Genomic DNA, 57,163 nt, shown 5'->3' on the forward strand with positions numbered 1-57,163 from the left:
ACCGTCATGTCGAACGGGTTCATCCAGCGGGAGCCCCTGGGCACGGTGCTGGTGATCGCGCCCTGGAACTACCCCGTCCACCTCCTGCTGATGCCGGTGGTCGGCGCGCTCGCGGCGGGCGACGCCGTGGTCATGAAGCCGAGCGAGGTCGCCCCCGCCACGAGCGCCGTGCTCGAGGAGCTCGTGCCGAAGTACCTCGACACGCGTGCGATCACGATCATCGGCGGCGGCATCCCGGAGACCACCGAGCTGCTCTCGCTGCCGTGGGACCACGTCTTCTACACGGGCAACGGCACCGTCGGCCGCATCGTGCTGCGGGCGGCCGCGGAGCACCTCACTCCGGTGACCCTGGAGCTCGGGGGCAAGTCGCCGGTGTGGGTCGACCCGTCGGCAGACATCGCCGAGACGGCCAACTGGCTGGCGTGGGGAAAGTTCCTGAACACCGGGCAGACCTGCGTCGCGCCCGACTACGTGCTGACGACGCCGGAGGTGCAGCCGAAGCTCATCGCCGTGCTGCGCGAGGAGATCGCCGCACTGTACGGGGACGACCCGCGACGGAGCCCCGACTACGGGCGCATCGTCAACGAACGGCACGCGAACCGCCTCGCCGGCCTCATCGCGGGCTCGAACGCGGCGATCGGCGGCGAGGTCGACCCCGGCAGCCGCTACGTCGCGCCGACCGTGCTCCAGGACGTCGGCGCCGGCGACCCGGCGATGCAGGAGGAGATCTTCGGTCCGATCCTGCCGATCGTCCCGGTCGCGGACGTCGATGCGGCGATCGCGCACGTCAACGCGGGCGACAAGCCGCTCGCGATGTACCTGTACTCGGGTGACGACGCGCCGATCGAGGCGTTCCTGGCCAGGACCTCGTCCGGGTCCGTGGCGATCAACGCCAACCTCATCCAGAACGGCATCTCGACGCTGCCGTTCGGCGGCGTGGGTGCCAGCGGCATGGGCGCCTACCACGGCGAGGAGAGCGTGCGCGTGTTCAGCCACGACCGCTCGGTCGTCCGCAAGGTGACCTGGCTGCCGAACCTCGTGAAGTTCAGCCACCCGCCGTTCACGCCCAAGAAGGAGAAGCAGCTGCGCAGCGCGTAGCCGCTTCAGGCCACCGATGGAAGCCACGTCGAGGAAGACGATGCGATGACCACAGAACTCATGAGCCAGCCCACCGGGGCGTCGTCGGCGATCGCCGATCGCGTCGCCAGGGTGCGCGCCGGATTCGCCTCCGGCATCACCCGCCCGCTCGAGTGGCGGCGACGCCAGCTCGACGCGGTGGAGCGGATGCTCCGCGAGCACCACGACGAGCTCGAGCAGGCGATCTTCGCCGACCTCGGCAAGCCGCCCGTCGAGGGCTACATGACCGAGCTCGGCCCCGTGCTGACCGAGATCGGGATCATGCGCAAGCACCTCGCGAAGTGGACGAGGCGTCGGAAGGTGCCCTTCATCCCGTTCCTCTGGTCGAAGGGCTTCATCCAGCGCGAGCCGCTCGGCACCGTCCTCATCATCGCCCCGTGGAACTACCCGGTCGACCTGCTGTTCATGCCGGCGGTCGGGGCGATCGCCGCGGGCGACGCCGTCGTGCTGAAGCCCAGCGAGCTCGCGCCGGCGACCTCGGCCGTGCTCGCCGAGCTGGTGCCCCGGTACCTCGACCCGCGAGCGATCGCGGTGGTCGAGGGCGGAGTCCCCGAGACCACCGAACTCCTCGCCATGAAGTGGGACCACGTCTTCTACACGGGCAACGGCGTGGTGGGACGCATCGTCATGGAGGCCGCGTCGAAGCACCTCACCCCGGTCACCCTCGAACTGGGCGGCAAGTCGCCGGTCTGGGTCGATCCGTCGGCGAACCTCGAGGACACGGCGAACTGGCTCACCTGGGGCAAGTTCCTGAACACCGGCCAGACCTGCGTCGCCCCGGACTACGTCATGACGACCCCTGAGGTGCAGCCGAGGCTCATCGCGGCGCTCACGGCCGAGATCGAGCGGTTCTACGGCGCTGATCCGCGTCGCAGCCCCGACTACGGCCGCATCGTCAACCGCCGACACACCGATCGACTCGCCGGCCTGATCGCCGGGGCCGACGTCGCGCTCGGCGGGGAGGTCGAGCCGGAGGAGCGGTACGTGGCCCCGACGATCCTCCGGGACGTGGCCGCGACCGACCCGGTGATGCAGCAGGAGATCTTCGGGCCCGTGCTGCCGATCGTGCCCGTCGCCGGGGTCGACGAGGCCATCGAGCAGGTCAACGCGGGCGACAAGCCGCTCGCCATGTACGTCTTCTCCGAGGCGGATGCCCCGGTCGAGGCGTTCCTCGAGCGCACCTCCTCGGGCTCGGTCGCGATCAACGCGTCGATGATCCAGCTGGGCGTGGACTCGCTGCCGTTCGGCGGCGTCGGCGCCTCGGGGATGGGCTCGTACCACGGCGAGAAGACGATCGAGATCTTCAGCCACAACCGTTCGGTGCTCCGCAAGGCGAAGGGACCGAACTTCGTGAAGCTCACCGAGCCGCCCTACACGCCGAAGGTGGTGAAGCGGCTGCGCAGCGTGTAGCCGCCGCTCCCACCGACACCGACGACCGACCCCGAACGAAAGACGAACACCATGCCAGTCGGACTCTTCCAGCACCACCACCCGACCACCACCGACGTCGACATCTCGTCGCTGTCCTTCTGGTCGAAGACCTTCCAGGAGCGCGACGAGTCGTTCCGGCGACTCCGCACGGAGGCGCCCGTCAGTTGGCACCGCCCGATGGAGGACCTCGACCTCACACCGGAGGACCACGAGCAGGCCGGCTTCTGGGCGGTCGTCCGCGCCGAGGACATCACCTACGTGAGCCAGCACCACGAGCTGTTCTCGTCGGCGAAGGGGCACACGATGCTGCACCCGTCGCGCCCGGAGATGAGCGTCGCCGCCGCCTTCCTCGACCAGGATCCGCCGGAGCACACGGCCTACCGCAAGGTCATGAGCTCGTACTTCACGCCGAAGGCCATCGCGCGCCTCAGCGAGAAGATCGAGGCCAGGGCCGCGCAGATCGTCGACCGGGTGGTGGGTGCGGGCGACATCGAGTTCGTCGAGGAGGTCTCCTCGCGTCTCCCGATGCTCACCGTCGCCGACCTGCTCGGCGTGCCGGAGGAGTACATGGAGGCGTTCCGCCAGAACGGCGACAAGCTCCTCGCCCTGCAGGACCCGGATGCGGGGGAGACCGAGGAGGAGCGGATGGCCGTCGTCGGCGAGGCGTTCGGCTTCTATGCGATGCTCGGCACCGAGATGGCCCAGGAGCGCGAGAAGCGCCCCACGGACGACATCATGACGGCGCTCGTGCAGGCCGAGGTGAACGGGCGCAGGCTCGACATCAGCGACATCACGATGGTCATGCTGCTGCTCTCGACCGCGGGCAACGACACCACGAAGCAGACCACGACGTGGTCGGTCATGCAGCTCGCGCAGCACCCCGAGCAGCGTGCATGGCTGCTCGAGGACTACGACGCGCGCATCAGCGGCGCGGTCGAGGAGATGGTGCGCTGGGCGAGCCCGGTGATCCAGTTCGCCCGCACCGCGACGCAGGACATCGAGTTCGGCGGCCAGCAGATCCTCGAGGGCGACAAGGTCGGCATCTTCTACTGCTCGGGCAACCGCGACGACCGGCTGTTCGACGACCCGTGGAAGTTCGACCTGTCGCGTCCGCGCAACCCGCACCTCGGGTTCGGCGGCGGCGGCGTGCACTACTGCCTCGGCAACGGCGTCGCCAAGGCGCAGCTGCGCGCCCTCATGCGGAACATCCTCACCAAGCTGCCGGACATCGAGCTCGGCGAGCCCACGTACCTCGTCAACGACTTCATCAACGGGGTCAAGACGCTTCCCGTGACCATCCGCTGATTCGCAACGAGAAAGGCGAACACCATGACTGCATTCCGCATCGAGGTCGACCGCGACCGGTGCACCGGCATCGGCATCTGCGAGTCGATGCGCGACGACCGCTTCGAGGTGGGCGACGACGGCACGCTCGTCGTCCACGACGACTCCGTCGCCGAGGCCGAGAAGGCCGAGTTCGAGAACATCGTCCTCTCCTGCCCGGCGTCCGCGCTGAGGCTCGTTCCGGCGAGCTGATGACGCGCCTCGTCGTGGTCGGCGCCTCGCTCGCCGGCCTGCGCGCCGTCGAGGCGGCGCGCCGCACCGGGTTCGAGGGCGAGATCGTCCTCGTCGGGCGCGAGCCCGCGCTCCCGTACGACCGTCCGCCGCTGTCGAAGCGGTACCTGGTCGGCGAAGCCGAGGTCGACTTCTACAAGACGGAGGAGGAGATCCGGGACGGCCTCGGCGTCGATCTCCGGCTCGGCGTCGCCGCGACCGGACTGCGTCCGGGCGACCATGTGCTGGAGACGGATGCCGGTGAGCTGGCCTACGACCGGCTCATCCTGGCGACCGGCGCGTCCCCGCGCATGCTGCCGGGAGTACCGGACCTCGACGGCATCGTGACCCTTCGGAACCTGGAGGACTCCGACGACCTGCGGCGGCGCATCCGGCCGGGTTCGCACGTCATCGTGCTCGGTGCAGGGTTCATCGGGTCCGAGATCGCATCGACGGCGCGCAAGCTCGGCGCGCACGCGACGGTCGTCGAGGGTGCTCCCGTGCCGCTCGTCCGCGCGGTCGGCGACGTGGTCGGCGCGGCCCTGGCCGAACTCCATCCCCGGGCGGGCACGCCGCTCCGGCTCTCGACGACGATCTCGGCGTTCCACGGCATCGACGGACGCCTCGCCTCGGTCGAGCTGTCGACGGGCGAGACGATTCCCGCCGACGTGGTCGTCATCGGCATCGGCGCGAGCCCCGCCACGAGCTGGCTGGACGGATCCGGCATCGTGCTCGACGAGCGCGACGGCGGCGTCCGCTGCGATGCGACGTTGCGCACCTCGCTGCCCGATGTCTGGGCGGCGGGGGACATCGTGCACTGGCCGAACGCCGTCTACGGCCGCACCATGCGGCTGGAGAACTGGACGAACGCCTCGGACCAGGGCATGCGCGCCGGCGCCAACGCAGCAGACCCGGATCGTGCGCTGCCCTTCGAGACGGTGCCGTACTTCTGGTCCGACTGGTACGAGCGGAGGATCCAGTTCGTCGGCATCGCCGCGGGTGAGGTCGAGTACGTCAGCGGTGCGCCCGGCGATGACCGCTTCGTCGCCGTCTTCATCGACGACGACCGGGTGGTCGGCGCGGCCACCCTCGACGAGCCGCGCAAGATCATGAAGCTCCGCGGCCTCATCTCCCGGCGCGCGGGCCGCGCCGCCGTCCTCGATCTCGTCCAGCCCCAACTCGTCACGAAGGAGTGACCATGCCCACCACGACCACCACCGCCGCCGTCCTCCGCGACCCGGAAGCGCCGTTCTCCGTCGAGGAGGTGACGCTCGCCGAACTCGGCCCGACCGACGTGCTGGTGCGGCTCGCGGGAGTCGGCTTCTGTCACACCGACGCCGTCGCTCGCGGCATGGCCTCGTACGTGCTGCCCGCGATCCTCGGCCACGAGGGCGCCGGCACGGTCGAGGCGATCGGCGCCGAGGTCGACCGCGTGCAGGTCGGCGATCCGGTCGTCCTCTCGTTCGCCTCGTGCGGCGCCTGCGCGCAGTGCCTGGCGGGTACGCCGTCGTACTGCGTGCTGTTCACCGCGCTCAACATGTCGGCGCGGAACATGGACGGCACCACGTCCGCGACCGACGCGGACGGCGCGGAGGTCGCCAACCGCTGGTTCGGGCAGTCCTCGTTCGCCGCCCACTCGATCGTCGACCAGCGCAACGTCGTCGTGGTCGATGCGGATGTCGACCTCGCCGCCGCCGCCCCGCTCGGCTGCGGCATCCAGACCGGGGCCGGCACCGTGCTCCGGGCGATGGGCGTGCAGCCGGGCCAGTCGATCGTCGTCTTCGGTGCGGGCGCGGTCGGCCTCGCCGCCGTCCTCGCCGCGAAGCTCGCGGGCGCCGGTGACATCGTCGCAGTCGACCTGCACGAGTCGCGGCTCGACCTCGCGCTCGAGCTCGGCGCCACGCGGGTGGTGCGCGGCGACGACCGACGGCTCGTCGACAAGATCGTCGGCGACGGGACCGGGCTCGACTTCGCGCTCGACACGACCGGCGTCGGCGCCGTCATGGAGGCGGCGATCGAGTCGGTCGGGCCGGGCGGCCAGGTCGTGCTCGTCGCCGCGAGCGAGGCCGGGTTGGCCGTCCATCCCACCCAGCTCACCGGCAAGACGATCTCGTACGTGCTCGAGGGCGCCGCCGACCCCCAGGAGTTCATCCCGTACCTGATCGGGCAGTGGCGGGCGGGCGACTTCCCGTTCGATCGGCTCATCACGACCTATCCGTTCGCCGAGATCGACCGTGCGGAACAGGATGCCCACGCGGGCACCGCGATCAAGCCGGTCCTGGTCCTCCCATGACGGGTGCACTGGTCTGGGGCGTCAAGTCGTCCTTCGTCGAGTACGTCGAGGCGCTCGGCGAGGTGGAGGTCATCGCCCCGGCCGCGCGTGACGGCGACGGCCGGTTCCGCTTCCCGGCCGTCGGCGCGGGGGGCGGCTACGCGGGAGCCGTCGCCTTCCGCGCCCACCACGGCGCGATGGACGTGGTCCTGCGCGATCCGCGGCTCGACGGCCGAGGGCTCAGCATGGAGGTCGACGATCACGGGCATCCCCAGTCGCGCATGGTCATCGCGCACGTCGACGAGGAACGGGCGGCACTGGCGGCATCCGGAGCCGTGATCTTCGACTTCCGGTACCCGCCCGGCACCGAGTTGGCACCGGTCCTGGTCGAGTCCTAGCCGGAGGTCACCGCGGCGGTCGCCAGGCCGTCGATCGCCTCCGACCCCAGATCCAGGAGGGCGCAGACGGCGAGCAGCCGGAACCGCGCCTCGCGCGGCGTGATGAGCCCGGCTCCCGACCGCGACGAGACCTGGTCGGCGACCTCGACGATGAGGTCGAGCAGGGGGATCTGCTCGGCGGCGAACGGCCCGGCGTCCTCGATGAGGTGCCGGAGGAAGCCGTCGCGCAGCTGCTCGATGACGCCTCGGGTCTCCCGGCCCGCGGTGTACCCGGCGCGTCGCACCGCGTCGAAGAAGAGCGGTTCGGCGAGCTCGCGCCGGAAGTTCTCGAGGAGCCATCCGGCGGCGCGCTCGGAGGCCGGTCCGTCCCGGAACGTCGGGCGGGACGGATCCGACGCGAGCTCGCGCCGCCGGTGGACGGCCACCGCCAGGATCAGCCACTGCTTGGACGGGAAGTAGCGGTACACGGTCGACAGCGCGACATCCGCACGGGTCGACAGCTCCTTCATCTGGAGTGCCTCGTCGCCGCCGGACTCGAGCATCGCCCTTGCCGCCACGACGAGGCGGTCGTAGCGACGGTGCTGGGCGGGGGTCGTCGGCTGCGATGCCGAGGGGAATCGATCCCCGAGCCGTTGGGGACTCGAGATGCTCACGTCGCCATCATGCCAAACCCGCGCTTGCGATGGGCGCGTCCGCGCCGCCGCGCGTCGGGCGAGCGTACCAGAGCGCCGTCTCGCATTCAGCGTACACCCCTGCTTCTGCGCTGATCCGGCGCATTCGAGAACCAGAATCGATTCCGAAAAAATACTTGACACCGTCCGGTTTTGCTTCCTACTCTCGTCTCATCGGGCATCGGCGCCCGGGCGTTCGGCACCAGCGCAACGGGGAATCGACCCCGACGCGAACGGTGTCCGCGCACGGCCCGCTGCGCCGATCGAGACCTGATCCGATCCGCAGCAAGGGAGCGCGCGAGATGAACGAAGTCCTCGACCTGACCGGCTTCGAAGGCAAGTGGGCCATCGACCTCGAACGCTCGCAGGTCCGCGACCCGGAGACCGGCGAGTGGGTCCCGGAGTGGCTCAAGGACCAGGACATCGAGATGCGCCACGACGGCGACGTCCAGACGTACCGCGGCGTCGTCAAGCCCGCCGACGACCTCACGATGTACCTCGGCTACACCTGCGCGTTCAGCCAGTCCGACTGGGTTCCCTACGCGGTCGTCGACATCGACGGACCCGCGGACCACCCGCTCCTGCAGCCGAACGCCACGCTGAAGGCCGGCACCACGCTCGGCGAGCCCATCGCCTGGGTCAAGCAGGTGTACGTCGACGAGCGCACCCACTACCGCATCAGCCGCAACCTCGACGGCACGCCGCAGTACGTGATGCTCCGCCGGCTGCTGGACGACGGCTCCGTGCTCTCGACGGTCGTCGACCCCGACGGCGTCCCGACCATCCGCAAGTACTTCACCCGGATCGCCGACTGACCCCGGGGCCGGAGATGATCGGAACCCAGGTGACGGATGCGGCGTCGCACGCCCGCGCAGTCGAGGTCGACGCGTTCGCGGTGTGGTCGGTCAAGTCCTCCTTCCGCCGATACGTGGCGTCGCTCGCGGACGGCGTCTGCGCCGTCTCGGACGACGTCCGGGTGCTCGACCCGCACGGGTTCCTGCTGCGCGGGCGGTTCCACGGAACCCGCGCCGCGTTCACCTGGACCGCTCCGAGCTCCGTGCGGTTCGAGGGTCACGGCGGTCTCCTCGCCGTCGAGCTGCGCGCGCTCCGCCTGGAGGTCGGTCCCGACTCGGGCGCGCTGTCCGTCGCGGCCGCGGACGGCGGTCCGGGCCGCATCCCGTTCGCGCACGCGGCGATCGGGGCTCGGTCCGGTGCGACGTTCCGCATCGACCTCGCGCTGACGGCCGGAGGAGCGGGGCTCTTCGCCGACAACTACCCGGTCGGAGCCCCGCTGGATCCGATGCACCTGATGGTCGAACCCTGATGGCCGCATCTCCCACGCCGCCGCCGGCCGCACGACACCCCCAACCCACGAACGAGAACGGACGAGCGACATGACCGCACACAAGCTGGAGACCAAGCAGAACCTCGTGAACTGGTCGGAGGCCCAGGACGCCTACGCGGCCCTGCGCGAGACGGCTGACGTCGTACGGGTCGAGTTCCCCTTCGGTGGCGAGGGCTGGATGACGACCACCTACGACATGGTGCGCGAGATGTACAACGATCCGAACTACAGCATCGAGATCCAGAGCTCCGGCAGGGAGTACCCGCGCATGCGGTACGTCGAGACCGACAACAGCCGCAACCCGTCGTTCATGCAGTACGACGGCGCGAAGCACCAGGCCAAGCGCGCGGTGCTCACCAAGTACCTGACGATCAAGCGGGTGAACGCGCTGCGCGAGAGCACCCAGCAGATCATCGAGGAGACCCTCGACGAGCTCGAGGCGCTCGGCAGTCCGGTCGACTTCACCGTGCACTTCGCCAAGCGCGTGCCGCTGCGCGTGCTGTGCGCCCTGCTCGGCATGCCGACGATCACCGACCAGGCCTTCATCGACGCGTGCTACAAGATCGTCGACTCGCGAGTGGAGAACCCGGCGGAGCTGATGGCCGCGTACGGCATCATCGTCCCCTTCTTCAACGAGCTCTACGAGGAGAAGTCGAAGCACCCCGGCGACGATCTGATGAGCGCGATGATCCAGGACAAGAACGACGGGCTCTGGAGCGAGGACGAACTGCGCAACCTCGGCACCACGTTGCTGCTCGCGGCGCACGACGCGACCGGCGTCATGCTGAACGGCCAGCTCGAGTGGCTGTCGCACGAACCGGAGCTCTACGCCAGGCTCCGCGCAGAGCCGGAATCCTTCCCGAGGGCGTTCGAGGAGCTGCTGCGACTCGTGAGCGTCGGAACGAGCGCACCTCGAGGGCGCGTCGCCCTCGAGGACGCCGAGCTGGGCGGTGTCGCGATCGCAGCGGGGGAGGCGATCGCGGGCAACCTGCTCGCGGCGAACACCGATCCCGCGGTCTTCCCGGACCCGATGGTCTTCGACATGGACCGGCCCGTGACCAAGCCGCACGTCGCGTTCGGCTCGGGTCCGCACGCCTGCCCGGGCATGCACCTCGCTCGCATGGAGATCACGCTCGCGCTCCAGGAGATCCTCCGCCGGTACGAGACGTTCGAGAACGTCGAGCCGCACGACGACTGGCGCTCGCGGCGCCTGTGCAAGAGCGCGCCCGAGGTCGTCGTCGCGTGGAAGCGCGCCTGATGGCGCTCGAGGAGACCGCGTACGTCATCACCGGGCGACGTGAGCTCTCGCGCGTGCCGGGCACCTCGCCCGAGCAGGAGGTCCTGCCGGGGCACGTCCTCGTCGGCCTGCGCGCCACCGGCATCTGCGGCTCGGACATCGACGGGTACCACCTCGGCATCGTCCTCAGCCCCACGTTGTCGGGGCACGAGTGGGTCGGGGTGATCGAGCGGGTCGCGTCCGACGTCACCGGGTTCACGCCGGGAGACCGGGTGGTGCGGGCCGCGCTCCCGGCGTGCGGGGCGTGCGACCTGTGCCGTCACGGCTCGTACGACCTGTGCGCGCGCACGTCGCTGTCGACCTCGCCGACGGCGCCCGCGCACGGTGCCTACGCGCGATACATCCAGGTGCCCGCCGCATTCGTCACCGCGCTCCCCGACGAGGTGTCCGACGCGGCGGGCGCGCTCATCGAGCCCGCCACGGTCGCCGTGCACGCGCTGCGGCGAGTGCGGCCGGACCTCGGCGACACGGTCGTCGTCTCCGGGGCGGGAGTCGTCGGCCTCGCGGCGGTGCAGCTCGCCGCCCGTCTCGGCGCGACCGACGTGATCGTCGTCGACCCGACGCCGGAGCGCCGTGACATCGCCGTCGAGCTCGGTGCCGCGCACGCGTTCGCCCCGGACGATCCCGCACTCCGCGAGGCGGTGCTCGCCGCGTCGGACGGCCGCGGCGCCGACATCGTCTACGAGTGCGCGGGCAAGCTCGCGGCGATCGAGCAGGGCACGTCGCTGCTGCGCACGGGCGGCCGCCTGATGCTCGTCGGCATCCCGTTCACGCCGGTGCAGCTCGCGCTCACCGGATGGCTCGCGAAGCAGATCGACGTCAGCACGTCGCTCGCGCACACGCGCGAGGAGTTCCTCCTGACGATCAGGCTCATGCAGCGCGGCTGGATCCGCACCGCCCCGATCACGTTCGACACGCACCCGCTGTCGGAGATCGAGCAGGTGTTCGCGGACCTGGAGAAGGGCGCTCCGGCCATCAAGACGGTGTTCGACACGACACGGTGACGCGTGCGCGTCGCGCGACGCGCACCGCACCGTCCACGATTCTCGGGCGGATGCCCGCGAGACCGGACCGATGCCGATCGGCCCGGGCCACACACAATGCGTCAACGGAGTCGCGAGAGGCGGATGGGCCATGGTGGATTCAATCGGGACGAAACGAGGAAGAGGAAGCACCGGCGTACTGGTCGCGGTGCTGCTCCTGGTCGAGGCGGCCGGCATCTTCGAGCACACGATGGTGCTCGGCGCGTTCCCGTTCTTCTCCGAGCACTTCGGCGTCGATCTCGCGGCCGTGTCGTGGGTGCTGACCACGTTCGTACTGGTGGGTGCGGCGTCCGCGATCGTGGCCGGGCGGCTCGGCGACATGTACGGCCGCAAGCGGGTGCTGATCGTGCTCCTCGCCATCTCGCTCGTGGGTTCGCTGCTCACGATCGCGTTCGGCACCTTCGAAGCCCTGCTCGCGGGCAGGGCGCTGCAGGGCACGAGCGCGGGCATCATCCCGCTGCTCATCGGGATCACCCGCGAGGCGCTGCCCAAGGAGCGCGTGCCGGTGACCGTCGCGCTGCTGACCGCCACGGCGACCATCACCGCCGGCATCGGCATCCTGGTCGCGGGCATCTTCGTCGACGCCGGCCTCTGGCTCGGGATGTTCGTCACCGCGGCGGCCCTGTGCGGGGTGTGCATCCTCCTCACGATCGTCGTCATCCCGCGGTCGCGCTCCACGAAGTCGGGGTCGCGTATCGACTGGCTCGGCGCGGTCCTGTTCGCGCCGGCGATCGGCGCGGTGCTGCTCGGCCTCACCGCGCTGCGCGGCACGGGGTTCGGCTCGCCGTCGGTCTGGCTGCCGATCGGCCTCGGGCTCGTCGTGCTCGCGGCGTGGGTCGCGTGGGAACTGCGGGTGACCGACCCGCTCGTGAACCTCAGGCTCATCGCCACGCCGTCGATGCGCCGGATGATGGGGGTGATCCTGATCGCGGGCGTGGCTCCGCTCTCGGCGATCACCATCCTCGGACCGGTCGTCATCCTGTCACCGGCGGAGTTCTCCGTCGGCGTGGGGCTCACCGCGACCACGTACGGCATCGTCTCGCTCGCGTCGTCCGCGGTCACCTTCGCCCTGACGCCGCTCGCCGGCATCCTCGCCCGTCGTCGCGGTGCGGCGGCCTCCATGGTGGTCGGCCTGTCGATGTTCCTCCTCGTCTACGTCGCGCTGGCCCTTCCCATGGGTCACGGGTCGGCTCCCGTCGCGATCGCGATCATGATGGTCGGCACCGTGGCCAACGCGTTCGTCATCTCGTCGATCTACAACCTCATCGTCGAGGTCGTTCCCGCCGAGGCGACGAGCGAGTACACCGGCGTCGGCCAGGTGGCCCGGAACACGTCGATCGCCGTCGGCACGGCCGTGACGGCGACCATCCTCTCGCTCTCGACGGAGCCCGGCACGTCGGTGCCGACCGAAGCGTCATGGACCTGGATGTCGATCTACGTCATCGCCGTCACCGTGGCCGCGCTCGCGTTGTCGGTGTCGATCCTGGTCAGGCGCCGGCGAAGCGGCGTCGTGCCGGCCGATGCGGACTCCCCGGAGTCCGTGGAGGCGCCCGCCGTAGGGTAGGCCGGGCGCGGGGGAGCCGAAGGATCGGTGCCGACGCAGAGATGGTCGCCACGGTTCCCCCGCCGTGGCGACCCGGCCAGGCGAGCGAAGCCGGGACGCCTGGACCCGGTCTCCACTGTGCCGCACGGGGCACCCGCGACGAGGGTCGAAGGTCCCTCAACTTCTCCGCGCCGGTCGCGGCGGGGCTCACCCGCGCGCGGCGACGTGGTCGATGAGCTGCTGCACCGTGACGAGCCCCGGGTAGTCGTCCTCGCGCGTGTCTACGCCGGTGGACTCGGTGAGGATCTCCAGCAGGCGCAGGAAGTCGAGCGAGTCGAGCTCGAGGTCCTGTCGCAGGCGCGATCCCGTGTCGATCGTCCCGGTGTCGACGTCGGGCGCGACCTCGTCGATGGCGGCGAGCACGGCGGCGCGTGCATCCGATGCGTTCACAGTTCCTCCGGTTCCTGCAGCAGTTCGTCGATGCGGGCGAGCAGGCGGCTGCCGGCCAGCCCGTCGCTCACGCGGTGGTCGGCCGACAGGGTGGCGACGACGGTGGGGCGGACGCCGATGAGGCCGTCGCGGGCGACGGGACGCTCGACGACGCGGCCGAACCCGATGAGCGCCACCTGCGGCGGGTGGATCACGCCGAAGATCGTCTCCACGCCGAGGTCGCCGAGGTTCGTCACGGTGATCGTCGGGTCGGCCATCTCGGCGCGCCGCAGCCGCCCGCCGCGGGCGCGCGCGACGAGGTCGCGCAGGCGCTCCATCAGCTCGTCGACCGACAGCGCGTCGGCGTCGTGGATCGCGGGGGCCACGAGTCCGCCGCCCCGGAGGGCGACCGCCACCCCGAGGTGCACCGCCGTGCTCGGACGGTACTCGCCGTCCACGTAGAACCCGTTGACGTCCGGCACCTGCTTCGCGGCGCGCGCCGCGGCCGCCAGCAGCAGCGCGGTCGGCACGAGCCGGGCGCTCACCGGGCGTCCCTCGTTGGCCTGCCGCATCCACTCCGTCGCGGCGCCGAGGTCGATCGTCGTGCTCAGGTAGTAGTGCGGGATCTCGCGCTTGGAACGGGCCATCAGCGCGCCGACGGCACGGTGCAGCTCGGCGAGGCGTTCCGCGGGCGTCGTGGGTTCGGCCGACGGGGCGGGGGCGGATGCCTCGGGCTCAGGTTCGGCACCGCTGGGGGAGGTCGGGGCGGATGCCTCGGGCGCGCGCTCCGACGCGGTCGGGGCCGAGCCGGCGGCATCCGCTCGCCTGACGTCCTCGGCGGTGACGGCACCGCCCGGTCCGGTGCCCTCGATCGCCGCCGGGTCGAGGCCGAGGTGCTCCGCCATCCGTCGCGCCCGTGGCGAGGACCGCACGCGCCGGGCCTCCTCGTGCGGCACGGGTGCGGGGGGAACCGGCGGGACCGGTTCGGTGTCGGATGCCTCATGGGGCGCGCCCGCTCGGGCCGCCGCCTTCACGTCGGCACGGGTGATCGCCCCGTCCTTCCCGGTGCCGCCGACCTCGCTCAGGTCGACGTGCAGCTCGTGCGCGAGCCGCCGCACCGGCGGGGTCGCGTGCAGCTCGGGCGGGTGCGCGCCCGCGACCGGGGCCACGTCGGCCGGGGTTCCCGTGATGCGCGCGATGGGAGTGCCGACCGGCACGGTCTCGCCGACGTCGACGAGGAACTCCGCGACCACGCCCTCCTGGAACGTCTCGATCTCCATCACGGTCTTCTCGGTGTCGACCTCGGCGATGAGGTCGCCCCGGTGCACGTAGTCGCCCGGCGCGACGAGCCACTCGGTCACCTTGCCGTGCTCCATGTCGGCACCGAGCGACGGCATCAGGAACTCACCCACCTGCGCCCACCACCTCGCGTGCGGCCGCCACGACGCGTTCGGCCGACGGCAGTGCGGCCTGCTCGAGGTGCCGGGCGTAGGGCACCGGCACCTCGGCGCTGCAGACCCGCGCCACCGGCGCGTCGAGCTCGTAGAACGCCGACTCGGTGATGCGCGCGCTGATCTCCGCGGAGATGCTGCCGCTGCGCCATCCCTCGTCGACCACGACGGCACGGTGCGTGTGCGCGACGGTCGCGAGGATCGCCTCGTCGTCGAGCGGGCGCAGCGTGCGCAGGTCGAGCACCTCCGCCTCGATGCCGTCGCCGGCGAGCGTCTCGGCGGCCTCGAGGGCGGTCGGCAGCGTGCCGCCGTAGGTGAGGATCGAGACGTCCGAGCCCGGGCGGCGCACTGCGGCGTGCGTGATGTCGACGGCGCCGGCGTCGTCGGCGAGTTCGCCGGCCGCGTTGTACAGCGAGCCGTGCTCGAAGATCAGCACCGGGTCAGGGTCCTCCAGCGCCGGCTGCAGCATGCCGCGGGCGTCCTCCAGCGTCGCGGGGGCGAGCACGCGCAGGCCCGGGATGTGCGCCAGCCAGCCCTCGAGGCTGTGCGAGTGCTGCGCGGCGAGCTGACGCCCGCCGCCGGTCGTCATGCGGATCACGACGGGCACGTTGAACTGCCCGCCCGACATGTGCAGCAGCGTCGCCGCCGAGTTCACGATCTGGTCGAGCGCGAGCAGGCTGAAGTTGACGGTCATGATCTCGACGATGGGCCGCATGCCGCCGAGGGCGGCGCCGATCCCCGCGCCGACGAAGCCCGCCTCCGACAGCGGCGTGTCGCGGATCCGCTCCGGCCCGAACTCCTCGAGCAGTCCGAGGCTCACCGCGAACCCGCCGCCGTAGCGCCCGACGTCCTCGCCCATCAGGAAGACGCGCTCGTCGCGCCGGAGCGCCTCGGCGATCGAGGCCCGGATCGCCTCGCGGTAGGTCGTCTTCACGGGGTCCTCCCTTCGCTCGTGACGAATCGGAGGAGGTCGTCGACGGGCTCCAGAGTGCCCGCCTCGGCGAACGCCGCCGCGGCCCGCACCTCCTCGTCCACCTCGGCCTCGAGCGACGCCCACGCGTCCGCGTCGAGTTCCCCCGCGGTCTCGAGGGCGGTGCGCAGCAGGGCGATCGGGTCGCGCTCCATCCACCGCTCGACCTCGTCCTTCGAGCGATACCGCTCGGGGTCGAACATCGAGTGGGCGCGGAACCGGTAGGTCCGCAGCTCGAGGAAGTGCGGGCCCCCGCCCGCACGCACGGCGTCGATCGCGCGCCGCGCGGCCTCCGCGGTGGCGAGCACGTCCATGCCGTCGACCGCCCAGGCGGACACGGCGTACGCCGACGCCTTGAGCGCGAGGTCGGTCTGCGACTCGGAGCGGTCGAGCGCGGTGCCCATGGCGTACAGGTTGTTCTCGCAGCAGAACAGCACCGGCAGGTCCCAGAGGGCGGCCAGGTTCATGCTCTCGTGGAACTCGCCCTCGGCCATCGCGCCCTCGCCGAAGAAGCAGACGGTCACGCGGTCGCGCCCCGACATGCGGTCGGCGAGCGCCAGCCCGACGGCGAGGGGGAGGCCGCCCGCCACGATGGCGTTGCCGCCGTAGAACCGGGTCGCGGCGTCGAACAGGTGCATCGAGCCGCCGCGCCCGCGGCAGCATCCCTCGACCCGGCCGTACATCTCTGCCATGACCCGCTCGGCGGGCACCCCGCGGAGCAGGGCGTGCCCGTGCTCGCGATAGGTGGCGACGACGGCGTCGTCGGGCTCCAGCACCGACATGACGCCCGCAGCGACCGCCTCCTCGCCGATGTACACGTGCATGAACCCGCGGATCAGGGTCGCACTGTAGGCCTGTACGCAGGCCTCCTCGAACCGGCGGACCCGGAGCATCTGGCGCAGCAAGTGCCGCGCGACCTCCGGGTCGTGCGCGGCGGCCGTGGCCATCTCCTCGGCGCTCATCGGCCCGACTCCAGGGTCGAGGTGTCGCCCTCGGGCAGCCCCAGTTCGCGTGCCTTGAGCAGCCGCCGCAGGATCTTCCCGCTCCGGGTCTTCGGCAGCGCGTCGACGAACTCGATCCGCCGTGGTGCCACTGCCGCGCCCAGCCGGCGTCGCGCGAACCCGACCAGCTCACGACGGAGGGCATCGGATGCCTCGACGCCGGCCGCCGGCTCGACGAACGCCGTGACCAGCTCACCCGCGACCTCGTCGGGCAGGCCGATGACCGCCGCCTCCGCGACGGCGTCGTGCTCCAGCAGTGCGCTCTCGACCTCGAACGGGCCGATGAGGTGGCCGGACGACTTGATCACGTCGTCGCCGCGACCCACGAACCAGAAGTACCCGTCGGCGTCCCGGCGCACGAGGTCGCCCGTCAGGTACCAGCCGCCGGCGAAGCACCGGTGATAGCGCTCCTCCTCGTCGAGGTAGCCGCGGAACATCGACGGCCATCCCGCGCGCAGCGCGAGTTCGCCGACCTCGCCGTCGTCGAGGAGCGCGACGGACCCGTCGTGCTCGACGGGCGCGCCCTCGTCGTCGCGGGCGACCACGGCGGCCTCGATCCCGGGGAGAGGGCGGCCCATCGATCCGGGCCGGATGTCCATCGCCGGGTAGTTCGAGATCATGATCCCGCCGGTCTCGGTCTGCCACCAGTTGTCGTGCACCGGCAGGTCGAACGCCTCCAGTCCCCAGGCCACGACCTCGGGGTTGAGGGGCTCGCCGACGCTCGCGATGTAGCGCAGCGCGGAGAGGTCGTGGGCCCTCGCCCGCTCCGCTCCCGCGCGCATGAGCATGCGCAGGGCGGTGGGCGCCGTGTACCAGACCGTCACCCGCTGCGCGGCGAGGATCCGGTACCAGCGCTCCGGGTCCATCTCCTCCTGGTCGACCACGACCGTGACGCCCTGCACGAGGGGCGCGATGATGCCGTACGAGGTGCCCGTCACCCACCCGGGGTCGGCGGTGCACCAGAAGACGTCGTCCGGGTGCAGGTCGAGTGCCAGCCGGCCGGTGGCGGAGTGCGCGGTGACCGCGTCGTGCACGTGCACCGCGCCCTTCGGGCGACCGGTGGTGCCGCTGGTGAAGTGCAGCAGGGCCATGTCCTCGGGCCCGGTGGGGGCGATCGTGACGGGTCCTCGTACCCCCGCCAGGACGTCGGCGAGGTCGAGCGTGCCGGGCTCCGGCGCACCGTCGGCATCCACGAGGAGCACATGGCGCAGCTCGGGAAGGGCGTCCCGTTGCGCCGCGATGCGCTTGCGGTAGAGGGTTCGCGTCGTGATGAGCACCGCGCCGCCGCCGATCGACATGCGCTGCCGGATCGGATCCGGCCCGAACGCGGCGAACAGGGGACAGTACACGGCCCCGTGCTTCAGGGTGCCGAGGGCCGCGACGTAGAGCTCCGGCACGCGGCCGAGGAGCGAGAAGACGCGCTCGCCGCGACGTACGCCCAGTGCCGCGAGGAGCCCGGCGAAGCGATCGGTCTCCGCGGTCAGGTCCGCGTAGGTGAGCGCATGGACGGTCCCGTCGTCGCGCACGAACCGGAGGGCGTCGCGGGCGGCCAGGGGACCGGCCGCGTGGCGGTCGACCGCCTCGAACGCGATGTTCACGCCGCCTCCGGGCAGTCCCGCCAGGCGACGGCGCTCGTCGTCCCAGCTGAAGTCGGCGCGGGCGCGGTCGTAGTCGAGGAGGTTCGGGGCGACCGCGAGCCGCCCGAGGTCCTTGGCGATCACGGGCCACTGGGTGGGCGTGGGGGTCGATGTCGTCGTCATGCGATCACAGTCCCGTCGGTTCGGTCTCGAGTTCGGGTTCGGTCGGCCGCTGCTCGCGGTGCAGCGGCGTCAGCGCGCGCGTGCGCTCGCACCAGACGAGGGCGTCGTAGCGTTCGCCCATGACGGTGGCGACGAAGTTGCCGGCGTCCCGCTCCGGGGCGTAGACCACGCCGATCGCGCGATGGCCGAGCACAGCCCCGAGCCACGGGCCGGAGCGGTACCGGCCGAAGGTCACGACCGACGGCTGGCCGAGCGCGGTGTGCAGGAGCCACTCGTGCGAGTTCGCGGGCGGCTCGGGCACCACCATCACGTCGTCGGTCGCGCCCCATGCGTCGGCGGCGACGACGGTGCCGTCGTACCCGGCGAATCCGACGAGGTACACGTCGCCTCCGGCGTGACGCCGGCGGAGCAGCTCGCCCAGGTTCCACATCCCGCCGCGGGACATCTCGGTCGCCCGGGCATCGCCGACGTGGGTGTTGTGCGCCCAGACGAGGCCGCCGGGCTCCAGGCCGCGCCGGGCGCGCTCCTGCACGATGCGGTCGACGGTGTCGGTCATGTGCAGGTCGCGGAGGTTCCACGACTCCCGGTCGCCGCGCACCATCGCGCGGTAGTAGCGCTCCGCCGCCGCAACGACCTCGGCGTTCTGGAGCACCGCGAAGGCGTCGTCCGGGTCGTCCTCCCGATGCGCCTCCTCCCGGACGGCCACCAGCAGGTCGACGACCTCGTCCTCGCAGTCCTCGGGCACCAGCCGGGTGCTCCAGGCGTAGCGCTGCGGATCGTTCTCGTACGGCAGGAAGCACTTCCACGCCACGAGTGCCGCGGGCAGCGCGTCGGGCCGGCGCTCGCGCAGCCACTCCATGATCTCGGCGAGCGATTCCCAGAGCGAGTACACGTCGAGTCCGAGGAATCCGACCCGTTCCTCGATCGGGCGGCCCGCATTCCACCTGCGGAGCCAGTCGAGGAAGTCCGCCACCTCGCGGTTCGCCCACATCCAGGTGGGCCACCGCTCGAACCCGGCGAGCACCTCCGCCGCCGAGCCGATCCGGTCGTCGGCGCCGAGCAGCCACCGGTTGATCCGCCAGCAGTCGGGCCAGTCGCCCTCGACGCCGATCCAGCCGATTCCCCGGCCCTCGATGAGGCGTCGGCTGATCTCCGCCCGCCAGGCGTAGAAGTCATGGGTCCCGTGCGAGGCCTCGCCGAGCGCGACGATCCGCGCGCGGCTCGCCTCGGCCACGATGCCGTCCAGATCCACCTCGGCGGCGAGCGGATGCGCGAGGGAGCGGATCTGCGCGATGGCGTCGTTGATCTCGTTCATGGTGCTCCCGGGCCCGGCGCGTCGGGTCGGACCGCCGCGAGGTGCCGGACGAACCAGTCGCGCGCGAGCATCGCGACCTCGGCCAGGGCACCGGGCTCCTCGAACAGGTGCGTCGCGTCGGGCACCACGACCATGCGGCAGCGGTCGCCCAACGCCTGCCGAGCGGCCTGGTTGAACTGCAGCGTCGGGGCGTCGGCGCCGCCGACCACCAGGAGGACGGGGCAGTCGACGTCGGCGAGGCGCGCGCCCGCGAGGTCGGGCCTCCCGCCCCGGGAGACGACGGCCAGCACCGGGCAGTCGGGCTCGGCCGCGGCCCACAGTGCCGCGCCCGCGCCCGTGCTCGCACCGAAGAGCCCGATCGGGAGCGCCCGGGTCCACCCGTGCCCGCCGACCCACGTCACGGCATCGACGAGCCGGCTTCCGAGGAGCGGGATGTCGAAGACGTTCTCGCGGTGCTCCTCCTCGGAGACCGAGAGCAGGTCGAGCACGAGCGTGGCGAAGCCGGCGCGCTGGAGGGTCTGCGCGACCACGCGGTTCCGCGGGCTGTGGCGGGAGCTGCCGCTGCCGTGCGCGAACACGACCGCGCCGACGGCGTCCTCGGGAGCCGCGAGGATGCCGCGGAGACCGCCGGTCGCCGTGGTGACGGTCACGTCCGCGGAGCGGATGCCGACCATCCGACGCCACGACTCGCCTGCGGCGCGGCGGCGCGCGTCGTCGAGGAGCAGCACGACCTCCTCCTCCGAGACGGGGGAGAAGTCGCGGTAGGCCTGTCCGACGGCGTGGAAGTCCGCGGGAGTCTCGGCGACGACGACCTCGTCGGCCGACGGAACCCGTGAGGCGGCGTCCCGCGGCCCGACGGGTGCGGCGAGCACGACGCGCGCGGCACCTCGGGCGCGAGCCGCTCGGCACGCGGCCTCGGCGGTCGAGCCGGTGGCCAGTCCGTCGTCGACGACGATGGCGGTGCGGCCCGCGAGGGACTCGGCCGCGCGCCCGCGGCGGAGCAGCGCGAGCCGGTCGTCGAGCGTGCGCCGTTCGCGCGCCTCCACCTCGGTCACGATCATCGGCGGCACGCGCAGCTGCTCGAGCAGCCGCTGGTCGATGACCCGGGCATCCCCCTCGGCGATCGCTCCCATCGCCACCTCGGGCTGCCAGGGGACCCCGAGCTTGCGCACCACGATCACGTCCAGTGGTGCCCCGAGCTCCTCGGCGACCACCGCCGACACCGGGACGCCGCCGCGCGGGAGCCCGAGCACGAGCGCGTCCGCGTGCGGTGTCCCGCCCAGGCGCGCGGCCAGTCGTGCACCCGCATCGATGCGGTCGTCGAACATCCCGTCTCACCCCCTGCCGAGACCGGCGCCGTCGATCTCCAGGACGACGGCGGGTGGGCGTTCGCCGGGAACGCCCGCGAGCGCGGCCCGCGGCCGGTCGCCGCCCAGCGAGGAGAGCCGCGTGCCCAGGCCGTCGCGGGAGGCGGGCCGCTCCGCCGACCCCACCACCAGCAGCGTGCCCGGGTCGAGGAACGACGCCAGGACCTCCTCGGCCGGGCCGTCCAGGGTCCGCACCTCGATGTTCCGCCGCGTCGAGTGCGACAGCGGCCCGATCGCGCCGTCGATCCGATCGATCGCGCCGTCGATGCGCTCGAGCGCACCCGCCGCGGGTGGTGCGTCGCCGGTGGCGTGCACCACGATGATCGGCGCGCTCCACTCGCGGCGGAGGGCCCACGAGAGGGCGAGCTGCGATGGTCCGGAGCCGTTCCAGCCGACGACGATGCGCGTGAACATGCGACGTCCTCCCTCGTGGTGTCAGGGAGCGGATGCGGCGGACTCGCCGCCGTGCAGGATCAGCACCGGGCAGTGGGCGTGCGCTGCACACGCGGCGCTGACCGAACCCAGCAGCAGGCCCGCGAAGCCGCCGTGGCCGCGGCTGCCGAGCACCAGCATGCGCGCCCGACGGCTCTCCTCGATCAGCGTTCCGGCTGCGGGCCCCGCCAGCACGGTGCGCGCGAGGTCCGGCGGGTCGTCGCCGAAGGCCTCCGCGATCGAGTCGTCGAGGATGCCCTGGGCATCCTCGTCCGGCGTCCACCCGTCGACGACGTACGCGCCCATGACCGGCGGGAACGTCCAGGTGGTCACCGCCTCCAGCGGCGCGTCGAGCGCGTCCGCGAGTCGCGCTCCGTACCGGAGCGCCTCGATCGACGGCGCGGAGCCGTCGACGCCGACGAGGATGCGTTGCCTCTCCATGTCGTCCACTCTCGCGGCGCCCGTGGACGACGGACGGGACGAAGGTCACACGCGGCGCAGCCGGGCGCGTCCGTCGCCGTTCACCCGGACGCCCCGCCGTCCGGCACGGCGGCGGCGAACGGCACGACGACGACCGGTCCGCCGAGGTTCATCAGCAGGTCCGTGCCGGTGCGTCCCAGGGGCCGGTACCCGCGCGCTCCGGGCTCCGTCGGGCGTCCCACGACCGTGAGCACGGCCGTGCCGGATCGCACGGCGAGCGCCTTCCCCGCGGGGGGACTCGAACGGCGCGACGTGACCTCCGATGCGACCCCTGCGGCGGACGCGTCCCGGAGTGCGCGCTCGACGGCCCGATCGCCGAGTGCCGGCGGGCCGTCGTCGGCCCGCAGGACGAGCAGCGGCTCGCCGAGCCGGTCGGCCTCGCGCGCCGCGAAGGCCACGGCGGCGCCCTCGCCGGCGACGCCGCCGACGCCGACCACGACGCCCGAGCGCTCGCCGCCGGACGACGTCGGGACGACCGCGACCGGGACCGGGGACATCGCCGCGAGCTGCGGCGCACGCGATCCGAGTGCGAACCCGTGGAACGATCCCGTCTTGTGCGTGCCGATGGCGACCAGGTCGTACTCGGCGGCCTCGGCCGCGAGGGTGAGCATCGGGGAGCCGACCGTCACCTCGGCCTCGACGGGGACCCCGCCGGCCCGAGCACGCGCGAAGTCGAACTCGCGTTCGACGCGCCCCGAGGCATCCGCCCGCAATTCTCCGAGCATGCGCGTGCTGATCGTGCCCCACTCGTCGTCGACGATGAGCCGCAGTACGACCGCGGCGCCGGTCGCGCGGGCGCGCTCGAGCGTCCAGACCATCGCCGCGCGGCTCGCGATCGAGCCGTCGATCCCCACCAGCATCCGCGAAGTCATGTATCGCCCCCTGCGTCGTGCGCCGGCCCGCCCGGCCGACGCTCACAGGTTCGCCCCGGAGGAGGTCGGCGCGCGGGCCGTTCGTCCCACGCATTGGGGGAGGGCCTCGACCCGGCACCGGTGGTAGCCTGCGGGCATCACCGCGGAGGTGCCATGACGGAACAGCCGCAGCTGCCGTTCGCCGACGAGCCCCGGACCGAGCTGGACCGTGCGCTGCGCGACCTGATGGCCCGGGCGGACGACGTCCTGCATGCGCAGGGTCGGCTGCGCGAACTGCTGCGTGCGACGGCGGCGGTCGTCGAGTCGGCGGAGCTGCCCGTCGTGCTCGAGCGGATCGTCGAGGCGGCCGTCGCGCTGGTCGACGCGCGCTACGGCGCGCTCGGGGTGATCGGCGCCGCGGGCGAGGGTCTGGAGGAGTTCGTGCATGCCGGCATGGACGACGACGTGGTGGCGGCGATCGGGCACCTCCCGGAGGGCAGGGGCGTCCTCGGCGCGCTCATCGACGATCCCCAGCCGATCCGGCTGGCCCACATCGAGGATCATCCCCGGTCGGTCGGATTCCCGGCCGGACACCCCCGCATGGGGGCGTTCCTGGGCGTGCCCATCCGGGTCCGCGACGAGGTCTTCGGCAACCTGTATCTCGCCGACCCGCACGTCGGGGAGTTCACGGAGGAGGACGAGCAACTGGTCCGCGCGCTCGCCTCGACCGCGGGATTCGTGATCGCGAACGCGCGGCAACTCGAGGAGTCGCGTCTCCGGCAGGAGTGGTCGGCCACCTCCGCGCAGATCGCCTCCGCCATGCTCGAGTCCACGAGAGCCGACCCGCTCCCGCTGCTGGCCGACGAGCTCATCGCCCGCACGACCGCCGACCGCGTCTGCCTCGTGCTCCCGGGCGACGAGGCGGGCACCGTTCGCATCGCCGAGGCGCGCGGCGACGGTGCCGCGGAGCTGGACGGCGCAGCACTGCCTGCGATGAGCACGATGGCGGCCCTGGTCTTCGAGGACGGGGTGACGCGCACGCGGCCGGGTGCGCGACACGACCCGACGCCGGACGCGCTCGCGATCGCGGCGCCGGATGACGGCGTCGGCTCGGCGCTGTTCCTCCCGTTGCGATCGGACGCGGCCACGTGGGGAGTGCTCGCCGTCGCCCGCCGCCCCGGCAGGCCCGCGTTCAGCGCCACCGAGGTCGACCTGGCGGACGACCTGGCCGCGCGCCTGGCGCTCGCCGTGGAGCTCGCACGCGCGCGCGAGCACCGGCAGCAGGCCCTGCTCGCGGAGGATCGGGCGCGCATCGCCCGCGACCTCCACGACCAGGTCATCCAGCAGCTCTTCGGCGCCGGGCTCGCGCTCGATGCGCTCGCCGAGTCCGGCGTCGGCGACGAGGCCTCGGCGCGCCTCCGGTCCGCCACCGCGACCCTCGACGAGAGCATCGCCCAGATCCGCGCGATCATCTTCGCCCTGACGCCGCGCGGCGAGGGCGGCGAGTCGATGCGTCACCGGGTGCTGGACATCGTGTCGGAGTACTCGTCCGGGTTCGCCGAGCCCGTCGCGGTGCGCTTCTCCGGCCCGGTCGACCTCATGGTCACGGGGGCCCTGGCCGACGACGTCGTCGCGGTGGTGCGGGAGCTGCTCGCCAACGTGGTCAAGCACGCTGCGGCCACGAGCGCCGGCCTCGAGGTGTCGGCCGGCGGGCACGAGGTGCGGGTCGTCGTGCAGGACGACGGCGTCGGGGTCGCGCCGCACGGCCGCCGGAGCGGACTCGCCAACCTCTCCGCACGGGCGGCCGCACGCGGGGGCTCCTTCGACCTCGGGTCCGAGGATGGCCGCACCCGCGCGATCTGGGCGGCCCCGCTGGCGACGGGTGACGACTGATGAGGCGGTGCGTGCGATGACCCGGGTGTTCCTCGTCGACGACCACGAGATCGTGCGTCGCGGCATCGCCGAACTGCTCGGGCGCGAGCCCGGCCTCGAGGTGGTCGGCGAGGCGCCCGACGCGGCTCGTGCGCTCGCCCGGATCCCCGCGGTCGCACCCGACGTCGCCGTCCTCGACCTGCGGCTGCCGGACGCGGACGGCGTCACGCTGTGCCGGGAACTCCGCTCGCGCATGCCCGAGCTCCGGTGCCTGATCCTCACCGCGTACGACGACGACGAGGCCGCGACCGCGGCGGTGCTCGCCGGCGCCTCGGGCTACGTGCTCAAGTCCGTCACGGGCAACCGGCTCGTCGAGGCGATCCGTACCGCGGCGGCCGGCCGCTCGCTGCTCGTGCCCGCCTACTCCGACCGCCTGCGCCCACCCGCCGATCCGGACGACCGCGAGGATCCGCGGTTCGGGTCGCTGAACCTGCGGGAGCGCCAGGTGCTCGGGCTGATCGCCGAGGGCCTCACCAACCGGCAGATCGGCGAGCGGCTCTCGCTGGCCGAGAAGACCGTCAAGAACTACGTCTCGGGCCTGCTGCGCAAGCTGGGCGTGGAGCGGCGGACGCAGGCCGCGGTGTTCGAGCTGGAGCATCGCCGGCCGCACGACTGATCGCCCCGGGTCCGTGCACGCGGTCCCGGGTCCGCGCGCACCCGGAACGCGGCGCGATCAGAAGTCGAGCGTGTCGCCCGGCTCCAGCGGGGTGAACTCGCCGCCGCCCTGCTCGGTGGCCCAGGCGATGCGGCCGTTCGAGAGCTCCTTGCCCGAGCGGGAGAGGCCCATCTCGTGCGTCGGGAAGGTGCGCTTCGCGCCGACCGCCATCACGTAGTCGATGACCTCGCCGATCTTCAGCCACGGGGCCCCTGCGGGCACGGCGTGCACCCCGACCTCGACGCCCTCGGGCACGGTGAACGAGTCCCCGCCGTAGTACAGCGTGTCGTCGACGAGCACGCCCACGTTGTCGATCACGGGAATCGACTCGTGGATCACCGCGTGCCGCCCGCCGAAGAAGCGCAGGCGGAACCGCCCGACCTCGACCTCGTCGCCGGGGTGCACGACCTCGACGTCGAAGTCGGATGCCGCGGAGGCGACGCCCTCCGGACCGAGGATGCGCACGTCGGGCTCGGCGCCCTGGATGCGTCGCAGCTGCTCGGGCGTCCAGTGGTCGGGGTGCTCGTGGGTGAGCACGACCCCGACGGCGCCCGAGGCCTCGGTGATCGGGGTCGTGAAGTTGCCCGGGTCGATGAAGAGCTTCTCCCCGGAGTCCTCGATCACGAGCGCGGCGTGTTCCAGCTTCGTCAGTCGCATGCTCCGAGCCAACACCCATCGCGTCGACCGGCGCAACGGGCTTGCGGACCCGAGGCGAGACCCGAACGATACCCTCGACCGCTTTACAAGCACGCCCCGAGAAGGTTGCATGGAGGAGGGGGAATACACGCGAGCCCGGGGGTCCGCGAGCAGGAGGCGTCGATGGAGCAGGACAGGTCGCGCGGCGAGGGCGTCAAGCGCGTCGTCGGCGGTATCGGCGGGTTCGTCGGGTTCATCGCGGCGAGCGCCGCGGTCGGCGCGCTGGTGACCGTGTCCGTCACCCCCGCGCTCGGCGCCGTGGGCGTCGCCGCCACCAGCACGATCTCGATGTTCGAGAACCTGCCGGGCTACCTCGAGATCGGCGAGCTGTCGGAGAAGAGCGACATCTACGCCACCCGCGACGACGGGTCGCACGTGCTCCTGGCCTCGTTCTACGACCAGAACCGCGTCGAGGTCGGGTGGGAGCAGATCAGCCAGTACGTGAAGGATGCGGCGGTGGCCGGCGAGGACCCGCGGTTCTACGAGCACGGCGGCATCGACCTGCAGGGCACCATCCGCGCGGCCGCGACGACCGCGACCGGGCGCGACACGCAGGGCGGTTCGTCGATCGCCCAGCAGTACGTCAAGAACGTGCGCGTGCAGGTCTGCGAGGGCGAGGCGACGACCACCGAGGAGCGCGACGCCTGCTACGGCGCGGTCACCGAGACCACCATCGACCGCAAGCTCAAGGAGATGCGGCTCGCGATCGGCGTCGAGAAGCGCTACACCAAGAGCGAGATCCTCCTCGGCTACCTGAACATCGCCGGCTTCGGCGGTCGCGTCTACGGCATCGAGGCCGCGGCGAGGTACTACTACGGCACGTCGGCGTCGAAGGTCTCGCTCGCGGAGGCGGCCTCCCTCGTCGCGATCGTGAACAACCCCGGCAAGTTCCGGCTCGACGTGCCCGACAGCGTCACGAACGGCAAGGACAACGGCTACGCGGCGAACTTCGCCAGGCGCAACTACATCCTCGGCAGCATGCTCACCGAGGGGAAGATCACCCAGGAGGAGTACGACGCCGCCATCGCCGAGCCCGTCGACCCCGACATCAACGAGCCGAGCACCGGCTGCCAGACGGCGAAGGGCAGCGCGTACTTCTGCGACTACGTGACACACATCCTGCGCAACGACCCGACGTTCGGCGAGGACGCGGAGACCCGGCTCACGAACTTCCGCCGCGGCGGGTACGACGTGTACACGACGCTCGACCTCGACCTGCAGAAGGCGGCGAACGCGGCGATCGCGGCGCACGTGCCGGCCACCTTCCCCGGCTGGGACGTCGGCGGCGTCATCTCCTCGGTCGAGGTCGGCACCGGCAAGGTGCTCGCCATGGCGCAGAACCGCACGTACAGCCAGGACCCCGCGGTGCTGAAGAAGGGCCCGCAGTACACGAGCATCAACTACAACACCGACTTCGACTACGGCGGTTCCCGTGGGTTCCAGCCGGGATCGTCGTACAAGATCTTCACCCTCGCCGAGTGGCTCAGCACCGGCCACGGCCTGGCCCAACGCGTGGACAGCCGCGTCAAGAGCAACTGGGGCATCTTCCAGGACCACTGCAACGGGGCCGTCTCGGCCGGGAACTGGAACCCGAAGAACGACGCGGGCGAGTCCGGGGCGAACTACAGCGCGCTCGAATCCACCATCGGGTCGATCAACTCGGGCTTCATCGGCATGGCGAAGCAGCTCGACCTCTGCGACATCCGCATGCGTGCCGAGGCCTTCGGGGTGCACCGCGCAGACGGCGATCCGCTCGCCCAGGGGCCGTCGTCGGTGATCGGCACCAACGAGGTCGCACCGCTCAGCATGGCGATCGCGTTCGCCGGGGTCGCGAACAACGGCGTCACGTGCACGCCGATCGCGATCGAGCGCATCGTCGGCCGCGACGGCGAGGAGATCGACCCGCCGAAGTCGAACTGCACCAGGTCGGTCGCGCCCGAGGTCGCCGCGGCGATGCACACCGCGATGAGCGCCGTCATGACCGGCGGCACCGCGGTCGCCTCGAACGCCGCGACGGTGCCGCACGTGCCGCTCATCGGCAAGACCGGTACCACCGACGGTGCCAAGGACACCTGGATGGTGGGGGCGAGCACCAAGGTCGCGACCGCGGCGGCGGTCGTCAGCGTGAACGGCGACGCCAACCAGCGCGGACTCTACTTCGCGACCGGGCGCGCGGCCGAGGCGCGGCACCGCATGTGGCCGATGGTGATGTCGGTCGCCGCAGCGAAGTACGGCGGAGGCGCGTTCACGATGGCGGGCCTCGGCCCGGTCACGGGCCCCGGCTCGTCGCCCGACGGCAGCATCGTGCCCGACTACGGCGGCCTCGGCGGCGACGATGACGACGAGGAGGACTCGGGCGACAACGCGCAGCCGACCGGCGGCGGGAGCACCGGTGGCGGTGGCGGCAACACCGGCGGCGGCAGCACGGGCGGCGACTCGACCACGGGCGGCAACGGACGCGGCAACGGCGGTGGTCGCGGCGGAGGCGGTGGCTGACCCCGGAGGCCCCGGAGGCCCCGGCGGTCCACAGCAGGGCCGTGTCGCGCACGCCGTGCACACGGCACCCGCCATAATCGCCACATGACACAGGCGACCCGGCGAATCGTCCTGGCGGTCAACCCGAACGCGTCCTTCGGTCGCAACCGCGCGATCGGTCCCCGGACCGCCGAGCGCCTCGAGGCCGCGGGGTACGAGGTCTCGATGCTCCGCGAGCCGAACTTCGAGCTCCTCCGCCGGGAGACCGAGGCGGCCGTCGCCGCGGGCACGGACGCGCTCGTCGTCGTCGGCGGCGACGGGATGGTCTCGCTCGGCGTCAACGTCCTGGCCGGCACGCAGGTGCCGCTCGGCGTCGTCGGCGCGGGCACGGGCAACGACCTCGCGCGCGCCCTCGGCCTGCCGTACGACGACCCGGAGGCCGCGATCGACGCGCTGCTGGCCGCGCTCCGGCGCGAGCCGCGCCTGATCGACGCCGCCACGGTGCGACACGGCGAGCTCACCACCTGGTACGCCTGCGTGCTGTCCGCGGGCTTCGACGCGATCGTGAACGACCGGGCGAACCGGATGACCCGGCCCCGCGGACCCAGCAGGTACACCCTCGCCCTCGCCAGGGAGCTCGCGACGTTCCACCCGCGCGAGTACGTGCTGACCATCGACGGCGAGGTCCGCACCCAGCGCGCGATGCTCGTCTCGGTCGCCAACACGCCGTCGCTCGGCGGCGGCATGCGGATCGCCCCGGCCGCCGAGCTCGACGACGGGCTGCTCGACGTGTTCATCGTGCACCCGATCAGCCGGCTCGGGCTCCTCAGGGTCTTCCCGCGGGTGTTCTCCGGCACGCACGTCGACCACCCGGCGGTCGAGCTGCTCCGCGCCCGTTCGGTGCGCATCGAATCGGCGGACGTCGTCGCCTACGCGGACGGCGAGCGACTCGGCCCGCTCCCGGTCGAGGTGACGGCCAAGCCGGGGGCGCTGCGGGTCTTCACGTGACCCGGAACGCGCCGCCCAGCGCTCTCGTGGCTCGATTTGTCCCGGGCCGCACGATGTGTCATACTCTTCGAGTTGCCGATTTCGGCCCCATCGTTTAGCGGCCTAGGACGCCGCCCTCTCACGGCGGTAGCGCGGGTTCAAATCCCGCTGGGGTCACAACACGAGGAACGCCCTCGGTTCGCCATGCGGACCGGGGGCGTTCGTCGTTCCGGGCGCGCTCCCGGGCCCGTCGTGGATTAGACTCGCGAGCACGAAGGGGAGTATCCCGCGGGGCGCCTGCGCCCCGGGCCACGCTTCGTCAGTACGAGCGCCGTCGACGGTGCTCCGGGCGTGGAACACCGTGCGGTGGGGGAGAGACGTTCGGCGCTCCGCCGACCCCAACTCCCCGAAAGGCCTTCCGTGGAACTCGCCCTGCCCGTCTGGTTCGAGGTCGGATCCCTCGTCGTCCTGACGCTGATCCTCGTCGCCGACCTCCTGATCGTGCTGAAGCGGCCGCACGTGCCGTCGTTCCGCGAGGCGACCGCCTGGGTCGTGTTCTACGTCGTGCTGGCGCTGATCTTCGCCGGGCTCATGTTCCTGCTCGGCGACGCCGAGCACGGCGGGCAGTTCCTCGCCGGCTGGCTCACCGAGTACAGCCTCTCGATCGACAACCTGTTCGTGTTCGTCATCATCATGAGCCGCTTCGCGGTGCCCCGGAAGTACCAGCAGGAGGTGCTCATGGTGGGCATCATCCTCGCGCTGATCCTGCGCGGCGTCTTCATCCTGCTCGGCGCGCAGCTGATCGAGAACTTCAGCTGGATCTTCTACATCTTCGGCGCGTTCCTGCTCTACACGGCCTGGGGCCAGGCGTTCGGCGACCACGAGAACGAGGGCGAGGAGACCCGCCTGGTCAAGCTGCTGCGCCGCCGGCTCAGCATCACCTCGGAGTACGACGGGGTGAAGCTGCGCACCCGCATCGACGGCGCGACCGTGTTCACGCCGATGCTCATCGTGTTCATCGCGATCGGCACGACCGACCTCATCTTCGCGCTGGACTCGATCCCGGCGATCTTCGGCATCACGCAGAGCCCGTTCATCGTGTTCACGGCGAACGTGTTCGCGCTGATGGGGCTGCGGCAGCTCTACTTCCTGCTCGGCGGCCTCCTCGAGCGCCTCGAGTACCTCAAGTACGGCATCGCGTTCATCCTCGCCTTCATCGGCGTGAAGCTCTTCCTGCACGCGGCGCACGTGAACGAGCTGCCGTTCATCAACGGCGGCGAGCCGATCGAGTGGGCCCCGGAGATCTCCACCTGGACGTCGCTCGCCGTGATCGTCGTCGCGATGGTCGTCGCGACCGTCGCGAGCCTCGCGAAGGCGCGGGTCGACGCCCGCAAGCGCGGCCACTCGCTCATGGAGGAAGTGCCGCATTTCACCGAAGGGCGCCCGGGCGACGAGTAGCCCCCCGCGAATTGATAGCGTGGTGAGCCGCGCCGGACCCTGGGCGCGACAGGATTCGAACCCGGAGTCGACGTGGCGGTGAACGGCGAGCGCGAGCTGGCGACGGCGCACGGTCCCGTGCGCGTGCGGTACGGGGCGATGACGCACGTGGGCGCCGTGCGTCGCGTGAACGAGGACGACCTGTTCGCCCGCCCGCCCGTGTTCCTCGTGGCCGACGGCATGGGGGGCCACGCGCGCGGCGACGCGGCGAGCCGCACGGTGGTCGAGACCTTCACGGCCCACATCGCCTCGGATGAGACGTCGACGCCGGAGCGGATCCTCGACGCGATCGCGACGGCGAACCGCGCCGTGCGCGCGCTCACGCCCGGCGACGAAGGGGTCGCGATGGCCGGCACGACCGTCTCGGGCGTCGCGCTGGTCGACGCGGGCGGTGCCTCGGGCGTGAACTGGATGGCGTTCAACGTCGGCGACTCCCGGGTGTACAGCTGGAACGGCCGCACGCTCGAGCAGGTCACGGTCGATCACTCCGCGGTGCAGGAGCTGATCGACTCGGGGCTGCTCCCGGCCGAGGAGGCCGAGGCGCACCCCGATCGCAACGTGATCACGCGCGCGATCGGAGCCGACGAGAGCGTCGAGATCGACGCCTGGCTGATCCCGGTCGCGGGCCGGCAGTCGTACCTGATCTGCAGCGACGGGCTCAGCAAGGAGGTCCCGGACGCGGAGATGGCGGACGTGCTCGCGACGGCACCCGGCCCGCACGAGGTCGCCCAGCGGCTCGTCGACGCGGCCCTCGCGCACGGCGGCAGCGACAACATCACCGTGCTCGTCGTGGAGTCCCACGCCGAGGGCGAGGAGGACGACCCCGAGGCGACCCGCGATCGCGTGGACACCTCGGCCATCGACATCTCGCGGTTCGAGGACACGAGGCCGCGCGAGGAGGACCGGCGTGCATCGCTACCTGCCTGACGCGGGCGATTGGCTCGCCGACGTCGGCGAGCGTCACGTCTTCGCGGTGCAGGGCGTCGGCGCCCGGTCCGTGCTGGTCACGGCCTTCGGACGCGAGGCCTCGGCGTCCGGGTTCCTCGAGGCGCTCACCACGGGCGGGCTCGCGGCGACCCCGCCCTTCGTGCTCGCCGTGGCGGAGCCCGCAGGGGACTCCGCCGGGCTCCGGGTGATCGCACGGGGCGTCCGGGCGCTGGTCGACGCCCCGGGCGGGGAGGTCGCGTGCGACGGCACCGGGGTCTCGACCTGGGCCGAGCTGGTCGTGCCCGGCGGCACCGCGGTGCGCGTCGCGCTCGACGGCACGGCGGCGGATGCGACTGCCGACGGACTGCCGATCCTGGCCGGAGTCGTGCCGGCGCGCGCCCTCACGTGGTCCGCTCCGGCCGACCACGGGGCGTCCGAGGTGCGCGCGGCGCAGATGGGCGTCGCCCGGACGGCAGGGGCTCAGGCGGCGGATGCGGCGGAGCCCGCCCCCGCCCCCGGGCCAGACGAGCCGGTGTCCGAGCAGACCGCCATTCCCGAGCGCACCGTCGTGCCCGAGCGCACCGTCGTGCCCGAGCCCGAGCCCGAGCCCGACGTGGCGTCACCCGACGGCGCCGTCGACGGCGCCACGGCCGCACGCCCCGAGCGCGGGGCGCCCAGCGCCGAACCGGTGGCCGCGAGCGCGCGTCCGGTGCCGGCCCCGATCGGGATGCCCGCCGGGCTCCCGCACGCGGGAGCCGCACGGGCCGGCCGAGCCGGATCCGCGCAGCCCCCGGTGGGCGGCACCATCGAGGTGCCGCCGTTCGTGAGCGGCGATCGTCCGCAGCGCACCGCGACCGGCTCGGTGCCACGGCCCGTCGCAGTGCCGGTGTCCGGACCCGCGGCCGCCGCGCCCGACACCGACCACGACGGCCTGACCGTGCTCGGCGACGACCTCCGCGCCGCCCGCCGCGCCGCCGCGGCCGGGCCCGGGGACACGGGTTCCGCCGTGGCCGACGCCCCGCCGGTCGCGGCGTTCGCCCTCCGCCTGCCGGACGGCGCGGTCGAGCCGATCGACCCCGACCTGCTCGTCGGGCGCGCACCCGCCGTCGGCCGCTTCGCCGGTGCCCGCACGCCGCGCGCGGTGCCGGTCGGCCGCGGCGACCCCGACATCTCGCGCAGCCACTTCCGCGTCGCCGTCGAGGGCGGCACGGTCGTCGTCACCGACCTCGACTCGCGCAACGGCACCGTCGTCACGCTCCCGGGCAGGCAGGCCCAGCGGCTCCGCGGCGGCGAGCCGACGCCGGTGATCGCCGGCACGCGCATCGACCTGGGCGGCGGGCACGAGCTCACCGTCGTCGAGCGCTCGTGAGGCGCGCACCCTCGGCCGCTCCCGAACTGCCCGGCCTCACCTTCACCCGCGTGCTCGGCTCGGGCGGGTTCGCCGACGTCTTCCTCTACGAGCAGGAGCTGCCCCGGCGCCAGGTCGCCGTGAAGGTGCTGCTCACCGACTCGCTCGACGGCGAGGTGCGCCAGGCGTTCGTCGCCGAGGCGAACGTCATGGCGCAGCTGTCGGCGCACCCGTACATCGTCGCGATCCACCACGCCGGCGTGGCGCCCGACGGGCGGCCGTACTTCGTCATGGAGTACTGCGCCGGCCCGAGCCTCGCGGAGCGGTACAAGCGCGAGCGGTTCGCCGTCGACGATGCGCTGCGCACGGGCATCCGCATCGCCGGCGCCGTCGCGACCGCTCACGCGGCGGGCATCCTGCACCGCGACATCAAGCCGGCGAACGTGCTCACCAACGACTACGGCTGGCCCGCCCTCACCGACTTCGGCATCGCCTCGGCCCTCGACGACGACCTGCCGGTGCACACCGTCACGAGCCTGCCCGCCGGCGGCGACGGCACGTCGGGGTCGCGGTCGGCGGTGGGGATGTCGGTGCCCTGGTCGCCGCCGGAGATGTTCGAGGACGACCCGCGCCCCGACGCCCGCAGCGACGTCTTCTCGCTCGCCGCGACGGTGCACACCCTGCTCGCGGGCCGTACCCCGTTCGAGATCGTCGGGCGGCCGAACGGCACGCTCGACCTGATCGGGCGCATCGAGCGCGGCGCGATCACGCCGATCGAGCGCGACGACGTGCCGGCCTCGCTCGCCGCGGTGCTCGCGAAGGGCATGGCCTCGAGGCGCTCGCAGCGGTACCGGGGCGTGGTCGAGTTCGCCCGAGCGCTGCAGCGCGTGGAGCTCGAGCTCGGGTATGCCCCGACCCCGCTCGACGTGCCCTTGCCCGCGGGGCGATCCGCGGCGGATGCCGACGGACCGGACGAGGAGGCCACCCGCGTCCGCTCGGTGACCCCGGTGACGGCCCAGCCGCAGCCCGCGTCGTCCGCCGCTGCGCCGATCGGCGCCGTGCCCGTCGCACGATCGACCGCGCCCGCGGAGGAGGCCGCCACCCGCCTGCGCGACGTGCCGTCGATCCCGGCGCAGACGCGCCGGTTCGACGCCGCCGAGCGCGACCGCGCACCCGGCGCGGTCAACGTCGTCGACGAGGGCACGGTGCTGCGCGGCCCGGTGCGCGCCGGCACGGAGGCGCACGACCGCACGACCGACGAGCTCCCTGAGCGCGGGCACGCGCCAGCCGCCCGCACCTCGCGCGCGGGCGCCTGGATCGCCGTCGCATCCGTCGTCGTCGTCGGGGTCGCCGTCGCGGCCGCGGTGCTGCTCGGGGGCGGGCCGGGCACCCTCGACACCGCCGGAGCCGACGCCGACGAACCCGCCAGCGCGGTCGCGGGCACGGCCGTGCCCGCCCCCGAGGTGCGCGCCACCACGACCGACGGCACCGCCACCTTCACCCTCGTGAATCCCGACCCGGTCGACGGCGACCGGTTCCGCTGGGAGCCCGCCGACGGCAGCGGCTCGCCCGCGCTGCTCGAGGCCGGGCAGGACGCGGTCGCGGTCGACGCCCCGGCGGGCGCGACCGTCTGCATCGACGTGCAGGTGCAGCGCGGCGGCAGGCTGTCCGAGCCGACCCGGGGATGCACCCCGTGAGGCCGCTCGAGCTGGAGTTCTGCGGCGAGCGATACGCCGTCGAGCCGGGCGCCGAGTTCCGCATCGGCCGCGAGGGCGACCTGGTCGTCGACGAGAACCCGTACCTGCATCGCACCTTCCTCACCCTGTCGGAGGAGTTCGGGCTGTGGTGGCTCGCCAACGTCGGCCACCTGCTCACGGCGACGGTGACGGATGCCACGGGGGCCGTGCAGGCCTGGCTCGCGCCCGGCGCCCGCATCCCGGTCGTCTTCGAGACCCTGCACGTGATGTTCAGCGCGGGGTCGACGACGTACGACTTCACGATCCACGCGGGCGGCGACTTCTTCCGCACCTCGGTGTCGGCGCAGTCGGAGGTCGGCGGCACGACCGTGCTGCCGGTCACGCTCACGACGAGCCAGCGACAGCTCATCGTCGCGCTGTCCGAGGGCGTGCTCACGCAGTCGCTGCCGGGCCGGGGCGAGGTGCCGTCGTCGGCCGACGCCGCGACGCGACTCGGCTGGAGCATGACCACGTTCAACCGCAAGCTCGACAACGTCTGCGACAAGCTCGACCGCATCGGCGTCTCGGGGCTTCGCGGGGGCCGCGGCAGGCTCGCCGTGAACCGGCGGGCCCGGCTCGTGGAGTACGCCGTCGCGACGCGCCTGGTGAGCCGGGAGGACCTTCCACTGCTCGATCGGGAGGCCGACGGGCCCGCGCCTGTGGATGGGGACTGATGCCCATCGGAGCGGACTCCGGAGTCGTGTTAGGTTGCCTCACGGCGCCGGAGCCGCACGGGTCCGGCGCGGGTGAACGGCGACACGCGATGACCCGTCCGGGGAGAGGATCGAGGGCACGCGGATGACGATCACCTCCTGGCTCCGTGCGCGACGCGGCGCGGCCTCGACGGTGATCCTCTCGGTGCTCGCCAGCGGCACGCTCGGCGCGGCCGTGCTGCACCGCGGATTCCCCGTCGCCGATGTCGACCTGACGGCGCGCGCGGTCTGGGTCACCAACGGCGAGCAGCTCCTCGCGGGCCGGCTGAACCGCCAGATCGAGGAACTCGACGGAGCGGTGAACGCGGCCTCGAACGCGTTCGACGTGCTGCAGGACGGCGAGGACGTCTTCCTGCACGACGCGTCGGTCGGCTCGGTCGAGCGGGTCGACCCGGCGTTCACGACGCTCGTCCAGCGCGTCGACGTGCCGCCGGGCTCGCAGGTCGCGTTCGGCGGGCACACGCTGGCGGTGCTGTCGCCGGCGGGGGAGCTCTGGGTGACGGATGCCGCGGGCGAGCTCGCCCTCTCGACGGTCGACGCCGAGCCGGTGGCGGGCCTCGGCGAGGGGTCCCGCCTCGTCGTCTCCCGCTCGGGCGTGACGTTCGCCACGTCGCCGGACCAGCGCGTGCTGGCGCGCGTGGCGCAGGGCGAGACGATCGCGACGACGAGCCCGCTGCCCGCGATCGGCGACCACGAGCTCTCGGCGGTCGGCGACGTGCCGGTCGTGCTCGACCGCGAGGCGAACGCCATCGTGGTCGACGGCGAGCCGCACGCCCTCGACGAGGTCGCGCTGCGCATCCAGCAGCCGGGCGACGAGCACGACGCGGTGCTGCTCGCGACCGGCACCGGCCTCGTCGAGGTGCCGCTCGACGGGGGCGACGCGACGAGCGTCGACGCGGGGCTCGACGTGCCGGCGACCACGCCGGCCGAGGCATCCGCCCCGGTCCGCCTCGACGGGTGCGCGCACGGCGCGTGGGCCGTCGCGCAGGCGTACCTCCTCGCGTGCGACGGCCGCGCCGATCGGTACCGCATCGCGCAGCCCACGGCGGGATCCGCGCTCGAGTTCCGGCGCAATCGCGACGTGATCGCCCTCAACAACCTCTCGAACGGCGACGCCTGGCTGGTCGACTCCGACCTGCGCCTCGTCGACAACTGGGAGGAGGTCACGCCGCCGGTCGAGTACGACGACGAGGAGGGCGACGAGACGAGCTCGACGCAGTCGTTCGAGGACACCCTCGCCGACCGCACCGACGTGAACCGCCCGCCCAACGCACGCGACGACGAGCTGGGCGTGCGTCCCGGCCGCGCGACGATCCTCGAGGTGCTCGAGAACGACACCGATCCCGATGGCGACGTGCTCACGATCGCGGGTACGAGCGAGATCCCCGAATCGGCCGGGCGGCTCGAGCACATCGACGGTTCGCGCGCGCTGCAGTTCACGCCCGCCCCGGGGGCATCCGGCACCGTGTCGTTCCGGTACACGGTCGACGACGGGCGGCTCGGCGTCGCGGAGGCGCAGGTCGACGTGACCGTGCGTCCGACCGGCGAGAACCTGCCGCCGGTGCCGCACCGCGAGGCGGCCGTGAGCGTCGAGCAGGGCCGGTCGATCTCGTACCACGTGCTGGCCGACTGGAACGACCCCGACGGCGACGACCTGTACCTCGTGAACGCATCGCCGACGAGCGGCGACTCGGTGCGCTTCGGGCCGGACGGGTACGTGACGTTCGAGCACCGCACCGGCGAGATCGGGCTCAAGGAGGTGCAGTACGTCGTCTCCGACGGCGCGGCGACCGCGACCGGCACCCTCACCGTCGACGTGCGGCCCACGGGGAGCCTGAACCCCGTCGGCACGCCCGACCACGCGCAGGTCTTCGCGGGCGAGCGGGTGCTGCTCGAGCCGCTCGCCAACGACCTGAGCCCGTCGGGCGCACCGCTCGTGCTGCTCGGGGTGGCCGAGGTCGAGGGGGCGGATGCCACGGCGAACACCGAGCTCGGCACCGTCGCCTTCTCGGCGAACGAGGTCGGCAGCCACCTCTTCACCTACGACCTCGCGGCGGGCGACGCGGTGAGCGTCGGGCTGATCCGCGTCGATGTGCTCGAGGCGCCCGAGCAGGCGCTGCCGCCCATCGCGGTCACCGACACGGCGTACCTGCGCGCGGGTGAGCCCACGAGCGTGCCGCTGCTCGCGAACGACGCCTCGCCGAACGGGCGCGTGCTCGCCGTGCAGTCGGTCGAGCTCGGTGAGATCGACGACCTCGTGACGGTCGAGCTGCTCGGCAACGCCGTCGCCCGCATCACGGCCTCCGCGGCGCTGACCGAGCCGCTCCAGTTCGGCTACACGGTCTCCGACGGGTCCGCCACCGCCGAGGCATCCGTCGCCGTCGTGCCCGTGCCACCGCTCGTGAAGCACCAGCCGCCGATCGCCGTGCCCGACACCGCCACCGTGCGGGCGGGCGACATCGCGACGGTCGCGGTCACCGCGAACGACGTGCACCCCGACTCCGCGCCCTTCCACGTGCTGCCCGACCTGGCCGAGTCGCCGGAGGCAGGCCTCGCGTTCGTGACGGGCGACACCGTGCGCTTCCAGGCGCCCGACGAGCCGGGCACTCACCGGGTGTCGTACACGATCGCCGACGGGTTCGACGAGACCGCGACGGCGTCGGTGACCTTCGTGGTGACGCCCGCGGGCGACGACGCGGCACCGCTGCCCGCGCCGATCACGGCCCGCACGTTCGCCGGGTCGACCGTGGAGGTCGAGGTGCCGCTCGACGGCATCGACCCCGACGGCGACTCGGTGCTGCTGCGCGGGGTGACCTCGCCGCCGTCGCTCGGCCGCGTGGTCGAGTCGATCAGCACGGGGTTCACGTACGAGGCGTTCGCGGGTTCGACCGGCACCGACGCGTTCGAGTACGAGGTCGTCGACACGTCGGGCGAGGTCGCGACGGGCACCGTGCGCATCGGCGTGATCCCGCGGCCCGAGGTCACGCCGCCGCCGAACGCGGTCGACGACGTGGTCGAGCTGCGCCCCGGCCGCACGGGCTCGATCGACGTGCTCGGCAACGACTCCGACCCGAGCGGCTACCCGATCCGCGTCGACGAGCAGCTCGCGAACGTCGACCTGGCGCTCGAGGCCGAGGTGCGCGCGAACCGCGTCGTCGTGACCGCGCCCGAGCGCGAGGGCGGCTTCTCGCTGCGCTACGAGATCACGAACGGCCACGGCGGCGCGGACGCGGCGTACGTGCAGGTGAAGGTCACCGAGGACGCCCGCATCGACCCGCCCTCCGCCGAGGACCAGGTGATCGAGCCCGAGGACGTGCTGGGCGTCGACACCGTCACGGTGCATCCGCTCGACGACGCGCAGAACCCCGGCGGGCTGGTCGAGGACCTCGTCGTGACGCTCGAGGGGCCCAACGCCGGCAGCGGCACGGTGCTGCCGAACGGCGCGATCGTGGTCACCCCGTCGACCGAGCGCCAGGCCGTCGCCTACCGGCTCACGAACGACGTCGACGACCTCTCGGCGATGGCGTTCGTGATCGTGCCGCCCGTGCCCGACCCCGACGCGCTCGCCGCGGACGACGAGCCCGACGAGGAGCAGTTCCCGCTGCCGTACCTCGCCGAGATCGGCGAGCAGTTCGTGCGCATGAACGGCTCCGTCTCGTGGAGCCTCGCCGACGTCGTGGTCGTGCCGAGCGGCCGTCCGATCGAGGTGCTCTCGGCGAGTGCCACCAACGCCGACGGCAGCCCGGTGCTCGCGGACGCGGCGACCCTCGCGTTCGCACCGGCGACCGACTACCGCGGGCAGGCGTCGGTCACGTTCCAGGTGACGGATGCCGCGGGCACGGCCGAGCAGGCCGAGCGCACCGCCTTCCTGACCATCCCGGTCACGGTCGGCTCCGCCGACTTCACCGACGTGCCGCCGACCTTCACGCCGCGCACCGTGCAGCTCGAGGCGGGGGAGGAGCCCGTGCAGGTCGACCTGCGCGACTCGAGCGGCCATCCGAACCCCGACGTGCTCGCGCGCCTGGCCTACGGCGGACTGTCGGGCGGCACGGCCGAGATCGTGCCGGCGCTCGAGGGCAGCATCCTGACCCTCACCGCGCCGCTCGGCGTGCAGCCGGGCACCTCCGCGACGCTGTCGTTCACGCTCGGGTTCGACGAGTTCACCGTGCCCGGCTCGATCGAGGTGCAGGTCGTGTCCTCGTCGCGCCCGACGCCCGAGGCGGTCGACGACCAGGTCGAGATGACCCGCGCGCAGGTGCAGCGCGTCGACGTGCTCGCGAACGACTTCGACCCGTTCGCCCCCGAGGCGCTCCGCATCGTCGACGCGCGGATCGACCAGGCCAGCGTGGGCAGCAACGCCTCCGTCGCCTTCACCGGTCAGGACGTGAGCGTGACCACGGGCGCGGCGTTCACGGGCACGCTCAGCGTCGTCTACCGCATCCAGGACGCCACGCGCGACCCGGCCCGCGAGACCCAGGGCCGGCTCACGGTCGTCGTGCGCGACGCGCCCGACGCCCCGGCGACACCGGCGACGTCGCCCGGCGACGGCAGCGCGACCGTGCGGTGGCAGGCGCCCGCGACGAACAACTCGCCGATCACCGGCTACACCGTGCACTGGACCGGTGGCGGCTCGCGCAGCTTCGGCGCCGGTGCGGCGGGCACCGACCAGACCATCGGCGGGCTGTCCAACGGCTCGTCGGTGCAGTTCTGGGTGACCGCGACGAACGCCATCGGCACCTCGGCCGCATCGCCGAAGAGCTCCGCGATCGTGCCGTACGGCGTGCCGACCGCGCCGCGGAACGTGACCCTCAACGCGTCGCAGACCGGCAACGCGCGCCTCAACATGTCGTGGACCGCGCCCGCCGACGACGGCGGACGCGCGGTCACCGAGTACCGCTGGCGCTTCACCGAGGGGTCGAGCGCATCCGGCACGACGACGAGCCGCAGCGACGCCATCACCGGCAGCAACGGCACCCGCTACCGCTACGAGGTGCGGGCCTGTAACGCACGCGGATGCGGCCCGTGGGCGGCGTCCAACCGCGACACCCCGACGGCCCCGCCGCCGCCGGAGCCGGGCGGCACGATCTTCAAGGGCGGCCTCTCGACGGTCGCCTGCTCGGGCTGCCGCTACGTGGGCATCGACTACCACGACTTCCCGGCCGGCTCGTACCGCATCACGACGTTCATCAACGGCAGCAACGGCGGCCTCACCGAGAACACCTACTCGATGGGCACCGACGGGTCGATCGTGATCTGGAACAGCCTCGGCATCCGCAACGACGACCGCATCCAGGTGCGATTCACCCGCACGAGCAACGGCGCCGTCTACTGGTCGGACGCCATCACGAACTGGGACTCGCTCCCCATCCGCGGCGGCACGCCGTGACGACACCACCCGAGGAGACACCATGACCGTCACGCAGGAACAGGCCGACTGGTTCCACGACGCCTTCACCCGGCTCGTCGGCAACGTCGATCGCGCGATCCTCGGCAAGCGCGACGTGATCCGCCTCGTCGTGACCGCCATGCTCACCGAGGGGCACGTGCTGCTCGAGGACGTGCCGGGCACCGGCAAGACGCAGCTCGCCAAGGCGCTGGCGAACACGCTCGACGGCTCGAACTCGCGCATCCAGTTCACCCCCGACCTGCTGCCGTCCGACGTCACGGGCGTCACCATCTACGACCAGCACCAGGGGGCGTTCGAGTTCCACCGCGGGCCGATCTTCGCCTCGGTCGTGCTCGCCGACGAGATCAACCGCGCGAGCCCGAAGACCCAGTCGGCGCTGCTCGAAGTCATGGAGGAGGGCCGGGTCACGGTCGACGGCGTCGCGCACGACGTGGGCAGCCCGTTCATGGTGATCGCGACCCAGAACCCGGTCGAGCAGGCGGGCACGTACACCCTGCCCGAGGCGCAGCTCGATCGCTTCCTCGTCAAGACCTCGCTCGGCTACCCCGACCACGACACCGCGCTCGCGCTGCTCGTCGACTCGTCGAACCGCTCGCGCTCGGCGGGCGTCGCGCCGATCATCGCGGCCGAGTCGATCACCGCGATGGCGCAGCTCGCGGCCGACGTGCACGTCGACCCGTCGGTGCTCGACTACCTCAACCGCATCGTGGCCGCGACCCGGGAGCACCCCGACACGACCCTCGGCGTCTCGATGCGCGGCGCGCTGGCGCTCGCGCGCGCCGTCAAGACGTGGGCGATCTCGCAGGGCCGCACCTACGCCACGCCCGACGACGTGCGCGAGCTCGCCGAGCCCGTGCTCGCGCACCGCGTCATCGTCGACCCCGAGTCGGCGTTCCGCGGCGTGACGGCCGCGCAGGTGGTCGGCGGCTGCGTCGCGGAGATCGACCCGCCCGCGTACCGCGCGGCATGACGACCGTCGAACCGGGCCCGCCGACGCGTCGCGACTCGGGCTGGACGAGCGCCGCCCGTGGCCTCCGCAACGGCGTCGCCAACGCGTCCCGCATCGCCGGCGCGGGCTTGGTGCGCATGGGCGGCGCGATCGCGCCCGTGACCGGCGTCGTCACGCCCTTCGGCCGGATCGCGCTCGCGTCGGCGGCGGGCGCCCTCGTGCTCGCCGGCGTCCTCGGCTGGATCGAGTTCCTCTTCCTCGGCGCCACGCTCCTGGCGGCCGTCGTGCTCGCGTGCCTCACCCTGTTCGGTCGCGCGCAGTACCGCGTCGAGATCGGGCTGGAGCCCGCCCGCGTGGTCGCGGGGGAGCGGGCGATGGGGCGGATGCTGGTGACGAACGCCGCCCCGCGCCGGTCGGCGCCCACGCGCATGGAGCTGCCCGTGGGCGCGGGCGTGGCCGAGTTCCGCGTGCCGTCCCTCGATCCCGGCGGCGGGCGGGAGGAGCTCTTCGCCGTGCCGACCGCACGGCGCGCGGTCATCCCGGCCGGGCCCGCACTCTCGGTGCGCGGCGACCAGCTCGGGCTGCTGCGCCGCACCGTGCGCTGGACGGAGGTCATCGAGCTGTTCGTGCACCCGGTGACCGCGCGGCTCCAGCCGTCGGCGGCGGGGCTCGTTCGCGACCTCGAGGGCGAGGTCACGCCCGTCGTGACCGACAACGACATCTCGTTCCACGCGCTGCGCGCGTACGAGCCCGGCGACCCGCTGCGCAACGTGCACTGGCGCACGACCGCGCGCACGGGCACGCTCATGGTGCGGCAGTTCGAGGAGACGCGCCGCAGCGAGCTCGTGATCGTGCAGTCGACGGATGCCGCGCACTACGCGTCCGACGACGAGTTCGAGCTCGCCGTGTCGATCACGGCCTCGCTCGCCGTGCAGGTGCTGCAGGACGGCACGACCATGCACGCCGTCACCGACGCGCTGCGCCTGCGCACCGCGACCCCGACGGCGCTGCTCGACGACTGCGCGCGCATCGAGCCCGTCGCGGGGGTGCACCCGAGCCTCCGCGAACTCGCCCGCGCGCAGACCTCGCGGCTCGCGGCGCCGAGCGTCGTGCTGCTGGTCGCGGGCTCGATGCTGCCGGTCGCGGAGTTCCGCGGCGTCCAGCGGCTCTTCGGGGCCGACACGCGCGTGCTCGCGTTCCGTGCCGAGCACGGTGCGCGACCGGGCATCCGATCGGCGGGGTTGCCGGTCGCGACCGTGGGTCGGCTCGACGAGCTGCCCCCGATCGTGCGGAGCGTGCGCGGATGACCGCCGGGCGTCGTCCCACCGCCGCGACGGCGGCCGACGTGGTCGTGCCGCTCGTGCTCGCCGCCCTCGGCGTGGTCGGGTTCGCGACCGCGTTCGGCGGCGCGGGATACCTGCTGGCCGGGCTCGGCGGGCTCGTCGTGGGAGCGGGCGCGGGCGTGCTCGCGACCCGGCTCCGGCTCTCGCTGCTGCCGGCCGTGCTCGCGGGCGTGCTGGCGTACCTGGTGCTCGGCAGCGCCCTCGCGATGCCCGATCGCGCGCTGTGGTCGGTGCTCCCGACCCCCGAGACGCTCGCGGGGCTCGTGCTCGGCGCGGTGTGGGGCTGGGCCGACGTGCTGACCCTGCGGGCACCGGTGGAGGCGCCCGCGTACCTCACGGTCGTGCCGTACTTCGCCGGCTGGCTCGTCGGGCTCGCGACCGCCCTGCTCGCGACCCGATGGCTGCCCGGGCGCGGCACGGCGGCCCGCCGCGCCGTGCTCCTCGTCGGCCCGGTGCTGCTCCTGCTCGCTGCCGTGCTGCTCGGCACCGGCGAGTCGTTCCTGGGTCCGCTGCGCGGCGTGCTCTTCGCGGCGCTCGCGCTGGCCTGGCTGGGGTGGCGGCGGCGCGATCCCGCGGCGACGGACCCGGCGGCGGATGCCGCGGGCACGCGCATGCTCGCGCGTTCGCGCATGGGCGGGGCCGCCGTGCTCGTGGCGGGCGCCGTCACCGCCGGGGCCCTCGCCGCGACGGCGCTCGTGCCCGCACAGCCCGATCGCGTCGTCGTGCGCGACCTCGTCGCGCCGCCGTTCGACCCGCTCGACGCCCCGAGCCCGCTCGCGGGCTTCCGCGCGTACACCAAGGACCTCGCCGAGACGACGCTCTTCACGGTCGCGGGGCTGCGCGAGGGCGAGCGCCTGCGCCTCGCCGCGCTCGACGCGTACGACGGCCGGCTCTGGAACGCCGCCGGCCCGGAGGACACCGCGGGCGCCGGCGGATTCGCGCTCGTCGGCGCCGAGCTGCCCGAGCCGGCGCTCGGCGAGTTCGCCGCCGAGACCCGGGCGCTGCGCGTGGAGGTCCGGGCGTACGACGACGTCTGGCTGCCGTCGGTCGCCGCGCCGGAGCGGCTCGAGCTCGACGGGGCGATCGCCGATCGCGGCGACGACCTCCGCTACGACCCGGCGTCGGCGACCGCGGTGCTCATCGGAGGCGTCGCCGAGGGTGACCGGTACCTGCTCGAGGTGCACGAGCCCGTGCTGCCGTCGGACGAGGAGCTCGCCGACGTGCCGGTCGCCGCGGTGCCGCTCGCGCCCGTGGAGTCCGTGCCCGACGTGCTCGTCGCACGCGCCGAGCAGTACGCGGGCGACGAGGCCGCGCCCATCGACCGGCTGCGCGCGATCGAGACCGGCCTGCGCACCGACGGATTCCTCAGCCACGGGCTCGCCTCCGACGCGGTCGCCTCGCGCGCGGGGCACGGCGCCGACCGCATGGTCGACCTGTTCACGAGATCGCAGATGGTCGGCGACGAGGAGCAGTACGCCTCGGCCATGGCCCTCATGGCCCGGCACCTCGGCTACCCGGCGCGGGTCGTGATGGGGTTCGCGCCCGAAGGGGGCGCCGAGGGCGCCGTCGTCGAGGTGACGGGCGCGGACGTCACCGCCTGGGTCGAGGTGGCCTTCGACGGCGTCGGCTGGGTGCCGTTCCTCCCCACTCCCGACGACACCGACGTGCCGCAGGAGCAGGCGCCCCGGCCCGCAGCGGAGCCGCAGCCGCAGGTGCGCCAGCCCCCGCGCGCCGAGGAGCGCGAGGAGGACCTGCTCAGCACCGTCGAGATCGACGACACCGAGGACGAGGAGCGCGAGGACCCGCTCGTGGTGCCGGCATGGGCCTGGATCGTCGCGGGCGTCGTCGGCGTGCCGCTGCTCCTGCTGCTCGGCCCGCTCGTCGTGGTCGCGCTGCTGAAGGCCCTGCGGCGCCGCCGGCGGCGCCGCCACCCGCTCGGCGACCGCCGAGCGGCCGGCGCATGGGACGAGGTCGCCGACGGCTACGCCGAGCTGGGCTACGACGTCCGCCGGCGGGCGACCCGGCGCCAGATCGCGCACGACCTCGAGCGGCAGGTGCGCGAGCAGGCCGGCGCTGACCCGCGCACCGACGCTCGAGGCCGCCCCGTGGCATCCGCCGGGCTGTCGCCCATCGCCTCCGACGTCGACGCCGCCGTGTTCTCCGGTGCCGACATCGACGACGCGCGGGTGCGCGCGCTCTGGGCGCAGGCCGATCGCCACCTCGACGACGCGCGGCGGGCCTCCGGCCGGTCCCGTCGACTGCTGAGCCGCTACCGCATCCGCTCCCGTCGCGACTGGAGCCGCGTCGCGGCCGGTGAACACGCCCCGGCGGTCGCGCCCGGGCGCGGTGCTAGCCTGTAGTCGTGCAGCACGTTCGGCTCCTCCTTCGTTGCCGCGACGGGTCCTCGTCCTAGGCCTTCCCCGTCGCGGAGTCCATCGTCGGCTGATCACCCCCATCGAGGAAGACCATTCATGACCGCAGCACCCCCCACCGAGTCGCGCCCGCGCACCCTCGCCGAGAAGGTCTGGGCATCGCACCTCGTCGCCCAGGGTGACGAGGGCTCGCCCGACCTGATCTACATCGACCTGCACCTCGTGCACGAGGTCACCAGCCCGCAGGCCTTCGACGGCCTGCGCATGGCCGGCCGCCCGGTGCGCCGCCCCGACCTCACCATCGCGACCGAGGACCACAACACCCCGACCATCGGCATCGACAAGCCGATCGCCGACCTCACCAGCCGCACCCAGATCGAGACCCTGCGGAAGAACGCGAAGGAGTTCGGCATCCGCCTGCACTCGCTCGGCGACGTCGAACAGGGCATCGTGCACGTCGTCGGCCCGCAGCTCGGGCTCACCATGCCCGGCATCACCGTCGTCTGCGGCGACTCGCACACCTCGACGCACGGCGCGTTCGGCGCGATGGCGTTCGGAATCGGCACGAGCGAGGTCGAGCACGTGCTCGCCACCCAGACCCTGCCGCTCAAGCCCTTCAAGACGATGGCGATCAACGTCGAGGGCACGCTCCGGCCGGGCGTCACGGCGAAGGACATCATCCTCGCGGTGATCGCGAAGATCGGCACCGGCGGCGGCCAGGGCTACGTGCTCGAGTACCGCGGCAGCGCGATCCGCGCACTGTCGATGGACGGCCGCATGACCATCTGCAACATGTCGATCGAGGCCGGTGCGCGCGCCGGCATGGTCGCGCCCGACCAGACCACGTTCGACTACCTCGAGGGGCGTGCGCACGCCCCGCAGGGCGAGGACTGGAACGCCGCGGTCGAGTACTGGAAGACGCTGCCGACCGACGAGGGCGCCGAGTTCGACGCCGAGGTCTTCATCGACGCCGACGCGCTCGAGCCGTTCGTCACCTGGGGCACGAACCCGGGCCAGGGCGTGTCGCTGAGCGAGCGGGTGCCCGACCCCGACTCCATCGCGGACCAGCACGACCGTGCCGCGGCCGAGCGCGCCCTGCAGTACATGGACCTCGAGGCGGGAACGCCGCTGAAGGAGATCGCGGTCGACGCCGTGTTCATGGGCTCGTGCACGAACAGCCGCATCGAGGACCTGCGCGCGTTCGCCTCGATCATCGAGGGCCGGAAGAAGGCCGACGGCGTGCGCGTCATGGTCGTGCCCGGCTCCGCACGCGTGCGGCTCGAGGCCGAGGCCGAGGGCCTCGACAAGGTCTTCACCGACTTCGGCGCCGAGTGGCGCTTCGCCGGCTGCTCGATGTGCCTGGGCATGAACCCCGACCAGCTCGCGCCGGGCGAGCGCTGCGCGTCCACGTCGAACCGCAACTTCGAGGGCCGCCAGGGCAAGGGCGGCCGCACCCACCTGGTCTCGCCGCTGGTCGCGGCCGCGACCGCCGTGCGCGGCACGCTGTCGAGCCCGTGGGACCTCGAGCAGGAAGGGGCCTAGGCCATGGAGAAGTTCGACACCGTGATCGGCACGGGCGTCCCGCTGCGACGCTCGAACGTCGACACCGACCAGATCATCCCCGCCGTCTACCTCAAGCGGGTCACCAAGACCGGCTTCGACGACGCGCTCTTCGCCGAGTGGCGCAAGGACCCCGAGTTCGTGCTGCACCACCCGCACTACAAGGAGGGCAGCGTGCTCGTCGCCGGCCCCGACTTCGGCACGGGCTCCAGCCGCGAGCACGCCGTCTGGGCGCTGCGCGACTACGGCTTCAAGGTCGTCATCTCCTCGCGCTTCGGCGACATCTTCCGCGGCAACTCCGGCAAGCAGGGCCTGCTCGCCGCGCAGGTCGCGTACGAGGACATCGAGCGCATCTGGGAGGCCATCGAGGCCGAGCCGGGAATACCGGTGACCGTCGACCTCGTTGCCCGTACGGTGAGCGTCGCCGACCTCACCGTGCCGTTCGACATCGACGACTACACTCGGTGGCGTCTCCTCGAGGGGCTCGACGACATCTCGTTGACCCTCCGGGACGAGGGGGCCATCGCCCGGTTCGAGGAGACTCGGCCGGCATGGAAGCCGAAGACGCTCCCCGCCAGGGAGCCGGCAGGATCAGGAACACCGTGAACACTCTCGTGGACGACGCAAAGCAGCACGGATCGGCGGTCGGCCTCACGGGCGACCGCATCGAGATCGAGGGCGGCAAGCCGCTGCGCGGGCGGATCGAGCTCAAGGGCGCGAAGAACCTCGTCACCAAGGCGATGGTCGCGGCCATCCTGGGCGACACGCCCAGCCACCTCCGGAACGTGCCCGACATCTCCGACGTGCGCATCGTGCGCGGGCTGCTCGAGGTGCACGGGGTCCGGGTCCGCGAGTCCGAGGACGGCGACGGGCTGCTGCTCGACCCGGCCGAGGTCGAGTCGGCGCACTTCGCCGACATCGACGCGCACGCCGGCTCCAGCCGCATCCCGATCCTGTTCTGCGGGCCGCTGCTGCACCGCCTCGGCGAGGCGTTCATCCCCGACCTCGGCGGCTGCCGCATCGGCGACCGGCCGATCGACTACCACCTCGAGGTGCTGCGCAACTTCGGCGCGCTCGTGGAGAAGCTCCCGAGCGGCATCCGCATGTCGGCGCCCGAGGGGCTGCGCGGCGCGAAGGTGGCACTGCCGTACCCGAGCGTGGGCGCGACCGAGCAGGTGCTGCTCACCGCGGTGCGCGCCGACGGCATCACCGAGCTCTCGGGCGCCGCGATCGAGCCCGAGATCATGGACCTCATCAACATCCTGCAGAAGATGGGCGCCATCATCTCGGTCGACACCGACCGGGTCATCCGCATCGAGGGCGTCGAGAAGCTCGAGGGGTACACGCATCGCGCGCTCTTCGACCGCAACGAGGCCGCCAGCTGGGCCGCCGCCGCGCTCGCGACCGAGGGCGACATCGTCGTCGGCGGCGCCCGCCAGTCGGAGATGCTCACCTTCCTCAACGTCTTCCGCAAGGTCGGCGGCGCCTTCGAGATCCAGGACGACGGCATCCGGTTCTACCACCCGGGCGGCGAGCTGAAGCCCGCGATCATCGAGACCGACGTCCACCCCGGGTTCATGACCGACTGGCAGCAGCCGCTCGTCGTCGCCCTGACCAAGGCGAACGGCGTGTCGATCGTGCACGAGACCGTGTACGAGCAGCGCTTCGGCTTCGTCGACGCGCTGGTCGACATGGGAGCCTCGATCGAGGTGCACCGCGAGTGCCTCGGCGGCCTCCGCTGCCGCTTCGGCCAGCGGAACTTCCGCCACTCCGCGGTCATCTCCGGCCCGTCGCACCTGCATGGTGCCGACATCGAGGTGCCCGACCTGCGCGGCGGCTTCAGCCACCTCATCGCGGCCCTGACCGCGGAGGGCCGATCGACGGTCAGCAACGTGGGCATCATCGCCCGCGGGTACGAGGACTTCATCGGCAAGCTGCGCAAGCTGGGGGCGGACTTCACGCTGCTCGCGTAGGTCCCCGATACCGGGGCGGCATGCGTCGTCAGCCATAATGGGTCGGTGCAACAGCAAGCGTCGTCCCCAGCGCCCCGCGCGAAGCAGCGATCGGAGCGCAGCAGGCCCTCGTTCTTCTGGCTGCTCGCCGGGCTCCTCCTGCCGCCCATGTCGGCCATGATCCGGCTGCGGTTCCACGGCGAGAAGCTCCCGGCCCAGGGCGCGTTCGTGCTCGCGCCGAACCACTACAGCGAGATCGATCCGGTCGTGATGGGCGTCGCCACCTGGCACCTCGGGCGCCTGCCCCGGTTCCTCGCGAAGGCGTCGCTGTTCCGCGTGCCCGTGGTCGGCTGGTTCCTGCGCACCTCGGGCCAGATCCCGGTGGAGCGCGCCGGCTCCCGCAGCCACACGGCGCTGCGGGCCGCCCAGGAGCTCGTCGCCAAGGGACGCATGGTCGTCGTCTACCCGGAGGGCTCGCTCACGCGCGACCCTGAGCTCTGGCCCATGCGCGGCAAGACGGGCGCGGTGCGCATCGCGCTCGAGCAGGACATCCCGCTGATCCCGGTGGCGCACTGGGGCACCCAGGAGCTCATGCCGCGCTACGGGAAGAAGCTGCATCCGTTCCCGCGGAAGACCATCGACGTGGCGGTCGGGAAGCCGATCGACCTGTCGGCGTTCGCCGGCGGCACGCCCGACCAGGCGAAGCTCGCCGCGGCCACCGCGGTCGTCATGGACGAGATCGCCGAGCTGCTCGCGGGCCTCCGCGACGAGCCGGCGCCGCTCGAGCGCTGGGACCCGACCAAGCAGGGACAGACCGAGACGGGGCGCTTCGATGGCTAGGGAACGACGCGGCTTCCGGCACCGCACCCGGGTCGCCGTGCTCGGCGCGGGCAACTGGGGCACGACCTTCGCGAAGATCCTCGCCGACGGCGGGGCCGACGTCATGCTCTGGGCCAGGCGATCCGAGCTGGCCGCCGAGATCCAGCACGAGCACCGCAACTCGGCCTACCTGCCGGGCGTCGACCTGCCGCACTCGCTGCGTGCGACCTCGCGGCTCGACCTCGCGCTGGCCGGCGCCGAGCACGTCTTCGTTTCGGTGCCCAGCCAGGCGCTGCGCGAGAACCTGATCGCCGCGGCGCCCCACCTCGGCAGCCGGGCCACGGTGGTGTCGCTCATGAAGGGCGTCGAGAAGTCGACCGGCCTGCGCATGAGCGAGGTGATCAGCGACGTGCTGCGCCTGCCGCCCGAGCAGATCGCGGTCATCTCGGGCCCGAACCTCGCCCTCGAGATCGCCAAGGAGCAGCCGACCGCCGCGGTCGTCTCGTCGCAGAGCCTCGAGACGGCCCAGGCCGTCGCCCGCATCGCGACCAACCGCTACTTCCGCTCGTTCGTCAACACCGACGTCGTGGGCACCGAGTTCGGCGGCGTGCTGAAGAACCTCATCGCCGTGGCGATCGGCATCGTCGACGGCGTCGGCTACGGCGAGAACACGAAGGCGTCGATCATCACGCGCGGCCTCGTCGAGATGACCGACTTCGCCGTGGCATCCGGCGCCCAGGCCGAGACCCTCTCGGGCCTCGCGGGCCTCGGCGACCTCATCGCCACCTGTCAGTCGCCACTTTCCCGAAACAATACGGCCGGTAGGCTCCTCGGGCAGGGGTATCGGCTCGCCGACGTGGTCAAGCAGATGCAGCAGACCACCGAGGGTCTCGCCTCGGTCGGGCCGGTGCTCGAACTCGCCGCCGCGCGCGGCGTGGAGATGCCGATCGTCGAGCAGGTCCGCCAGGTGCTGGCGGGCGAGCTCGAGCCGAAGGACATCGCGCCGCACCTCACGACCGACCCCGACGACGACCCGAAGGGCGAAAGGAACACGCATGGACAGGCGCAGGGTGGCGGTGCTCTTCGGAGGACGTTCCAGCGAGCACTCGATCAGCTGCGCGACGGCGGGAGGCGTGCTCCGGGCGATCGACCGTGACCGCTACGACGTGATCCCCGTCGGGATCACCCGCGAGGGCGCGTTCGTGCTCGAGGCGGACGATCCGGAGCGGTTCGCACTCGACCCCGCCCACCTGCCGGAGGTCGTCGACAACGGCACCCGCGTGCACTGGCCCGAGAGCACCGCCTCTCGGGAGCTCACGGTGACGGATGCCTCGGGCACCCGCTCGCTCGGCGACGTCGACGTCGTATTCCCGATCCTGCATGGGCGATTCGGCGAGGACGGCACCGTGCAGAGCCTGATCGAGCTCGCGGGCCTGCCCTACGTGGGCAACGGCGTGCTCGCGTCGGCGATCGCCATGGACAAGCACGTCGCGAAGACCGTGCTCGAGGGCGCCGGCATCCCCGTCGCGCCGTGGGTCACCGTCACGCGACGCGCGCTCGACGCGAACCGCGACCTCTGGGAGCGCCGCATCCGCGCGCTCGGGCTGCCGGTGTTCGTCAAGCCCGCGCGCGCGGGCTCGTCGGTGGGCGTCACGAAGGTCTCCGACTGGTCGGGGCTCGACGACGCGCTCGAGGTCGCGTTCGCCGAGGACCGCAGCGTGCTGGTCGAGGGCGCCATGGAGGGCCGCGAGATCGAGTGCGGCGTGCTGGAGGGCCGCGGCGGTGCGGCGACGCGCGTCAGCGTCGCCGGCGAGATCGTCGTGACGGGCCGCGAGTTCTACGACTTCGAGGCGAAGTACCTCGACGCGCCGGGGATCGACCTGGTCTGCCCGGCCGACCTCGGCGACGGCGAGCTCGACGAGCTGCATCGGGTCGCGCTGCGCGCGTTCGAGGCCATCGGCGGGGAGGGCCTCGCACGCGTCGACGTCTTCCTCACCGGCGAGGGATACGTGGTCAACGAGGTGAACACGATGCCCGGCTTCACGCCGATCTCGATGTTCCCGACGTGCTGGCAGCACACCGGCCTGACCTACGGCGAGCTCATCACCGAGCTCGTCGAGACGGGTGCCGAGCGGGGTCCGCGCTGACCCGTCCCCAACACGCGCGAGCGGCTCGACCGCGCTCGCGCGGGCGTGCCAAGATGAAGGTATGGCCGACATTGGACCGATCGTCGAACTGAGCAGCGAGGAGTGCTGGGCGCTCCTGGTCGAGAACGAGCTGGGACGATTGGCGGTGTCGATCGGCGATCAGCCCGAGATCTTCCCCGTGAACTACGCGGCGTCCGACGGCGGCATCCTGATCCGCACCGCCGAGGGCACGAAGCTCTTCGGGGTGACCGTCAACCACAAGGTCGCCTTCGAGATCGACGACCGCAGCGAGCGCGAGGGCTGGAGCGTGGTCGTGAAGGGCCACGCGCGCACCCTCGAGCACGAGGACGAGATCGCCGCGGCGGAGCAGGAGCCGCTGAAGCCGTGGATCCCGACCGTGAAGCGCAACTTCGTGCGCATCGAGATCGACGAGGTGACCGGGCGGCGGGTCAGGTTCGGCGCGGAGCCCGAGCCCGACTACACCGAGTGACGGCCTGTCGCCTACTCCTCGAGCAGTTCGTCGGCCCCGACGCATCCGCCCTCCGCGGGCACGGATGATACGGCGAGGGCCAGGTCCGCGAGCGCGGTCGTGCCCGACGCGAGGTCGGAGTCGACGATGACCTCGGTGGCCGGCACCCGGCCGTAGGTCGTGAAGACGTAGTTCGGCGCGTCGGCGTCGTCGATGATCCAGTCGACGCCGTTCACGTCGACGCACTCGAGCGTGGTCGGCGCGGGCGGCTCGACGCCGCAGCGCAGCAGCACGGCCGCGGGGTCGCCCCACGCGCCGGTGCCCTGCGCGTCGGTCGGGCGCTGCGGCTGGCCCGCGACCTCGTCGGGGAGGCGCACGACGATGTCGGCGCAGCCCACCTCGATGGCGTCGGCGGCGGGCTCCAGTGCGACCGTGCGGGTGCAGCCGGCGAGCGCGAGTGCGAGGGGCGCGGCGACGAGCACGGCGACGGCGGCGCGAGCGGGCCCGGCGGGGGAGTGATGCATCACCGATCAGGCTACCGTGAGTGCATGGCCACCAGCTCCGAGCCCCGCTCCGACGCGGGCGGCCGCGACTCCATCGGCAGCCTCGCCGAGTCGGCCGTGCTGGGTCGGATCGTCTCCCGGCTCCCCGCGGTCCCCGGGGCCGAGGTGGGCCCCGGCGACGACGCCGCGGTCGTCGCGAGCCCGGACGGCCGGTTCGTGGTCACGACCGACCTCATGGTGCACGGACCCGACTTCCGGCTGGCCTGGTCGCGGCCCGACGACCTCGGCTGGAAGGCCGCCGCGACGAACCTCTCCGACGTCGCCGCGATGGGCGCACGGCCCACGGCGCTCGTCGTCGCGCTCGCCGCGCCCGCCGGCACCGACGTCGCCGTGCTGGAGGGCATCGCCGACGGGTTGCGCGAGGCGTGTGCGGCGCTCGCGCCGTCGTGCGGCGTCGTCGGCGGAGACCTCTCGGTCTCGCGCACGCTGACGATCGCGGTCACCGCGTTCGGCGACCTCGCCGCGCGCGCACCCGTGCTGCGGTCCGGGGCGCGGCCCGGGGACGTGATCGCGCATGCGGGACGGCGCGGCGACGCGGCACGCGGTCTCGCGCTGCTGTTCGCGAAGGCGGTCGACGACGAGGGGGAGCCCGATCGCGCGCGTGCGGAGGCGGTGCGCGCGGCCCACGCCGACCTGGTCGAGGCGCAGCTGCGCCCGCACCCGCCCGTGGCCGCGGGCGTCGCGGCCGCGATCGCCGGGGCGAGCGCGATGCTCGACGTCTCCGACGGGTTGGCGCGGGACGCCGCCCGCATCGCGTCGGCGAGCGCGGTCAACCTCGACTTCGACTCGGCGGCGCTCGGCGCGGCGGACGGCCCGGTCGTCTACGGCGCGGAGGATCACGGGCTGCTCGCGACGTTCCCCGCGGGTGCCGCGATCCCCGACGGATTCGACGTGATCGGCCGGGTCGCCCACGGCGACGGGGTGTCGGTGGACGGCCGGCCGATCGAGCCGGTCGGCTGGGACCCCTACGAGGACTGGGACGGCGGTACCGGCTGAGGTCCGGCCTCGCCCGTGGCATCCGCCCACCACACCGTGGTCTCGCCGTAGTCCTTGCGCCGGGCCGGCGCGATGCCGTCGGGCCAGCGCGGCTCCGGGCTGCGGGCGCTCCGCTCGACGACGACGGTCGCGTCGGCCGCCAGGAGCGGGACGAGCGCCTCGAGGTCGGCCGCGAGGTCGGCCTCGCCGAGCTCGTAGGGCGGGTCGGAGAAGACGAGGTCGTAGCCGCCGGCGCCGTCGTGCTCGAGGTGGCTCCGCACCGCGCGCGTGACCACGTCGATGCGCGGCGGGCGCCGATCGTGCGCGGCGCGCAGCAGCGCGTCGGCGTTCCGGCGGCAGACGGATGCGGCCTGCCGGTTGCGCTCGACCAGCACGACGGCCGCCGCGCCCCGGCTCGCCGCCTCGAGCCCCAGGGCCCCGGAGCCGGCGTAGAGGTCGAGCACGCGGGCGTCGTCGAGTGCGTCCCGCGACTCGAGCGCCGAGAAGATCGCCTCGCGCACGCGGTCGCTCGTCGGGCGGGTGCCCGAGCGGGGGACCGCGAGGGTCAGTGAGCCGGCGAACCCGGCGACGATGCGCGTCATCGCCGCGAGCTTACCGATCGGGGCCTGGGCGCTGCCATGATGGAAGGGTGGACGGTGAGACCGCGCGCATCCGCGCCGCAGACCAGCAACTGCTCGATGCGATGTGGGACTTCGCCGCTCCCGAGGTGTCGGAGGAGCGGTTCCGCGACGCGTCCGACGACGACTCGTTCGACGCGCATCACCGAGCGGTGATGGCGACCCAGCTCGCGCGCGCCCTCGGCCTGCAGTCGAAGTTCGAGGAGGCGGACGCGGTGCTCGACGCGCTCGAGCAGACCGGGGCCGAGCCCGCCGCGGGCGCGCACTCGGCTCCCGCGAGCGAGACCGCGCCGGGGGACGAGCCAGCCGCCGAGCCCGCCGAGCCGGCCGTGTCCGCAGCGCCCGAGGGCGAGCCGGACGACGCGGCGGCCCGAGAGCGCGACGCCGGCGAGGTCCGCGCGCGCATCGAGCTCGAGCGCGGCCGCATCCTCGTCACCCGCGGCGCGCCCGCCGACGGCGTGGCGCACTTCACTCGCGCCGTGCGCGAGGCGGCGACGGCCGACGTGCCGTTCGTCGTGCTCGACGCGCTGCACATGCTCGCCCTCGCCGACCGCGGGCACGAGCGCGAGTGGGCGGAGGAGGGCCTCGCGCTCATCGACCGCAGCACCGACCGGCGCCTGAAGCGCTGGGGCGTCGCGCTGCACAACAACCTGGGCTGGACCCTGCACGAGTCCGGCGACGCGGCCGGGGCGCTGGAGCAGTTCGAGGCCGCCCTGTCGTTCGCGAACGAGCACGGCTCCGCCGAGCAGCGCCACGTCGCACGCTGGGCCGTCGGGCGCTGCCTGCGCACGCTCGGCCGCGACGACGAGGCGCTCGCGATCCAGCGGGAGCTCGCCGAGCAGCGCCCCGACGATCAGTTCGTGCAGGACGAGATCGCGGCGCTCACCGGGACGGAGCCGCAGGCCGGCGAATGAGCGCAGCGGATGCCGCGGGGCGCGCCGGTCTCGACACGAAGCTCGACGGGCTGCTCGGCGGGCGGACCTCCGGCGCCCTGAAGCGCGCGTTCGGCCACGTGACCGCGGGCGACCTGCTGGGTCACTACCCCCGCCGGTACGCCCGCCGCGGCGAGCTCACCGCGCTGGCGGAGCTGCCGCTGGACGAGAACGTGACGATCGTGGCCGAGGTGCTCGAGGTGCGCGAGCGGAGCATGCGCCAGCGCCGCGGCAGCATCGTCGAGGCGACGATCTCCGACGGCACGGGCATCCTCACGCTCACCTTCTTCAACCAGAAGTGGCGCGCCGCGGAACTGGTGCCGGGCGCCCGCGGGGTGTTCGCGGGCAAGGTCACCTCGTATCGCGGGGCGCGCCAGCTCGCGCATCCCGACTACGAGCTCTTCGAGGCCGCGGGCGACGACCCGGACGCGCGCCGGTGGGCCGAGACGCCGATCCCGATCTACCCCGCCACGTCGACGATCGCGAGCTGGCAGGTCGCGAAGGCGGTCGGCCTCGTGCTCGACGCCCTCGGCCCGGTCGACGACCCGGTTCCCGACGCGGTGCGCGCGTCGCGCGGCTTGGTCGGCTACCGCGAGGCCCTCGAGGGGGTGCACCGCCCGGAGCGCGAGAAGGACTGGTCGCGCGCCCGCGCAGCCCTCCGGTTCCAGGAGGCGTTCGTGCTGCAGGCGGCACTGCTCGGGCGGCGCGCCGAGCGGCGGGCCCGTGCGACCCTGCCGCGCGAGGCGCGACCGGGCGGCCTGCTCGAGCGCTTCGACGCCGCACTCCCGTTCTCGCTGACCGGCGACCAGCGCGCGGTCGGCGACGAGGTCGCGACCGACCTCGGCTCGGGCGTGCCGATGAACCGCCTCGTCCAGGGCGAGGTGGGCTCGGGCAAGACCCTGGTCGCGCTCCGCGCGATGCTCGCGGTCGCCGAGTCGGGCGGCCAGACGGCGATGCTCGCACCGACCGAGGTGCTCGCGGCCCAGCACCTGCGCTCGATCTCGCGGGCGCTCGGCCCCGACCTGTCGGCCGAGCTCATGCCGACGCTCGTGACCGGCCAGCTCCCCGCCGCCGAGCGCAAGCGCGCGCTGCTGCGGGCGGCGTCCGGCCAGGCCCGCATCGTCGTCGGCACCCACGCACTGCTCGGCGACCAGGTGACCTTCGCCGACCTCGGGCTCGTCGTGGTCGACGAGCAGCACCGGTTCGGCGTCGACCAGCGCGAGGCGCTCCGCGTGAAGGGCCAGGAGCCGCCCCACGTGCTGGTGCTCACGGCGACGCCCATCCCGCGGACCGTCGCGATGACGGTGTTCGGCGACCTCGACGT

49 protein-coding genes and 1 tRNA gene (2 of these 50 cut by a window edge) are annotated in these 57,163 nt (G+C 72.9%); 36 read left to right on the forward strand and 14 right to left on the reverse strand.

Translation table 11 applies throughout. The annotated features are described in order from the left end of the window. The 7 genes in view from QMG39_RS14175 to QMG39_RS14205 are tightly spaced (at most 51 nt apart) and all read left to right on the forward strand, a layout consistent with a single transcriptional unit that may run on beyond the window. A protein-coding gene (locus QMG39_RS14175; protein WP_281886087.1) for an aldehyde dehydrogenase family protein crosses the window boundary here: on the forward strand, window positions 1-1,098 show its 3' portion. 324 nt of this gene lie to the left of the window's left edge; 1,098 of the gene's 1,422 nt are visible here — the last part of the coding sequence; the start codon falls outside the window, past its left edge; the stop codon is at window positions 1,096-1,098. A 45-nt stretch (window positions 1,099-1,143) separates the two neighbouring features. Continuing rightward, window positions 1,144-2,547, forward strand: a complete 1,404-nt coding sequence (locus QMG39_RS14180; RefSeq protein ID WP_281886090.1) for an aldehyde dehydrogenase family protein — start codon at window positions 1,144-1,146, stop codon at window positions 2,545-2,547. A 51-nt stretch (window positions 2,548-2,598) separates the two neighbouring features. Then, window positions 2,599-3,873 carry a cytochrome P450 gene (locus QMG39_RS14185; protein WP_281886092.1) on the forward strand — a complete coding sequence of 425 codons (1,275 nt, stop codon included), beginning with the start codon at window positions 2,599-2,601 and terminating at the stop codon, window positions 3,871-3,873. 24 nt (window positions 3,874-3,897) lie between these two features. Next, window positions 3,898-4,104, forward strand: coding sequence for a ferredoxin (locus QMG39_RS14190; protein WP_281886094.1), 207 nt, complete (start codon window positions 3,898-3,900; stop codon window positions 4,102-4,104). Beyond that, window positions 4,104-5,318: an NAD(P)/FAD-dependent oxidoreductase gene (locus QMG39_RS14195; RefSeq protein ID WP_281886096.1), complete on the forward strand. Its 1,215-nt coding sequence runs from the start codon at window positions 4,104-4,106 to the stop codon at window positions 5,316-5,318. Before QMG39_RS14190 ends, QMG39_RS14195 begins: the two co-directional genes overlap by 1 nt. A gap of 2 nt (window positions 5,319-5,320) precedes the next feature. Beyond that, complete coding sequence (locus tag QMG39_RS14200; protein ID WP_281886098.1) at window positions 5,321-6,415, forward strand: NAD(P)-dependent alcohol dehydrogenase; 1,095 nt, start codon at window positions 5,321-5,323, stop codon at window positions 6,413-6,415. Beyond that, on the forward strand, window positions 6,412-6,792 hold the full coding sequence (locus tag QMG39_RS14205) for an HtaA domain-containing protein (RefSeq protein ID WP_281886100.1): 381 nt from the start codon (window positions 6,412-6,414) through the stop codon (window positions 6,790-6,792). The genes QMG39_RS14200 and QMG39_RS14205 overlap by 4 nt, the downstream gene beginning before the upstream one ends. Here QMG39_RS14205 and QMG39_RS14210 read toward each other — a convergent pair. Then, window positions 6,789-7,607, reverse strand: coding sequence for a TetR/AcrR family transcriptional regulator (locus QMG39_RS14210; protein ID WP_309298782.1), 819 nt, complete (start codon window positions 7,605-7,607; stop codon window positions 6,789-6,791). The genes QMG39_RS14205 and QMG39_RS14210 overlap by 4 nt on opposite strands. 158 nt (window positions 7,608-7,765) lie before the next feature. Here QMG39_RS14210 and QMG39_RS14215 point away from each other — a divergent pair, with 158 nt between their 5' ends. From QMG39_RS14215 to QMG39_RS14235, 5 genes are all read left to right on the forward strand, one after another. Then, window positions 7,766-8,278 carry a hypothetical protein gene (locus QMG39_RS14215; protein WP_281886102.1) on the forward strand — a complete coding sequence of 171 codons (513 nt, stop codon included), beginning with the start codon at window positions 7,766-7,768 and terminating at the stop codon, window positions 8,276-8,278. Between the two features lie 14 nt (window positions 8,279-8,292). Beyond that, the gene (locus QMG39_RS14220; protein ID WP_281886104.1) at window positions 8,293-8,787 is read left to right on the forward strand and encodes an HtaA domain-containing protein; all 495 of its coding nucleotides are present in this window, start codon (window positions 8,293-8,295) and stop codon (window positions 8,785-8,787) included. Between the two features lie 70 nt (window positions 8,788-8,857). Then, window positions 8,858-10,066: a cytochrome P450 gene (locus tag QMG39_RS14225; RefSeq protein ID WP_281886106.1), complete on the forward strand. Its 1,209-nt coding sequence runs from the start codon at window positions 8,858-8,860 to the stop codon at window positions 10,064-10,066. Further along, window positions 10,051-11,109 carry a zinc-dependent alcohol dehydrogenase gene (locus QMG39_RS14230; RefSeq protein WP_281886108.1) on the forward strand — a complete coding sequence of 353 codons (1,059 nt, stop codon included), beginning with the start codon at window positions 10,051-10,053 and terminating at the stop codon, window positions 11,107-11,109. The genes QMG39_RS14225 and QMG39_RS14230 overlap by 16 nt, the downstream gene beginning before the upstream one ends. Window positions 11,110-11,239: 130 nt before the next feature. After that, entirely contained in the window at window positions 11,240-12,712 is a 1,473-nt protein-coding gene (locus QMG39_RS14235) for an MFS transporter (RefSeq protein ID WP_281886110.1), read from the forward strand. Window positions 12,713-12,898: 186 nt separating this feature from the next. Here QMG39_RS14235 and QMG39_RS14240 read toward each other — a convergent pair whose 3' ends face one another. From QMG39_RS14240 to QMG39_RS14285, 10 genes are all read right to left on the reverse strand, one after another. Continuing rightward, on the reverse strand, window positions 12,899-13,141 hold the full coding sequence (locus QMG39_RS14240) for an acyl carrier protein (protein ID WP_281886112.1): 243 nt from the start codon (window positions 13,139-13,141) through the stop codon (window positions 12,899-12,901). Continuing rightward, window positions 13,138-14,532, reverse strand: coding sequence for a dihydrolipoamide acetyltransferase family protein (locus tag QMG39_RS14245; RefSeq protein WP_281886114.1), 1,395 nt, complete (start codon window positions 14,530-14,532; stop codon window positions 13,138-13,140). Before QMG39_RS14245 ends, QMG39_RS14240 begins: the two co-directional genes overlap by 4 nt. Then, on the reverse strand, window positions 14,525-15,505 hold the full coding sequence (locus QMG39_RS14250; protein ID WP_281886116.1) for an alpha-ketoacid dehydrogenase subunit beta: 981 nt from the start codon (window positions 15,503-15,505) through the stop codon (window positions 14,525-14,527). Before QMG39_RS14250 ends, QMG39_RS14245 begins: the two co-directional genes overlap by 8 nt. Beyond that, window positions 15,502-16,503: a pyruvate dehydrogenase (acetyl-transferring) E1 component subunit alpha gene (gene pdhA / locus QMG39_RS14255; protein WP_281886118.1), complete on the reverse strand. Its 1,002-nt coding sequence runs from the start codon at window positions 16,501-16,503 to the stop codon at window positions 15,502-15,504. Before pdhA ends, QMG39_RS14250 begins: the two co-directional genes overlap by 4 nt. Next, the gene (gene acsA / locus QMG39_RS14260) at window positions 16,500-18,302 is read right to left on the reverse strand and encodes an acetate--CoA ligase (RefSeq protein ID WP_281886120.1); all 1,803 of its coding nucleotides are present in this window, start codon (window positions 18,300-18,302) and stop codon (window positions 16,500-16,502) included. The genes pdhA and acsA overlap by 4 nt, the downstream gene beginning before the upstream one ends. Window positions 18,303-18,306: 4 nt before the next feature. Then, on the reverse strand, window positions 18,307-19,617 hold the full coding sequence (locus QMG39_RS14265; RefSeq protein ID WP_281886122.1) for an erythromycin esterase family protein: 1,311 nt from the start codon (window positions 19,615-19,617) through the stop codon (window positions 18,307-18,309). After that, window positions 19,614-20,945 carry a phosphoribosyltransferase family protein gene (locus QMG39_RS14270; protein ID WP_281886124.1) on the reverse strand — a complete coding sequence of 444 codons (1,332 nt, stop codon included), beginning with the start codon at window positions 20,943-20,945 and terminating at the stop codon, window positions 19,614-19,616. The genes QMG39_RS14265 and QMG39_RS14270 overlap by 4 nt, the downstream gene beginning before the upstream one ends. A gap of 6 nt (window positions 20,946-20,951) precedes the next feature. Continuing rightward, window positions 20,952-21,398 (reverse strand): putative universal stress family protein, encoded by a 447-nt coding sequence (locus QMG39_RS14275; RefSeq protein WP_281886126.1) that lies wholly within the window; start codon window positions 21,396-21,398, stop codon window positions 20,952-20,954. Window positions 21,399-21,419: 21 nt separating this feature from the next. Continuing rightward, window positions 21,420-21,857: a universal stress protein gene (locus tag QMG39_RS14280; protein ID WP_281886128.1), complete on the reverse strand. Its 438-nt coding sequence runs from the start codon at window positions 21,855-21,857 to the stop codon at window positions 21,420-21,422. An 80-nt stretch (window positions 21,858-21,937) separates the two neighbouring features. After that, window positions 21,938-22,756 carry a universal stress protein gene (locus QMG39_RS14285; RefSeq protein ID WP_281886130.1) on the reverse strand — a complete coding sequence of 273 codons (819 nt, stop codon included), beginning with the start codon at window positions 22,754-22,756 and terminating at the stop codon, window positions 21,938-21,940. Between the two features lie 165 nt (window positions 22,757-22,921). On the opposite strand from QMG39_RS14285, the gene QMG39_RS14290 reads away from it, so the two are divergent. Together QMG39_RS14290 and QMG39_RS14295 are read left to right on the forward strand one after the other, a co-directional pair. Further along, entirely contained in the window at window positions 22,922-24,640 is a 1,719-nt protein-coding gene (locus QMG39_RS14290) for a sensor histidine kinase (protein WP_281886132.1), read from the forward strand. A gap of 16 nt (window positions 24,641-24,656) precedes the next feature. Beyond that, entirely contained in the window at window positions 24,657-25,295 is a 639-nt protein-coding gene (locus QMG39_RS14295; RefSeq protein WP_281887298.1) for a response regulator, read from the forward strand. A 57-nt stretch (window positions 25,296-25,352) separates the two neighbouring features. Here QMG39_RS14295 and QMG39_RS14300 read toward each other — a convergent pair whose 3' ends face one another. Then, window positions 25,353-25,991, reverse strand: a complete 639-nt coding sequence (locus QMG39_RS14300) for an MBL fold metallo-hydrolase (protein WP_281886134.1) — start codon at window positions 25,989-25,991, stop codon at window positions 25,353-25,355. Window positions 25,992-26,153: 162 nt separating this feature from the next. On the opposite strand from QMG39_RS14300, the gene QMG39_RS14305 reads away from it, so the two are divergent. From QMG39_RS14305 to QMG39_RS14395, 19 genes are all read left to right on the forward strand, one after another. After that, window positions 26,154-28,526, forward strand: a complete 2,373-nt coding sequence (locus QMG39_RS14305) for a transglycosylase domain-containing protein (protein WP_281886136.1) — start codon at window positions 26,154-26,156, stop codon at window positions 28,524-28,526. 84 nt (window positions 28,527-28,610) lie between these two features. After that, on the forward strand, window positions 28,611-29,513 hold the full coding sequence (locus tag QMG39_RS14310; protein WP_281886138.1) for a diacylglycerol/lipid kinase family protein: 903 nt from the start codon (window positions 28,611-28,613) through the stop codon (window positions 29,511-29,513). Between the two features lie 83 nt (window positions 29,514-29,596). After that, window positions 29,597-29,669 (forward strand) — tRNA-Glu (locus QMG39_RS14315). Between the two features lie 243 nt (window positions 29,670-29,912). Then, on the forward strand, window positions 29,913-30,950 hold the full coding sequence (locus tag QMG39_RS14320; RefSeq protein WP_281886140.1) for a TerC/Alx family metal homeostasis membrane protein: 1,038 nt from the start codon (window positions 29,913-29,915) through the stop codon (window positions 30,948-30,950). A gap of 72 nt (window positions 30,951-31,022) precedes the next feature. Beyond that, window positions 31,023-31,916, forward strand: coding sequence for a PP2C family protein-serine/threonine phosphatase (locus QMG39_RS14325; protein WP_281886142.1), 894 nt, complete (start codon window positions 31,023-31,025; stop codon window positions 31,914-31,916). Continuing rightward, entirely contained in the window at window positions 31,897-33,285 is a 1,389-nt protein-coding gene (locus QMG39_RS14330) for an FHA domain-containing protein (protein WP_281886144.1), read from the forward strand. The genes QMG39_RS14325 and QMG39_RS14330 overlap by 20 nt, the downstream gene beginning before the upstream one ends. Then, a complete protein-coding gene (locus QMG39_RS14335; protein ID WP_281886146.1) occupies window positions 33,282-34,961 on the forward strand; it encodes a serine/threonine-protein kinase in 1,680 nt (559 codons plus the stop codon). Before QMG39_RS14330 ends, QMG39_RS14335 begins: the two co-directional genes overlap by 4 nt. After that, window positions 34,949-35,674: a hypothetical protein gene (locus QMG39_RS14340; RefSeq protein ID WP_281886148.1), complete on the forward strand. Its 726-nt coding sequence runs from the start codon at window positions 34,949-34,951 to the stop codon at window positions 35,672-35,674. Before QMG39_RS14335 ends, QMG39_RS14340 begins: the two co-directional genes overlap by 13 nt. A gap of 124 nt (window positions 35,675-35,798) precedes the next feature. Continuing rightward, a complete protein-coding gene (locus tag QMG39_RS14345; RefSeq protein WP_281886150.1) occupies window positions 35,799-41,099 on the forward strand; it encodes an Ig-like domain-containing protein in 5,301 nt (1,766 codons plus the stop codon). Window positions 41,100-41,121: 22 nt separating this feature from the next. After that, a complete protein-coding gene (locus QMG39_RS14350; protein ID WP_281886152.1) occupies window positions 41,122-42,090 on the forward strand; it encodes an AAA family ATPase in 969 nt (322 codons plus the stop codon). Continuing rightward, on the forward strand, window positions 42,087-43,376 hold the full coding sequence (locus QMG39_RS14355; RefSeq protein ID WP_281886154.1) for a DUF58 domain-containing protein: 1,290 nt from the start codon (window positions 42,087-42,089) through the stop codon (window positions 43,374-43,376). Before QMG39_RS14350 ends, QMG39_RS14355 begins: the two co-directional genes overlap by 4 nt. Then, a complete protein-coding gene (locus QMG39_RS14360) occupies window positions 43,373-45,772 on the forward strand; it encodes a transglutaminase-like domain-containing protein (protein WP_281886156.1) in 2,400 nt (799 codons plus the stop codon). The genes QMG39_RS14355 and QMG39_RS14360 overlap by 4 nt, the downstream gene beginning before the upstream one ends. Window positions 45,773-45,883: 111 nt before the next feature. Beyond that, window positions 45,884-47,326, forward strand: a complete 1,443-nt coding sequence (gene leuC / locus QMG39_RS14365; RefSeq protein WP_281886158.1) for a 3-isopropylmalate dehydratase large subunit — start codon at window positions 45,884-45,886, stop codon at window positions 47,324-47,326. A 3-nt stretch (window positions 47,327-47,329) separates the two neighbouring features. Beyond that, complete coding sequence (leuD, locus tag QMG39_RS14370) at window positions 47,330-47,950, forward strand: 3-isopropylmalate dehydratase small subunit (RefSeq protein WP_281886160.1); 621 nt, start codon at window positions 47,330-47,332, stop codon at window positions 47,948-47,950. Beyond that, on the forward strand, window positions 47,947-49,317 hold the full coding sequence (gene murA, locus QMG39_RS14375; RefSeq protein WP_281886162.1) for a UDP-N-acetylglucosamine 1-carboxyvinyltransferase: 1,371 nt from the start codon (window positions 47,947-47,949) through the stop codon (window positions 49,315-49,317). Before leuD ends, murA begins: the two co-directional genes overlap by 4 nt. Window positions 49,318-49,362: 45 nt before the next feature. After that, on the forward strand, window positions 49,363-50,136 hold the full coding sequence (locus QMG39_RS14380; RefSeq protein ID WP_281886164.1) for a lysophospholipid acyltransferase family protein: 774 nt from the start codon (window positions 49,363-49,365) through the stop codon (window positions 50,134-50,136). After that, window positions 50,129-51,271, forward strand: a complete 1,143-nt coding sequence (locus QMG39_RS14385) for an NAD(P)H-dependent glycerol-3-phosphate dehydrogenase (protein WP_281886166.1) — start codon at window positions 50,129-50,131, stop codon at window positions 51,269-51,271. The genes QMG39_RS14380 and QMG39_RS14385 overlap by 8 nt, the downstream gene beginning before the upstream one ends. Beyond that, the gene (locus QMG39_RS14390; protein ID WP_281886168.1) at window positions 51,171-52,262 is read left to right on the forward strand and encodes a D-alanine--D-alanine ligase family protein; all 1,092 of its coding nucleotides are present in this window, start codon (window positions 51,171-51,173) and stop codon (window positions 52,260-52,262) included. The genes QMG39_RS14385 and QMG39_RS14390 overlap by 101 nt, the downstream gene beginning before the upstream one ends. Before the next feature lie 61 nt (window positions 52,263-52,323). Next, window positions 52,324-52,752, forward strand: a complete 429-nt coding sequence (locus tag QMG39_RS14395) for a pyridoxamine 5'-phosphate oxidase family protein (protein ID WP_281886170.1) — start codon at window positions 52,324-52,326, stop codon at window positions 52,750-52,752. A gap of 11 nt (window positions 52,753-52,763) precedes the next feature. Here the strand turns inward: QMG39_RS14395 and QMG39_RS14400 are convergent, their stop codons facing one another. Further along, entirely contained in the window at window positions 52,764-53,255 is a 492-nt protein-coding gene (locus QMG39_RS14400; RefSeq protein WP_281886172.1) for a DUF3515 family protein, read from the reverse strand. Between the two features lie 24 nt (window positions 53,256-53,279). Between QMG39_RS14400 and thiL the strand changes: the two genes are divergently transcribed. Continuing rightward, the gene (gene thiL, locus QMG39_RS14405) at window positions 53,280-54,290 is read left to right on the forward strand and encodes a thiamine-phosphate kinase (RefSeq protein ID WP_281886174.1); all 1,011 of its coding nucleotides are present in this window, start codon (window positions 53,280-53,282) and stop codon (window positions 54,288-54,290) included. Here the strand turns inward: thiL and rsmD are convergent. Further along, entirely contained in the window at window positions 54,260-54,871 is a 612-nt protein-coding gene (gene rsmD / locus QMG39_RS14410; protein WP_281886176.1) for a 16S rRNA (guanine(966)-N(2))-methyltransferase RsmD, read from the reverse strand. The genes thiL and rsmD overlap by 31 nt on opposite strands. 47 nt (window positions 54,872-54,918) lie before the next feature. Here rsmD and QMG39_RS14415 point away from each other — a divergent pair, with 47 nt between their 5' ends. Continuing rightward, complete coding sequence (locus QMG39_RS14415) at window positions 54,919-55,821, forward strand: hypothetical protein (RefSeq protein WP_281886178.1); 903 nt, start codon at window positions 54,919-54,921, stop codon at window positions 55,819-55,821. After that, on the forward strand, window positions 55,818-57,163 hold the 5' portion of the coding sequence (locus tag QMG39_RS14420; RefSeq protein ID WP_281886180.1) for an ATP-dependent DNA helicase RecG. The gene runs 850 nt beyond the window's last position; 1,346 of the gene's 2,196 nt are visible here — the first part of the coding sequence; the start codon lies at window positions 55,818-55,820; its stop codon lies beyond the right edge, outside the window. The genes QMG39_RS14415 and QMG39_RS14420 overlap by 4 nt, the downstream gene beginning before the upstream one ends.

The organism is Agromyces rhizosphaerae (assembly GCF_027925245.1).
GTDB classification, from domain to species: Bacteria; Actinomycetota; Actinomycetes; order Actinomycetales; family Microbacteriaceae; genus Agromyces; species Agromyces rhizosphaerae.

What these genes read in the sequence shown, in the direction of transcription:
- QMG39_RS14180 (WP_281886090.1), top strand. Translation starts at nt 1,144, where the DNA reads ATGACCACAGAACTCATGAGCCAGCCCACCGGGGCGTCGTCGGCGATC.
- QMG39_RS14185 (WP_281886092.1), top strand. Translation starts at nt 2,599, where the DNA reads ATGCCAGTCGGACTCTTCCAGCACCACCACCCGACCACCACCGACGTC.
- QMG39_RS14190 (WP_281886094.1), top strand. Translation starts at nt 3,898, where the DNA reads ATGACTGCATTCCGCATCGAGGTCGACCGCGACCGGTGCACCGGCATC.
- QMG39_RS14195 (WP_281886096.1), top strand. Translation starts at nt 4,104, where the DNA reads ATGACGCGCCTCGTCGTGGTCGGCGCCTCGCTCGCCGGCCTGCGCGCC.
- QMG39_RS14200 (WP_281886098.1), top strand. Translation starts at nt 5,321, where the DNA reads ATGCCCACCACGACCACCACCGCCGCCGTCCTCCGCGACCCGGAAGCG.
- QMG39_RS14205 (WP_281886100.1), top strand. Translation starts at nt 6,412, where the DNA reads ATGACGGGTGCACTGGTCTGGGGCGTCAAGTCGTCCTTCGTCGAGTAC.
- QMG39_RS14215 (WP_281886102.1), top strand. Translation starts at nt 7,766, where the DNA reads ATGAACGAAGTCCTCGACCTGACCGGCTTCGAAGGCAAGTGGGCCATC.
- QMG39_RS14220 (WP_281886104.1), top strand. Translation starts at nt 8,293, where the DNA reads ATGATCGGAACCCAGGTGACGGATGCGGCGTCGCACGCCCGCGCAGTC.
- QMG39_RS14225 (WP_281886106.1), top strand. Translation starts at nt 8,858, where the DNA reads ATGACCGCACACAAGCTGGAGACCAAGCAGAACCTCGTGAACTGGTCG.
- QMG39_RS14235 (WP_281886110.1), top strand. Translation starts at nt 11,240, where the DNA reads ATGGTGGATTCAATCGGGACGAAACGAGGAAGAGGAAGCACCGGCGTA.
- pdhA (WP_281886118.1), bottom strand. Translation starts at nt 16,503, where the DNA reads ATGAGCGCCGAGGAGATGGCCACGGCCGCCGCGCACGACCCGGAGGTC.
- acsA (WP_281886120.1), bottom strand. Translation starts at nt 18,302, where the DNA reads ATGACGACGACATCGACCCCCACGCCCACCCAGTGGCCCGTGATCGCC.
- QMG39_RS14265 (WP_281886122.1), bottom strand. Translation starts at nt 19,617, where the DNA reads ATGAACGAGATCAACGACGCCATCGCGCAGATCCGCTCCCTCGCGCAT.
- QMG39_RS14270 (WP_281886124.1), bottom strand. Translation starts at nt 20,945, where the DNA reads ATGTTCGACGACCGCATCGATGCGGGTGCACGACTGGCCGCGCGCCTG.
- QMG39_RS14275 (WP_281886126.1), bottom strand. Translation starts at nt 21,398, where the DNA reads ATGTTCACGCGCATCGTCGTCGGCTGGAACGGCTCCGGACCATCGCAG.
- QMG39_RS14280 (WP_281886128.1), bottom strand. Translation starts at nt 21,857, where the DNA reads ATGGAGAGGCAACGCATCCTCGTCGGCGTCGACGGCTCCGCGCCGTCG.
- QMG39_RS14285 (WP_281886130.1), bottom strand. Translation starts at nt 22,756, where the DNA reads ATGCTGGTGGGGATCGACGGCTCGATCGCGAGCCGCGCGGCGATGGTC.
- QMG39_RS14290 (WP_281886132.1), top strand. Translation starts at nt 22,922, where the DNA reads ATGACGGAACAGCCGCAGCTGCCGTTCGCCGACGAGCCCCGGACCGAG.
- QMG39_RS14295 (WP_281887298.1), top strand. Translation starts at nt 24,657, where the DNA reads ATGACCCGGGTGTTCCTCGTCGACGACCACGAGATCGTGCGTCGCGGC.
- QMG39_RS14300 (WP_281886134.1), bottom strand. Translation starts at nt 25,991, where the DNA reads ATGCGACTGACGAAGCTGGAACACGCCGCGCTCGTGATCGAGGACTCC.
- QMG39_RS14305 (WP_281886136.1), top strand. Translation starts at nt 26,154, where the DNA reads ATGGAGCAGGACAGGTCGCGCGGCGAGGGCGTCAAGCGCGTCGTCGGC.
- QMG39_RS14310 (WP_281886138.1), top strand. Translation starts at nt 28,611, where the DNA reads ATGACACAGGCGACCCGGCGAATCGTCCTGGCGGTCAACCCGAACGCG.
- QMG39_RS14340 (WP_281886148.1), top strand. Translation starts at nt 34,949, where the DNA reads ATGCACCCCGTGAGGCCGCTCGAGCTGGAGTTCTGCGGCGAGCGATAC.
- QMG39_RS14345 (WP_281886150.1), top strand. Translation starts at nt 35,799, where the DNA reads ATGACGATCACCTCCTGGCTCCGTGCGCGACGCGGCGCGGCCTCGACG.
- QMG39_RS14350 (WP_281886152.1), top strand. Translation starts at nt 41,122, where the DNA reads ATGACCGTCACGCAGGAACAGGCCGACTGGTTCCACGACGCCTTCACC.
- QMG39_RS14355 (WP_281886154.1), top strand. Translation starts at nt 42,087, where the DNA reads ATGACGACCGTCGAACCGGGCCCGCCGACGCGTCGCGACTCGGGCTGG.
- QMG39_RS14360 (WP_281886156.1), top strand. Translation starts at nt 43,373, where the DNA reads ATGACCGCCGGGCGTCGTCCCACCGCCGCGACGGCGGCCGACGTGGTC.
- leuC (WP_281886158.1), top strand. Translation starts at nt 45,884, where the DNA reads ATGACCGCAGCACCCCCCACCGAGTCGCGCCCGCGCACCCTCGCCGAG.
- leuD (WP_281886160.1), top strand. Translation starts at nt 47,330, where the DNA reads ATGGAGAAGTTCGACACCGTGATCGGCACGGGCGTCCCGCTGCGACGC.
- QMG39_RS14385 (WP_281886166.1), top strand. Translation starts at nt 50,129, where the DNA reads ATGGCTAGGGAACGACGCGGCTTCCGGCACCGCACCCGGGTCGCCGTG.
- QMG39_RS14390 (WP_281886168.1), top strand. Translation starts at nt 51,171, where the DNA reads ATGGACAGGCGCAGGGTGGCGGTGCTCTTCGGAGGACGTTCCAGCGAG.
- QMG39_RS14395 (WP_281886170.1), top strand. Translation starts at nt 52,324, where the DNA reads ATGGCCGACATTGGACCGATCGTCGAACTGAGCAGCGAGGAGTGCTGG.
- QMG39_RS14400 (WP_281886172.1), bottom strand. Translation starts at nt 53,255, where the DNA reads ATGCATCACTCCCCCGCCGGGCCCGCTCGCGCCGCCGTCGCCGTGCTC.
- thiL (WP_281886174.1), top strand. Translation starts at nt 53,280, where the DNA reads ATGGCCACCAGCTCCGAGCCCCGCTCCGACGCGGGCGGCCGCGACTCC.
- rsmD (WP_281886176.1), bottom strand. Translation starts at nt 54,871, where the DNA reads ATGACGCGCATCGTCGCCGGGTTCGCCGGCTCACTGACCCTCGCGGTC.